Source organism: Nitrobacter sp. MLSD-S21 (assembly GCF_058809865.1).
In genome coordinates, this window is sequence record NZ_JBXASZ010000003.1 from 168571 (window position 1) to 225447 (window position 56877).

Sequence of the window (56877 nt, forward strand, 5' to 3'; positions counted from 1 at the left end):
GATTGTCGCCGATGCGCTCGAACACATAATCCCACGGTACTTCGCCACCCAACGGCAGCGCACGACGCCGCGCCGCGACGGCCTCGATCTGCGCGCGCAGCTTGATCTCCTCCTCCAACAACCGGTTGCGCGCGATTCGATAGCCCTCGCTCTCGTTCGGATATTGCAGATGTTCCATCGGGGGCCTCGTCGAATGCTGGGGGGCGCTAAAGTCTTTCACCGCTTCACGGGAATGGTGAAGGCTCTAGCTTTTTGATCTGACGCGTTTTCTTCGCTATAGCGGGATCGAACCGAGAAAACGCGGGGCCTAAGGCCGGGTTCCGGGGCCGCGAACATGCGCCGTGTCGTCGGACATGCCGGCGCAACAAAAAAAGCCCCGTCATCGCTGACGAGGCTCCCTGAACGCCCGTTTCAAGACATTGCCCGTTTCAGGACATGGGTGAAACGAGGCGCGAAGAAAGCGGGTCCCGGTTCATCCGCGGGTGACGACGCTTTCCGATTCCCTGCATGATGCACGGCCATCATCACAAAGGGATGACAGCCAGCGCGACCATGATCTGTTTAAGCGAGCGAGAGATTTTCCGCGCTGACCTTGCCGCGCATCTTGTCGGTCTTCAGCTCGAAGTTGACCTTCTGGCCTTCGTTGAGGCCGGAGAGGCCCGCACGCTCCACCGCGCTGATATGCACGAACACGTCGTTGCCGCCGTCGCTCGGCTGGATGAAGCCAAAACCCTTCTGGCCGTTAAACCACTTCACTGTACCTGTCGTCATCGGAGTCGTCCCTTATTCCAAAGCGCGCACATGCGCGTTTTCCGCGCACGATTACGCGAACCCATCCAATCTCAGCGATGTCTTTGGAAAGGAGCCTTGTCTTTTTACAGAAGACTTGCGGCGCTCTAACAAAACCAATGCCGGCAATCGAATACCCCTAGTTATGGCATTTTTCGGCGGAGAAGGCAAATCCCGGCCCACCCTGGCATTCCGGCAAACCATGCCTATATAAGTTCCATGACAAAGTCCCCGCCGAGTCCAGCACAACTGGCCCGTAACGAACGGATGCGTACAGCCGCCATCGAAGGCGCCAAGGCCCGCGCCGATATTGAAGCCCGCGATGTCGCGGTCCGCAAGAACATGGAGCGCCTGCGCGCCCTGCGGATGGCGAAGGAAGCCGAAGAGGCGGCGCAGCCGAAGCCCGTGAAAGCGCCCGCTCGGGGCAAGAAGGCAGCGCCCAAACAAGCGGCCAAGCTGTCGGATTTCCTCGCTTCGCAAAGGAGCAACGGCCGGACCACTTGAATAGGCTGCGTTCGACCACCGCTCACAATTGACAGAATCTAAAAAGCCCCGGATCGCTCCGGGGCTTTTTGCGTTTCGTAGCACGTGAGCCCTCAAGCGAGCATGATCTCATCCGAAAACCGGTGCCCACTTTTCGGGATCAGGCTCAATACCGGTAATGATCGCTCTTGAACGGACCTTCGACCTTGACGCCGATGTAGTCGGCCTGGTCCTTGCGCAATTCGGTGAGCCTGACGCCGATCTTGTTCAGATGCAGCCGCGCCACCTTCTCGTCCAGCGACTTCGGCAGCACGTAGACTTCTTTTTTGTACTTGCCGTTCTTGTTGCCCGCGAACAGTTCGATCTGCGCCAACGTCTGATTGGTGAAGGAGGCGGACATCACGAACGACGGATGCCCCATGGCATTGCCGAGATTCACCAGACGGCCTTCCGACAACAGGATCATGCGCTTGCCGTCCGCGAAGGTGATTTCGTCCACCTGCGGCTTGATGTTGTCCCACTTCAGGTTCTTCAACGCGCCGACCTGGATCTCGTTGTCGAAGTGACCGATGTTGCAGACGATGGCGCGATCCTTCATCGCGCGCATGTGCTCGATGGTGATGATGTCCTTGTTGCCGGTGGCGGTGACGAAGATGTCGGCGCGCGGCGCGGCGTCCTCCATGGTCACAACCTCATAGCCTTCCATCGCCGCTTGCAGTGCGCAGATCGGATCGATCTCGGAGACCATGACGCGGCAGCCCGCCTGGCGCAGCGAGGCGGCCGAGCCCTTTCCGACGTCGCCGAAGCCCGCGACCATGGCGACCTTGCCGCTCATCATCACATCGGTGCCCCGGCGGATGCCGTCGACCAGCGACTCGCGGCAGCCGTAGAGGTTGTCGAACTTGGACTTGGTGACGCTGTCGTTGACGTTGATCGCGGGCCACAGCAGCGTGCCGTTCTTCTGCATCTCGTAAAGGCGATGGACACCGGTGGTGGTCTCCTCCGAGACGCCCTGGATGGATTTGGCCACCGCGCCGAACCAGCCTTTCGGCTTGTCTTTCAGCAGGCGCTTGATCAGCGCGAACAACACTTCCTCTTCCTCGGCGCCCGGCTTGTCGAGAAACGCGGTGTCGCCCTTCTCCGCGCGCACGCCGAGATGGATCAGCAGCGTCGCGTCGCCGCCGTCATCGAGGATCATGTTGGGGTGACCACCGCCGTGCCAGTCGAACAGCTTCGCGGTGTAGTCCCAGTAGTCCTTCAGCGTCTCGCCCTTCACCGCGAAAACCGGAATGCCGGCGGCGGCGATCGCGGCGGCGGCGTGATCCTGCGTCGAATAGATGTTGCAGGAGACCCAGCGGATATCGGCGCCGAGCGCTTTCAGGGTTTCGATCAGCACCGCGGTCTGGATCGTCATGTGCAGCGAGCCGGCGATACGGGCGCCCTTCAAAGGCTGTTTGGGGCCGTATTCCTCGCGCGTCGCCATCAGGCCCGGCATCTCGGTCTCGGCCAGCGAGATTTCCTTGCGGCCGAAATCGGCAAGGCCGATGTCGGCGACGATGTAGTCTGTGAAACCGGCGGGCTGCTTGGCGGTGGCGGTAGCGGTAGCGGTAGTCATGATGATTTTCCTGCTCTCTCCCTCTCCGCGTCTAGAGGGAGAAGGTTCGGGGTGAGGGGCGATACGGCGCCAAGACAAGTGTATTCATAATGTGTGAGTGGGAGGCTTCCCCTCCCCGCTGGCGGGGAGAGATAACAGGCATCACACAGCGCGCTTGATCACCTCGGCGAGATCGGTCTTCTCCCAGGAGAACCCGCCCTCGTTATCCGGCGTGCGGCCGAAATGACCGTAAGACGAAGTACGCGCATAGATCGGCCGGTTCAGGTCGAGATGCTTGCGGATACCGCGCGGCGTCAGATCCATCGCCTCGGAGACGATCCGCTCAAGCGTGTCTTCCGGAGCCTTTCCGGTGCCGTGCGTATCAATATAGATCGAGAGCGGCCGCGCCACGCCGATGGCATAGGCGAGCTGCAATGTGCAGCGATCGGCGAGACCGGCTGCGACGATGTTCTTGGCAAGGTAGCGCGCGGCGTAGGCCGCCGAGCGGTCGACCTTGGTCGGATCCTTGCCGGAGAACGCGCCGCCGCCATGCGGCGCCGCGCCGCCGTAGGTATCGACAATGATCTTCCGGCCGGTCAGGCCGGCGTCGCCGTCTGGGCCGCCGATGAAGAACTTGCCGGTAGGATTGATGTGCCAGATGGTCTTGTCGGTGATCCATCCCTTCGGCAACGCCTCGCGCACATAGGGCTCGACACGCTCGCGGACCTGATCGGAGCTCATGTCCTCGACGAGATGCTGATGCGACACCACGATCTCACGCACGCCGACCGGCTTGCCGTTTTCATATTGCACGGTGACCTGGCTCTTGGAGTCCGGTCCCAGCACCTTTTCCTTGCCGGAGTGGCGAGCCTCAGAAATCAATCGCAGGATCTTGTGAGCGTAGAATATCGGCGCCGGCATCAAGTCCGGCGTTTCGTTGCAGGCATAGCCGAACATGATGCCCTGGTCGCCGGCGCCTTCTTCCTTGTTGGTGCCCGGCTGCAGCGCGTCGACGCCTTGTGCGATATCGGCTGACTGCGGATGCAGCAGAATCTCGATATCGGCGGTCTTCCAGTGAAAGCCGTCCTGCTCGTAGCCGATGTCCTTGATCGCGGCGCGCACGACGCTTTCAATCTTGTCCTTGGTGACGGATTCCGGCCCGCGGGTTTCGCCGGCGATCACCACCTTATTGGTGGTGGCAAGGGTCTCGCAGGCGGCGCGGATCGCCCATGGGTCGATGCCGGCTTTTGGGCCTTCGCTGAAAAAGAGATCGACGATCTCATCGGAGATCCGATCGCACACCTTGTCGGGATGTCCTTCCGAAACCGACTCGCTCGTGAATAAATAGGATCCGCGCATCAATCGACCTTTCGTCCGCCAGAGGTGGCGGTCCTTTCGTGCTGTTGTCTGAAATGTCAGTCCCGGCGACGCGAGATGACGTAGGATTCATCGTAGAACCAGAGACCGTTGTGTTTGCGCAAAACCTCTCTGGTAGCGTCGAGATAGCGGCCGCTTTGGGTCATTTCCGTCAACCGGTCATCTTCAACTTGGGCGACGTAAACCGCCGCATTCCACGCCGCGAACAAAGTAGAAGTTCCGATGGACCCGGTGACCTCATTGGGCAGCGCTTCCATATCATAGCGAAAAATCGAACGATGGTCGGCGTATGCGTTGAAATTGAGGTCACGCCCCACCGAACCGAGCTCGTACTTCACGGCGCGCAATAGCTCATGACGGCTCACGGCGAAAGGGTTTTCTCCTGGCCAGACGGTCTGGACGATCTCCAGTCCGGGATCTTGTCCGTGAGAATGTATTCCTATCAAACGCCCTCCAGATCGCAAGCTCCGCGCCAGCGGTGCGATTATTCTTCTAGCTTTAAAATTGAGGGAAGACCGAGCCCGGTACGGCTGCGAGGCGATCACCAGATCAAAGTTGGCTTCGACCCGCCCGGCCCGTGGAATCGCAGAATCCAGCAGGAACTGGTGGTCCTCGCGATAGATGACCAGCACCACCGGGCGCTCATAAACCGGCATCCCCGTGACCGGGCTGACGCTCGCCCTCCAGTTCTCCTCCAGAAACGGCCATAGGTCGCGGATTTGAACCTCGAACTCGCCGGAGGATGCCCCCCGCAGCGGCACCTCGCGCCATACCATGCTGGCCGCAGCCTGGGACGACCGGGGCGCCAGCCACGGCGCCTCCGCGTAATTCATGTTGGTCAGCACCATAACCGTCGCGGGATGCTCAAACAGGCGATCCGGCAGCTTGTCCAGCGTCAGCTTGATGTCTTCAAGGCTGAGCTCCTTGCCTGCGATGTAGAACGGCATGTGGGGAAACCGGCCATGCATCGACCGCATCACCCGCGCCAGGACGGTGCCGTCGCCGACCCCCGCATCAAAAACCCGCAGCGCCGGCGGCCGCGGATGAATGCTGCCGAACTCCAGCGCGACCCGATCGGCGATCACCCGCTTTTCGCTGCAGGTATGGACGAAAAGCAGATACTTTTGCCGGTTCTCAAAAAAGCGGAAGTTGGCGCGTGGATCGCGCCGCTCGATCGGCTCCGGCTTGCGGACCCGCACCGTCCCATCCGGGGAACCGGAGACGATATAGGCCTCGATCCGGTTCAGGGTGTCGATAGTGATGCGCTTGCCCTCGCGCAGCCGGTGCACGAGCTTGCCGTCATTGACGGCACGCCGACCGAAAGTCGATTCGGCCATGCCGGCCCGGCGGCAATAGCCGGAAATCTGGCTCAGCAATTCCTCGTTCGTCATTGTAGCGTGAATGGGGCCAGATTAATGGGCAGAAGGATATGAAGCCATTTTCCTATCATCCTCTGCCCACAATTGAAACCCAGAAAAGCGGCCAGGAGCCTAACCCGCTTCAACCCTTATGAAGGTCAGATGCCTCTTGACGCGTTTTCTTCATGCGAACCGGTTATCGACTTCGCTCGAAAACGCTATATGAGGCGTTGATTACCATCCCCCGATCCTCCTGCGGCAGGTTTGAACGATGCGCATCGCCATGATCGGCACGGGCTATGTTGGCCTGGTGTCTGGAGCCTGCTTTGCCGATTTCGGACATCAGGTGACCTGTGTCGACAAGGATGCGGTCAAGATCGCCGCTCTTTGCCGCGGCGAAATCCCGATCTTCGAACCGGGCCTCGAGGCGCTGGTCGCGACCAACGTCAAAGCTTCGCGGCTCGATTTCACTACCGATCTCGCCGGCCCGGTGGCGGAGGCCGATGCGGTGTTCATCGCCGTCGGCACCCCCTCGCGACGGGGCGACGGTCATGCCGACCTCAGCTACGTCTATGCCGCGACGCGCGAGATCGCGGCGGCGATCCGCGATTTCACAGTGGTGGTTACCAAATCGACCGTGCCGGTCGGTACCGGCGACGAAGTGGAACGGCTGATCTTTGAGGCCAACCCGTCGGCAGATGTCGTGGTGGCATCCAATCCCGAGTTCCTGCGCGAGGGCGCAGCGATCCGCGATTTCAAATTTCCTGATCGCATTGTGATCGGAACAACCGACGAGCGCGGGCGTAAGGTGCTTAGCGATATCTACCGGCCGCTGTCGCTCAATCAGGCGCCGCTGATGTTTACCGCGCGTCGCACCGCCGAACTGATCAAATACGCGGCCAATGCCTTTCTCGCGACCAAGATCACGTTCATCAACGAAATCGCGGATCTGGCCGAAAAGGTCGGCGCCGATGTCCAGGAGATCGCCCGCGGAATCGGTCTCGACAATCGCATCGGAACAAAGTTTCTGCATGCCGGCCCGGGCTATGGCGGTTCGTGTTTTCCCAAGGACACGCGCGCGCTGGTCAAGATCGCGGAAGACCACGACACCCAGCTTCGCATTGTGGAATCGGTTGTCACCGTCAACGATAATCGCAAGCGCGCAATGGCACGCAAGGTGGCACAAGCGCTCGGCGACAATCTCCGGAACAAAACCATCGCGGTGCTGGGACTGGCGTTCAAGCCGGATACCGACGACATGCGCGACGCGCCGTCAATTCCGCTGATCACAGGCCTGTGCGATATGGGGGCGAAAGTCCGCGCCTTCGACCCCGCCAGCATGACGGAGGCGCGACGCGAACTTCCCGATATCGATTATTGCGACGACCCCTATTCTTGCGCGGAAGGCGCCGACGCGCTGGTGATCGTGACAGAATGGGTCCAGTTCCGCGCTCTCGACCTGCCGCGTCTGAAACTCATCATGAAGCAGCCCATTGTGGTCGATCTGCGCAACGTTTACCGCCCAGCCGAGTTGCAGGAGCTTGGTTTTGCCTACACCGGCATCGGCCGGGGCGAAGCATAAGAACTTGTTCGAGGTGCATGACGCCTGACAGGCGGCGAGACGATCGTTGTTTGGGACAGCCAGCCGCCTTAAGCTCCGTACGTCAACGGATGCGGCAACCGGGGTGCCCTGCAATTTCCACATCGGAATAATAATCAGCCTCCATGAGTTCCCTCACGCGCCAAATCCCGATCCTGCTTTGCGTTCTGGCGACCGTATGCAGCCTGGGTGGATGTAGCACTATCAATTCGCATCTATCGGCCGGAATGGGCGACGCGATCCCCCACTGGGCGGGCGGACTTCCCGCGGACGCACCGCCGCGGCCGGGTACCGCGAAATACGACGAGATGATGAAGCAGCGCGAACGCGAGCGCCTAGAACCGAAGGCGAAAGATTCCGGCGCCCAATCGACCGACAATCATGTGACGGCCCCGGCCAACTAAACCTCGGCAACCGGTAGCGACTCAATCCATGAACACGACGGTCTTGCGGCCGTTTAGGATCACGCGGTCATCCAGGTGATGCCGGATCGCCCGCGCCAGCACTCGTCGCTCGATATCGCGCCCCTTGCGGACCAGCGTATCGGGCGTATCGCGATGGCTGATGCGCTCGACGTCCTGATCGATGATCGGACCCTCGTCGAGATCGCTGGTGACATAATGCGCGGTTGCGCCGATCAGCTTGACGCCGCGCTCATGGGCCTGGTGATAGGCTTTTGCGCCCTTGAACCCAGGCAGAAATGAATGATGGATATTGATGCATCGACCGGAGAGCTTGGCGCTCATGTCGTTCGACAGAATTTGCATGTAGCGCGCTAGCACCACCAGATCGGTGCCGGTTTCCGCCACCAGCTTCAGGACCTCGGCTTCTTGCGACGCCTTGTTTGTCACCGGAAAATAGTGAAACGGTATTTCGCCGAAATCGAGATGCGCATAGGTCTCGCGTCGATGATTAGAGACGATGGCAGTCGGAATCATCTTCAATTCGCCGGTGCGCCAGCGATAGAGAATATCGACCAGACAATGATCAGACTTCGACACCAGCAGCATAACCTTGCGGAGTTCGGCGCGATCGCGCAACTGCCAGGTCATGTGGAAGCGCTCGGCGATCGCATCGAACCCGGTCTGGAGCGCCGGAAGCCGCACGGCGAGATCGGCGGCATTGAACACCACTCGCATGAAGAAGCGGCCGGTCTCGGCATCGTCGAACTGCTGAGCATCGATGATGTTCTGGCCGTTGTGAGCCAGGAACGTGGACACTGCGGATACGATCCCGGGCCGGTCGGGACAGGAGAGCGTCAGCACGAATTGATGGTGGGGCATGGGACCGAACGATAGCGGTGAAACTCGAATAGGCCCCCTGCTCTATCACCCACATTGGCCTTGCGCCACTCATCCTGCCAGAGAGACAATCAATACGGTAAAGCGATCAACAGCTGACCTCGTGGGTGACCATGACTGACAGGCTATCCGGTTTCCGTATCTTGATCCTCGAAGCGCGCGAAGAAGCGCAATTTGCCCGCTTACTGGCAGAGCAAGGCGCCGAAGTGTTGCAATGCCCGATGTTTACCATCCGCGACGTGCCCGACTCCTCGCAGGTCGAGGACTGGATCAGACGCTGCATTCGGACCCCGCATGACGATCTGGTGCTGACGACCGGCGAAGGGTTGAGGCGCCTCGCCAAGGCTGCGCGGCAGATCGGCCTCGATCAGGAGTTTATCACGGCCGTTGGTCAGGCCCGCAGGTTCGCGCGTGGCCCGAAGCCGGGCAAGGCGTTGCGCGAGATTGGGCTGGAGGCCACGATCACCACCGAAAAGCCGACCTCCGAAGGCATCGCCGAGATGCTGGCGCGGTTCGATCTCGACGGCCATCGCGTCGGCTTGCAGCTTTATCCAGATCGCGACCACAGCGCACTGCTTGGAAAAATCAAAGCGCAGAATGCAAGTATCGATCCGGTGGTACCATACATCTACGATGCGAGCGCGGCTGAGGCCAACATCGTCGAAGCGATCGGAGAAATGGCCGACGGCCGGGTTGATGCCGTTGCACTGACGAGTTCGGGACAGGTTCGCCGGCTGGTGGAGGTCGCGCGAATCCATGGGTGCGAGGACCGTTTGCGCGCCGGGCTCGACCACACCAAGATCGCGTCGGTCGGGCCCGTGGTCTCGGAGGAACTGAAAGCCTATGGCCTGCGCACCGATATCACGCCCGCAAACGATGCGTTCTTCATGAAACCGCTGATCTCGGCGATGGCGGTAGAGTTCGACAGGACAAGTACTCAGGCCTTCAAGCGCGAATAGTTCGATTCGTGTCGCACGCTGACGAGGTGTGAGGACCTTGAACCGCGCCGGCGGCACTAAGCGGCGGAAACGCTCGTAGCGGCTTGTCTCGCAAACAGATCAATGTCAGCAACGGTTCCCTTGTTGTCGAATTCACCTTCCCAGCATCCGGCTAAGCGAACCTCACCATAGGCTTCAGTATGAGCATTGGATTGGTCCGTGGTTGGCTGTGCTGACGATTCGATCTGTGCTTTAAGCCAGATCATGCGAGTAGATATTCAAGCTCTCCGGGGCATAGCCGTCTCGATTGTGGTACTATTCCATGCCGAAATAGGCATCTCAGGCGGATACCTGGGAGTCGATGTGTTTTTTGTGATCTCTGGATATTTGATCACGGATCTAATTTGCAGGCAGCTTGACGCAAAGCAATTTTCTTTTGCCGAATTCTATTGGAGACGAGCTAAGCGCCTCCTCCCAGCGGCTTACGCGACTTTTGCCCTTACCACTCTGGCAATGGTCTATCTCGCAACCAGCACCGAACTCTTCTCATATCTTCAACAGCTGATCGGCGCCGTAACGTTCACGGCAAATTTCGTGCTGGCTGGGCAGATCAATTACTTCGACACGAATGCTGCCCTAAAACCACTTCTGCACATATGGTCTCTAGCTGTTGAAGAGCAGTATTATTTTCTCGCGCCGCTCATACTCTGGGGCACCCCAAAAAATCTGCGCGTCCGCGTTATTGCCGCGCTGTTGGTCATTAGCCTTATTCTTTGCTTCGCTTTCGCAAGAAGCAAACCAAGCTTCGCTTTCTTTATGCTCCCAACGAGATCATGGGAAATATCTATAGGGGCACTGGCAGCTTTAGTCTCGATCGTCCCCTCTAACATTCTTGTGCGCCGCGTTCTGAGCCATTCGTCGGTTCTCATTCTCACTCTTATCGCAGTTTGGAGCGTAGATAAAATTCACCCAAGGACAGACGCGCTGATTGTCTGCATCGCGACTGCGATTATGATCCAGACAAGGCCAGCTATCCTGAATAGTGGCCCGATCGCCTACGCCTTCTCTAAGCTAGGAAACATCTCGTATTCTCTCTATTTAGTGCACTGGCCGATCTTCTCGCTAGCTCATCAAGTGTATTTTGGACCACTTCCTTTCTCACTTCGCATTTCTTGCATCATCGCATCAATCTTGTTGGCTACGCTTCTCTACTTGTGCATCGAGCGCCCAATACACCGGTCCAACCTTCAGCCAAATTGGCCGATCATAAGTACGGCCGCTGCCGGGGTCGCGATTACGATTGCAATTTCGGCGTCGTACCTTGATCGAGGACAAACCAGTTGGGCCGTGCTTCGCAAGCCAAATGAAGGCTTCGGAAGACCATGCGACCAGAACGGAAAACCTTTTGCAATCCGACGCGAGTGTCAGGACTCAGAGGAGCCAAAAATCGCCGTTTGGGGGGATAGCTTCGCGATGCACCTAGTAGATGGCCTCGCCGCGCATGACCAAGGGTATGGCATTATTCAATTGACACGCAGCACTTGTGAGCCAACATTTGATTCATTGCCAGACGCTGATTGCTCTTCGTTTAACCAATCTGTGTTCGAATATCTCCGCAGAATAAGCAGCATCAAGTATGTCGTTTTATCGACTGCCTACGACCCGATAAAACTTGTGCAGACAGTTCAAAAACTTCGGACCACAGGTAAAAAGGTTATTTTTGTCGCTGCTCCGCCGTCAATAGGCGTAGATTTTTCGCGATGTGTTGAACGACTTAACACTGGTCTTCATACATTCAATCTCTCGGCTCAATGCAATTTCCGTTTAGATGCAGCAAACAACCACGGTTCGATGTTAGCGAGCGGAGCATTAAAACTCTCGTCATTGGTGGACGTCTCTGTGATCTGGCCAAGTGACGTTCTGTGCGAGGGGGGCATCTGCCGAACCAGTGACGGGCATTTCCCTTTGTACGCCGATTCCGATCATCTCTCTAAGTATGGATCAATCTATTTTGCAGAGAAAGCCAGGCTACTTGCAAACGCGATTGCGATGGCGAGATGATTTAGACCTCCAGACAATGAAATACGATCTAACTTTCTGTAGAGTTGCTGGCGGGCTAAACTAACCGCGCGGATCCAATACGGCGCTGCGCGGCGTCATGCAGATCAGCATGATGAAAAATGTACAGACCACCGCTGCCGGCTTCACAAAGAGAATGCTCTCCGTCAAATTGGCGATCAATAGATAGATTATCATCGCAAGCCCGATCGAAAAATACGCCGCCGACAGGCGCCTGGAGCCGGTATAGACGACGCTGGGGCGAGTGGCCCGGACCAAGATGACCGCGATCAGCGTGAGGTTCAACAACCCGCCGAGAATGCCGAAGCTGACAATATCCTGAATATAACCGTTGTGGAATTGAGTTAGCGGTTTGATCGACGGATTGACCGCGAAAATACTGATGAGCTGCGATACGTCCGGGCCCCAGCCGAACCAGGGCCTCTGAGCAATCAGATTGATTCCTAGCAGGTCGAGCTCGAGCCTTTCACTAACCGAGTTGCCGCCAAGAAGAAGCCCGACAATAGCGCTGCCGGACTTGTCCGATGCCGCGATCGTCATCATCCGACCTGCAACGGACGGCAGGTAATACATCGTGACCGCAGCCATGACGACGACCAGACCAACGGCAGCCAACGCCAGCTTTCCGGTCTTGTAGCCCCTTGAAATTCTTGTTCGTGCGAATGAAGCAAGGAATACCAGAAGCGCTGCGGTAGTCGCTATAAACGCAGTGCGGCTGGGCAGGACGATAAGCGCTACCTCCAGTGCAACGAAAATCATCGCTAGAAGAACTAGACCGATAACGAGCCTGCATGAGCGTGGACGTTCCGCAGAGATAATATGACAAAACAACGCGACCGTTCCAAGAAGGGAAAGGCCGCAGGTCAGCGCCGCATAATTGCGATTAAGCCTTCCAACGCTGCCCTGGCGGTTGAAGGCATCGAGAAACTCTTCGACCTGATACATTTTTGGCGCAGCGATATCGAATGGCCCATTGCGCACCAGAATGAGAAGGCCGCCGATGACGAGGCCGCCTAAAAACAGGGTCACGAGCGTGTCCCTATGCAGTCGCAGACGATCGCAGGCGGCGCTGAGCGGGATGGCTAGCAACGGCCCCAATGCGATGGGGAGGTGTTTCCCCAGACTCCCCAGGTGATGTCCTGGCAGTCCCGCTGAGGTCGCATAAATGGCGGACGCCGCGACGTAGACCATCCAGATAAATGCAAAGATTAGCGGCGCGCGCGCGTAGCTTGCCCGCCTGCGTGTCAGCAAAAACAGCGCCGCAGCGGCAAGTGCGCCGAGAAGGATTTCACAGACCGACGTCGCGTTGAACGAAGTGATCGCGATTGCCGGAATGCAGGCGATGGTGAGGTAGGCCTCATGAATAGAGCCTGTATCAGCCGAGTTGTGAGACAAGCTGGGCGCGCTATCAGACACGGAACTCTTTCATGGAAGCTCGCCAAATTCCAAGGATCGGCCGGATCGCGCTACACTCACAACATTCCAACTATCCGATATATGATGGCTTATGCGCTGGGAAGTGGGTACCCTGATGGCATTTGCGATGGGCAGCCGGCCGATTTGGAAGGAAGATGAAATCTTGAAACTGACGCTGGCCCTGTTTCAGCTCGATCGTCGCGGCGGCAAAGAACGCGACTGTTTGGCGATTGCGAGATCGCTGGCGGAACGAGGTCATGATGTGACGATCGTAACCACATCGCGACCTGCATCCGAAACCAGACCATACAGGATCGTCACTGTGCCGCGACGGGGACTGACAAATCATGCGTTAGCCCGCAACTTTGCCCGCAAAGCAATGAACTACTGTTCCGAGACGGGATCGGACGCGTGCCTGGCATTCGAACGGATCCCGGGCGCCGAGTTTTATTATGCGGCCGACAATCCAGCCGCCTTTAAGGTTCGCGGTGTTCGATCGCTGCTGCCGCGTGGTCGAATCAGGCTGGCGCTCGAGCGCGGCGTTTTCGAGCAATCGCCATGCCCGTTCTTTTTTTTTCTCACCGAACAGCAGCGCTCCCAGTTTGGCGCCCTTTATCGCTTCGACACATCACGCAGTGTGGTTTTGCCGCTCATTCTTCACGACGATCGCTACGACATGGCCGCAGCCGGCAGCGACCCGACTCGCATACGCCAGCAACTCAAATTGCCAGCCACGAGCCCGGTAGCGATTTCGATTGCGGTCAGCTCCGCCCTCGACAATAAAGGCGTGGATCGCTCCCTTGCAGCCCTTGCGCATCTGCCGGATTTATACCTGGTCGCCGTCGGATCGGATGACCGCCGCTTAAAACGCCGGGTCAAGGCATTGGGACTCGAGCGACGCGTGCGTATCGTTCCCCACGCGTCGAATATCATCGAGCTGATTGCAGCGGCTGACGTTCTTGTCCATCCCGCACGTTCTGAGGCGGCAGGTCAGGTAATCGGTGAAGCGCTGTTGGCGGCAACGCCCGCGATAATCTCAAGCGTATGCGGCTACGCGCCTTGCGTCGAGCGTTCCGGTGCCGGCGTCGTTCTGGAAGAGCCGTTTCGCCAGGACGCGTTTGAGCAAGCCATCTCTGGCACCCTCGCGCGGCTGCCTGTCGCTCGTGCGGCGGCGGCGCGCGAATCGCAGCGTCTGCAGCATGAGCGTGGAAAGTGGCTCGCCGTTATTGGCGATGAAATCGAGCGACGAATCGGCAGCGGTAGCGCGGCAAGCTCGGCAGAACAATGCCGAAGGGCTTGAAGACCCCATTATTTCGATTTGTCTCGCACTCCTACGAGGCGTGGAGACTTTGAACAACATCAGCCATACCCGGCGGCGGAAATGCGGGAAGCGGCTTGTCCCGGCGCGCGACGTCAATCAGCTTCGGATCCGCGCTGCTTTTCACGAGAATTCGATGGACGCGGTCAAGCGCAGCGGGCTTGTTCACAAGCGCAATGATCGTCATAAAAACCAAGCGAATGTTAAGTAATATGCTGCGGTTCTCCACATAGAAAAGTCCCAAACGGCTTTTCCATGGGCGAATGATCTGCTCGTAAAGCAAGTCGGGGTCTGAAGACCCACGCAGGATTTCGCCTTCATCGGAGAACACGATCGAGGCGAGATCGGTGATCCCAGGCCGCACGGTCAGTAGCTTTTTCTCTTCCGAACTGTAATTAGCAACGGCTTGGAGAACGTTCGGACGTGGGCCGACGAGACTCATGTCTCCTTTCAGCACGTTCCAAAGCTGGGTGATTTCGTCGAGCTTGTAGCGGCGGATGAGATGCCCGACGCGCGTAATCCGCATGTCGGTATTCGATGTCGAAGCGACGCCGGTGCGATCAGCGTTCTTGACCATGGAACGCAGCTTGACCATCTCGAACGGCTGCTCACCACGTCCCGCACGCTTCGCGACGTAGAACGGCGAAAACCCGTCCTGCCACCAGACCGCCACCATCGCCGCAACGATGAGCGGCGAAAATACGATGAGCCCGATCAGCGCCAACATGACATCGAGCGCGCGAATAAAGAAGGAACGCATGATCCCCGGCGGCTGCAGCCGTCCCTAACCGATTAATTCACGGACGGCCGCACTGATTGCCGTTGCGCCGACCCCATAATAGTCACGCAGAAATTGCTGATTGCCGACGATCGCGGAATACACACCGGCCAAGCCGAGCCGCCTGAATTTCACGCCGATGCCGGTTTCCACGCAAACCTCGGCGACCGCCCCTCCGAGACCACCACTGACCTGGTTTTCCTCGACGGTGAGGATCGCCCTGGTGGTTGTCACGGCGTCGCGAATTTCGTCGACATCGACGGGCGTCAGAGTATGCATACTGACCACCCTCGCGGAAATGTTCTGCTTCGATAGCTCTTCTGCTGCCGTCAAGGCATCAGTGACAACGCCACCCGCGCCAATGATCGTTACGTCCCGGCCGTCGCGCAGCCGCCGCGCCTTCCCGATTTGGTAAGGAATGCCTAAGCCGGAAGTATCGATCGGAACCTGCTTCTCGATCCGAAGGTAGCCGACGCCCGGCGTGGTGACGAGGGCACGCACCGCGTGGCGGGTTTCGAACCGATCGCAAGGCACAACCATGGTCAGGCCGGGAAGCGCACGCATGATCGAGATATCCTCGGTCGCGTGATGCGACATGCCAAGATTGCCATAGGTGAAACCACCGCCGCTGCATACAACGTTGACATTAGCGCCATGATAACAGGCGTCATTCCGGATCTGCTCAAGACAACGCAGTGTCGAGAAATTGCCGATGGAATAAGCGAAAATCTTCCAACCATCCAGCGCAAGACCGGTGCTGATCCCGATCATGTTCTGCTCGGCAACCCCGACATTAAGAAATCGCTCTGGAAACCGCTCGACGTACTTGTTGAAAATACCAAAGCCGAGGTCGGCGGTCACGAGCATGACGCGCTCGTCCTCGTCGGCAAGCTCGATCAAGGTATCAACGAAACCGTCCCTCATGACTGTGGTCGCGCCTTCTCCAACTCCGCCACTGCGGCCGCATACTCGTCCCCCTGTGGGGTGCGATAGTGCCAAAGCACGGAATTTTCCATGAAACTCACGCCGCGTCCCTTGGTGGTGTGGGCGATGAGAAGACTTGGTTTTCCGGCCTCGAACGGCACGAGGGACAGGCGCCGCGCCAACGCCGCGTGATCGTGCCCGTCGATCTCCTCCACCGCCCAGTTGCAGGCCATGAGCTTGTCCCGCAGGGGCTCCAGCCGTAGGGTATCGTTGACTGAGCGCAAGCTCTGGAGCTTGTTGTAGTCGACGATCGCGATGAGATTATCGAGCCGGTGATGCGCGGCGAACAGGAACGCCTCCCAGTTCGAGCCCTCGTCGCATTCGCCGTCGCTCATCAGCACAAAGGCGCGATGCGACGACTTACGCTTCTTCGCGCTGAGCGCCATTCCAGTCGCAACCGACAGACCATGCCCCAGCGAACCTGTCGACAGTTCGATTCCCGGAATCCCCTTGTGAGAGATATGCCCCGACAATAGCGAACCATTGATGCAGTACTTCTTCAGCTCTTCGGTCGAGAAGAACTGCATTTCCGCCAGCGCGGCGTAGAGCGCGCAACCGGCATGCCCCTTGCTCAGAACAAAGCGGTCGCGTACCGGATCGGAGGGATTGAGCGGATCGACCGACAGAATGGAATCGTAGAGCACGGCAACGATATCCGCGATCGAGAAGATCGAGCCGATATGAGAAGTCTTGGCACGATTGACCATATCAACGGCGTGGCGGCGAATGCGCCATGCCAGCTGTGTCGCATTCTCCCAGCGATTGGCTGTTTCGGAAGTGATGGTATCCGTCATGATCCGATAGATGCCTTGTCTCTGGATCCCCCACTCCGCCAACGCGCGTCGTCTAGTCTATTATCGCGTAGGCGATGTACGGGTCGAAAGAAAATCGCTGCAACCGCAGCCTCTGGCGTTGGCAGAATTCGACCATGGCCAGCGTTTCGCCGGGCCACAGCGGATTGTCGAGCTCGTCGAATGCAATGATGGCGCCTTTTGGCATTCGGGGAACGAAATTCTCCAACGCAACCTTGGTGCCTTCATAGAGATCAAAATCGAGGAAAAGCAGCGACACCACGAGGTGCGGATGCTCGCTGACAAATTGCGGAATGGTCTTGGCGGCGTCGCCCTTGACCAGCTTGACCTTAGGAATGTGCCCGATAAAGCGCGTGGAGTCATGGACCGCGCTAAGCTGCATGATTTCGTCGTAGCTGTCGGCGGCCAGGTCGCCAGCTTTCACATGCTTGCTGGCATCCGCGACATCCTTCACATCGAGATCGGGAAAACCGCCGAATGTGTCGAAGCCGTAGATTCTGCGCGTCAGGTTAACAGGCTCCATGATGGCCGAGAGCTTGGCCCAGGTCATGATTCCGAAACCCTGATGCACGCCACATTCGACGATCGAACCCTTAACCTCGACGACCTGCTTGAAAATCTCGTAAAGCGCGAGGAAGCGAGTTAGATTCTGCCGCCGGACATATTTCGGAAAGTTTTCGATCTTTTTTTCCCAAGGCAGCATGTTGGCGTCGAACAGTGCCTTGTTGCGCGCAGCCTCCTGTTGCTCGGCCTCAGTGCGAAAGCCGCCGGCCACCGCGGGTCCCTTCTCACTCATGTCAAGCTCCCGAACAGGCAGGAATTGGCTCAGGCGTTTTCGCGCCGATAGAACCTGGCGATGGTATCGCCGATGTAGGCGACCGCCTCGTCATCCACTGACACATTCATCGGTAAAAGCAAATACCGCTGCGTCATACGTTCTGTGTAAGGCACGTCGCCGCCGAGTCCTAGCTTCTCGAACTGGTGAATGGTGTAGCCGCCCCATTGGATGATCGTGCCGATACCCCGGTCCTGAAGATGAGCCTTGAGCCCGTCGCGATCCTCCGCCTCGATCTCATAGTTCTGGAAAATATCAAAGTGATCCGGCTCTGAGTCGGGCGACGGCGGCAGCCTGAGTTCCGCAATGTCCTTGAGCCGCTCGTGATATTGCCGAGCGATCGACCGGCGCCGCGCAATCTCCTGATCGTAATAACGAAATTTGACGTTAAGAAGCGCGGCCTGGATGTTGTCGAGTCGCGAATTGTAGCCCCATGTTTCAACCTTGCCGGATTTGCCGCGACCGTGATCGCGCAGTGTCCGGGCGCTTTCGGCAATGAAGTCGTCATCCGTAATGATGGCTCCACCGTCACCGAAGCAACCGAGCGTCTTGGACGGATAAAATGAGAAGGCTCCTGCCACACCAAACCGACCGGCCTGTTTGCCGCGGAATTTCGCACCCAGTGCCTGACAACTGTCCTCGATGATCTTGAGGCCACGTTCCGCCGCAAGCGCGCAAATCGCATCCATGTTTGCGACGCGTCCGTTGAGCTGGACCGGCATGATAGCGCGAGTCCGGCTCGTGATCGACTTGGCGGCCGAAGCTACATCCATCAGATGATCCTCACCGCAATCGATAAGGACCGGCGTTGCACCCGCATGATGCACAGCGGCCGCGCTTGCCACAAAGGTATGCGACGGCACCATAACTTCATCGCCCGGTCCGATCCCAGCAGACCGTAGCCCGATCAACAGGGCCATCGTTCCATCCGCGACGCCGATCGCATGTCGCGCGCCAGTATAGCCCGCAAGCGTCGTCTCGAAGTCCTCGAGATCCTTCTGCATGATAAACGCGCCGCGCCCACTCGCACTCTGGAAAGCCTCAACGAATTCCGTCTGATAAAGACGAAACAGCGCTGGATAGTCGAAAAACGGTATCTTCTTCATTCATGATCCGTGCCGTAGCACGCTCCTGGACGATTCAAAGACGCTGGGCAGCGCAGTAGACGACCCTGTGCCGCCGGTCGGGAACACCGGCCGTGATCGGGTCCGGCGGTGCATAATCAATCATCCCCTCGCCGATCTCGATCGGCATGCGCACAAGAGAGCCGAACACGATCCGCTTCAGGAACTTCTTCCCGTTCATCGTCTTAGGCATCAGATTCATTGCAACGGCCGCTTTCTTCAGCGGCACCAGCGCGCGCTGCCAGAGTGGAGCTGCCTCATAGGTCCAGTAGCCGAAAAAGGTCGTGGTGAACCCGGCCGGATCGAACAACCGGCCTAGTTCCACAACGCCATGATAGGTTCGTGAATAAGGGCTCGGGTTGAAGTCAGGCATATCTTTGTTGGAATTCGTCACCAGAACGTGCCCGCCCGGACGAAGCACGCGGCGGCATTCCGCAACGAACGCGGTCGGCTCCGGCAGATAGTACAGCGCCTCGAAAATAATGACCACGTCGAGCGAACCGTCGGCGAAAGGCAGTGCCTGCGCATCGATGGTTTGCGTCGGCACGCGGTCGCCATAGTGAGCGCTGACACGTTCCACCAGTGCGGGATTGATGTCCCCCGCCTGGACAGAACGAGCGCGCTGCGCAAGATAACCCAACCCGAACCCGCTGCCGCAGGCGACCTCCAGCACGTCCTTTCCCTTGCAATAAGGCGCAGCCCAATAATAGCGATGACAAGCGCTTGCCACCTGCTGTCGCGTCACCTCGTCGCCAGCAAGTTCGGTGATCGTGGTGAAATCCGTAGCCGTTTGCATACAACTATCAAATCAACTGTATTTTCAGTGTATTACAGGCACGCGGAGCCCGCTCGTCGGCGTTTGCGCGTCTTAAAGCAAGCCCCCCCGATTTGCAACAAGCCCAATTTTGGCGATTTCAAATGCCTGCGGGCGTGATAGGCACGGCCTGTCGAGACCCCACATCGCGTCCACGAATCGGTATTTCGGCAACGCGAGGACCCGCGATGGAATCAGAACAGGCTCCATGACACCTCGCTCACTTGTTGGCTACCTGCATGGCGCCTTCTGGAAAGTCCTCGCGCTTCTGGCAAAGGCCGCCTTTGTCTTTCTGATCATTCCACGGCTCGCAGACGGCGTTTTCGGCGGATACAGCCTTGTCGCGACGGTGACCATGTTGGTCGCGATCATGCTGTCGCTCGGCGCCCTCGATGCGCTTCCGATCGTTGCGCGCGGCCGCAAGGCCGTCGAACAGAGTCTTGCCCCGCTCTTTCATCTTGTCCTGATCGTCGCGGGCCTTTGTCTTGCGGCCTATGCGATCGTAGGCGGCGTCGCCCCGATTGCCGCAGCCGTGGCGGCCGCCAACCTCAGCTATCTGATCCTGTCGGGCATCCTGCGTTCAAGTCGACCGCATTACTATGAACTGCTGACAAACCTGCCGACTCCCCTCTTCGTTGGACTTTGCGCGGTTCTCAGATCTCCCGATCTCGAGCGCCTGCTCTTGCTGTTCGCCATGGCGAACCTGGTAGTCGTGGTCGGCATCGGCGCATGGAGTGGCCTTCTGTCCTCAAGCAGCCGCAGGCAACGCACCTACTCGGCGGCGATCGCACGCCGCCTCTTGAAAACCGGCAATATCAAAAGCCTTTCCACGATCCTGCTCCTCGTCGACTTTCGGGCCCTGATCCTTGTGCCGGGCGTCCTGTTTGCGACCGTGCCTGCGGATACGCTCGCCATGGCCCTCACGCTGGCAGAGGCCGTTTGGCAACTCGGCATGGTCGTCGCGAACCGAAGCTATTCGCGCTATTGCGCCGGGATCGGAACTCTCGCGGATTCCGTCAGGACCGCGAGCGTGCTCCTTGCAGGCTTTGCCCTGTTAGGATGCGCTTTCATCTGGCTCCCGATACCCTTCACCATCCGCGGTTTTGACTGGCCACTGATCGGCTGGGCGCTGCTATTCTTCGCCGCCATGATCGCACTGCTGGAACTGCGTTATTTTTTCTGGTCGCGTGGCCAGTACGACTATCAGATCATTCTGGCGCAGGTCGGTATCGTCGCCGTTCAGGTCTTCGTCGTCGCGTTACTGCCCGAGCACGTTTGGCTACCGGCGTCAGCAATCATGTTGCTGACAGCAACCATTTCGTTGTTAGCAATCCTCTCCAGAAGACGGAAATGATCCAGCTGCCAGCGCACTCGCTCCAGGCACGGGCTAGTGTCGACGAACCCATTTCGCATAGCTTCTGCAGCGCTGCCCTCAAATGTTCCGCAGGATCTGCGCGGTCATATCGCTGCATCTGGACGCTTTTAGCGATCACGGAATGGAATGAATAACACCACATATGAAGCTCTCATTTCTTGACCGAGCTATCCGTTATGTGCAAGTGACCATGCCACCGATCCGACCAGTGAAACAGGACCTTGATGCCTTTCACAGCACGGCTTTCCCAATTGCAAATACTTGTCGTTCGACGAGACCTCCTGGGAACAGCCTTTTTTGTGACCGCTGCGATATCAGGAAAACTAGCGGCAACAAAACTTCTCGGCGACGTATTTCCGTCATGGCTTCTCGAGATAAGACTATGGGCAACGATTGCGGCAGCCGGCCTTCTCCTGCCGCTGGCTAGCTCGATACGCTGGAACCGTTGGAACGCGTACACCTTCGGCAGCATTTTCATCCTGGTTGCCTACCTCATTCTGCGCGCGCCGTTCGGTGCAACAGATCTCACCGCTCTGAAGGTCGTTGACCTGATCTATCTCGTTATTCTCTGCTTCCTCATGCTGATCGTTGCGTCCGATGCAGCCAGACTAGCAATCTGTGGCGCGACGATTCTAATCGCAAGCGGGGTTCTTTTTGTCCTTGCGCTTACGGGTGTTGCAACAAACCCTGGACTGAATGGCGTGGGATGGGCCGCGATCGGCGGTCCGTTGACGTTTTACCGGCTTGAGTTCCTGGGTTTCAGTTGCGCCTTGTGGGTGATCTTGCGCAATAAATACTATCCGGCCGTCGGAATTATTCTTCTTGGCATTTTCCTGTTTGCGACTCTGGCCTCTCTGTCAAAGTCTGCCTATGGGGCGACTATAATTGTCCTTCTGGTACTCGCCGCAGGACTGATCGCTCAGCGCAATTGGCGTCCCCTCGCAACGCTGATCATAATCTCCTTTCTTGTGTTCGCCGGTTGGCATACGTTCCTAGCGAGCAATTTTTACACACGAACCAATGCAGCCTTCTCTTCCCAGCAAACCGCTCCCACCGAAGAAGATTTCGCGAAAATAGAAAAGCGTTATCAGTTCTCCTCATCCTCGGACGAGGCTGGCGCAGATCAGATATCAGGCAGCACGGAAACTTGGGGAAAAGCCACATCCGATAATCGACGACTGAGCAAAAACAACTTTCTCGCGCCGGGATTCAGCTTCCTGACTGAATTTCGCTGGTGCGTCCTGGACAATCCAAAGGGAACAGAGCAGGCAACCGTAACTTGTCACAAAAAAACGATAATGGATAGAACCCAGCGCCTATTCTTTCTGTTCAAGGCGCTGGAGGCTCCCACTCTGTTCGGTCATGGAATCGCGAATTTTCGCGTACTTGCCCTTAATCCCGGCGAGGGCTACCGGCTCGAACAATACAACTATCCGCACAATGTCGTCGTCGAGCTGCTCTACAATGCCGGAATTATCGGTCTTGGTCTTCTTATCGTAGCGTTGGTATTTTCGGTCGCAGGTTTCTTTCGGTTTATCGGCCGCGAACCCGCGCTGCTTGCCCTGGGCGGGTTCGGAATTTTCATTTTTCTTTCCAGCCTGGCCGCCGGCGATTTTTATGACTTCCGATTATTCTGGTTCGTTGCATTGACATGGAGTACCTGCCCGAGCCTGCTCCAAGCAGTCGGCACGGCGCGCGCGCCGGCACCCAGCTAAACTACCCGTGATCTTCGGGACCAAAACTGGCTGCCATATATGCCGACTCTTGAAATCCCCGGCTGCGAATACTGCCTTGATGCGAGGGCGCAGCCGCCATTAAAGCGAAGAACGGCCGATCAACTGGGCCGCACGGGCTCCTGCTTCCTACTAGCTAGACTAGCGCATCGACAGTGTGGCGCGTTGAATCGCGATATCGCGGGGCGACATTCCTCTAAAATCCGAATGTAACGGAACTCGCGCGAGGCGAGTTTCCCAACCATCCGGAAGCTCTATGTATATCTCGTCTATTGTCAGACCAGCGGATGAAAAGGCCTCGCGATACGTTGGGTGTCTTGAACGACTCTGGTACTGGCGGGACGAATTGTAAGGACGCCAGCCAGCATCAGAATAGCGCAGAAAATTATATGGAGTAATGGAGCTATCAGCGTGAGAATAGTGGTCGGTATAGTCGATACTCATCACGCAAACACCGCGATCCCTCAAAAGATTCTTGCAGCATCTGGCGATTTCCGGCACCTCAGAAGCCGGGATATGCTCCATCGTATCTATCGTTGATATGACGTCGAACTTTCGGTGCAGATCCTGCAGTCTCATCGGGGCTTTATATTCGATCCCCATCTTGGCCAAGTCGTGTACCGGAGATCTGACAGCGCCGGCAGGCGGGTGCTTCTGATACCAGCGCACCATTCGCTCAACCTGATCCCGCTGCATAATCGGAACGATGTCGACGAGCGTCTGACGTTCAATGCCCATGCAATAATAGAAAATATTCGCGGCCAGATCATACCCGGCACCGAATTCTAGATAGCTGATATCCTCCAAAGGCTTTCCGCATTTTCTAAACTCATTCAGGTGCCGAAAGAAAACTGTTTGATATCGATTGTTGTCGCCAGACATATCCCGCTCGGCCGAGCCAGTCAGCCGACGTTGTATCAACCGATGCGCTCTATCTCCTCCGGGGAGGACATCGAACGCCAGGAACGCCATCGCCTTCAATTTCCAATACATGAGGCAATCATCTCAGAAAAAGAGTCCATTGTTGAGAACAATTCAGAATCAGGCTGCCGCGATGTGCTCCAGGTGCTCGCAAAAGCTATCGTATATCTGGTCCGGATCGAACAGTTCATGATAGACTTGAATCGCATCTCTGCGCCTGCAATCAAGGTTCGGACGATCAGCGGTGATGCGTCGTAGACAATCGGCGGCGGAGCGCACGTCGCCCTCTTCATAGAAATATCCCAAACCACGCGGTTCCAGGAGCGAGCGAACCAACCCCGTTAGACCGGTCATGATCGGCAGTCCGGCGCCGAGGCACTCTCCGATTTTGTTGGGGTAATGATTGACAAAGTCAGGCGTCGAACGGTACGGGAACGTTCCGTAATGGCACCGGCGTAAAAGAACATGAATCTCGGCGGCGTTTCGCCATCCGGCAAGGAAGACATGCTTCTGTCCTTGGGCAAGCTGCTTTAGCTCCTCCTGCTGGTCTCCCTTGCCGCAAATGATCAGTTTCGACTTGCTCTTTTCTTCTTCCGAAAGATGCATCGCGCCACCTACAAGGGTTTTGAGATCAAGGCGGCGGCTTAAAGCGCCCGCATAACATCCAATCGTATCCTGGCTGTCCGCCGAAACTCCTTGCGCATCCCAAAAACGTTCGGCGTTTAGAATGTCCGATCGTTCCGGACGGCTGGGGTTTATCGCGAGATGAAAGGCCTTGTCGAGCGGACCGCGCGGACGCCCGCCACGCTGGAGCGCCCAATCGACGTAGCCCTCTGTTACCCCCAGAATCGCGGTTGCGTTTTGCACGCTATAGCGAAGCGACCTGTTCCAATAGGCGACCGCGGGAATCGCGGCGATGCGGCTCAGACCCGAAGCATACTCTGCGATGATGTCAGGCCACATGTCCCTGAAATCGACGGCGACTGGAACGCTGTTCGAGCGGGCAAAACGAACGGCGGCTTCAGCCAGTTCAATCGGCGGATATCCGCACAAGATCAAATCCGGACGAGGCATCGTCGGTGCCAGTTGTTCAAAGGCACGTGCGTTCTGCACATGACTAACGATACGCCTTATCGATACATTCTTCGAATAGAGCCGGCCGTAGAGCAGCACCAGCTTGTAACCTTCAGGCTTGTCCGCGATCGTCGTCGTCGACGCGCGCTGTTCCTTTCTCTGATGGTTAACCGTGGAATTCCACCAAGTTACCTCATGGCCGCGGCGGGCCAGCCGCTCCGCCATGATACCCGTTCTCAGGAGACGCGGCTTGCCGGTGTCCGACGGAATTTCCTCGCCTGTATTGACCAGCCAGATTCTCATGCGAATTCACCTGCGGAGCATTGTAGACTAACAAAGAAACACACCAGAACGGGCATTCTCTTACCCAAACGACCGTTCCTCCACCTCGCCGTCGTTGGCGTTACGTACACGCAACGAATAAAATTTACCAAAATAACTATTTTGACTTAGGCTTCCAAAGAACATGGGTTTCGTTTTCGTATTCCGTCCGGCTTCGAACAATCTCTTCGTAATCGAGAGGAAAGTTCAAACCCACAGCCTTCATCACAGTGTCTGGAATCGGTCGGTGGCCCTCCGGTGCCGTTAGTACCCAGGCACGGCCAAGCTGATCGCGCGGGACCATATCAAGCGCCCTTCGTGTGAACTCTTCGCTGTTTGGATAGCCGCCCAACAGCCAAGCCGAACCGATCGGCAAGCCTTCCAAAAAGAAAATGGTCGAGGGTGCGGTTCCCGTCAAATCGATAATCGGCGTTGATCTGGCAAAACCCGACATGAGAGCCGCCTTTTCGATTTGGCGAAAATAACGGACCGAGGCCGGATCGAGACATATGGGAAGGCTTGAACGTCCGATCCAGGTGCACTCGTTCTGCGCCCACAAGGGATGCGTCAAGCGGTAGGGCTTCGATGCCGCTCCGACCAGCGCCACAAACGTTGCGCAGACAAATCCGACGCCGATCCATTCGACGATCCGACCGTGCGCAGTCGTAAGCAAAGCCATTGCCAGTAAAAAGACAACTGCCATCCAGAATACCGAAGCAAGTCCGCTCAACAGATCGATGGTGTTTCCGCTGCCAAACCCGAAGGCGATCGGAACCCAGCAAAGCAGCAGCGCCGTCCAACATGCCTTGGCTCTATCGTCGCTATCGAGAGATCGGCTGATCAAGGCCAGCAGCAAACTGGCCAGAATGACTATCGTCAGTACCGAGGAGAGACTCCACCAGACAAGCACCGATGCCGCAATGAGGACGAGAATGAACGCGAGATTGAGCTTCGATGCCCGAAAGATGGAGATAACAAGAAGCGCGATGACCGTGCTTAAGGGAACCAATCGTGCGACCGACCGACCACCGTCGTCGGCAACGATTTTCATTCCGATGCAGATGCTGACTGCCACAACAGCCAGCGCCGCAAGCCCATGGAGCCATGGACCGGTTCTATCCAGACGCCCCAGTTGAATAATCAGAAAAGCAATCGCCGCAGCGCCGAGAAAGAAAATCCAGTCGAAGTGCGAAAACGTATACCAGAACTGATCCCTGATCGAAGGCAAGAAAGGCGGCCTCAACAGGCTAATCAAGTCAAAACCCAGACGGTAGTGATCGACCAAACCTTGAAATGTCCCGCCAATCGCAAGCGCGATCACCGCACTGAAAATCAAAGTCAGAAACGTTGCCCAGATCAGCGAAACAAGGACCTCGCGCCGCTTATGGACAACCAGAAAAATCATGGCGAACAGCGCCATCGGGAAAGCGGTCGAAGGCCTCGCCATCCAGATTGCAATCGCACCCAAGCTGGTCAGCCCAGCACTCGATACCATCCGAAAGCCATACACGCGGTCATCGCCGCCAGCGCTAAACAGCAAGCCGGCGGTGAATAACAAACATCCCGCGAGATTCAGCAGATTGTATCCGGGAGAAGGCAGCCACCAGCTATAAAAGAAAAGGACCGTCGTGGACAGAGTCAGAACAGCCGACAACGGCAATTCCGGCTTCTCGGGAAGCCACCGATAGACATACGATCGAATGCTGCAGCCGAGTGCAAAGGCTGAACCGAGGAGAAGAGCACCGCCAGCCCACCGCCAGGCAACGATGTTGTCCGGAAAAATCAGCGCGAGAGGATGAAAGAAAAATCCGGTCGCGGTGAGGAAAAAGGAGTATTCCCAGGGATCCTTGATCCAGTTCAAGTAAAAGCCTTCGTCGGTCAGATCGAGACCGCGCGTACAAAATAAAACAAAGAGACCCACATTCAGGACGACCAGAAGGTAGCCTGCAGCACGCCAGAATTTCCAGACCAGCAACCCGTCTGTATCCTCTGGTTTCGCACTCACGCTATGCATCCCTGTCGCGACTGGCTCCGCCACGGCCGCCGACAGCAACCCGAGCTCTGATCAAAGTCCTAGGCCGGAATGGGTTGAATTGCAAAATGTTCCACTCCCGCACCATTCTATGGTATCCGGATCGAATTATCCCCAATCGCGTCAGCTAGGAAACGCGTCACAGCCGACGAAACAGTGGAATGGAACGTGTTGCGATTGACAGGCACGACAGATCGCCAACAGGAAACGCGTTTGGCGAAAGTGCGCGAGGCGCTCTGCTGTCCGGTATGCCGGGCTGATCTCACCGACACCCCATCCTCCCTTCGCTGCTCCACATGTTCGGCGGAATATCCTGTCAGGGGCGGAAAAATCTATTTCATCGAAGTTCCCGACGCGACGGACGAACTCGATATCGTCAAATATCGGCTAAAGAAGATCTTGGGAAAAGCCTACTACGCTTTGGGGATTACGGTCTTCGCACCGACGTTTCCGTTCAACTATCGCGCCGCCGTTTTGCGCTTCTCGGACCCGGAGAAACAACTTGTCATCGATATCGGAGCGGGCAACCACCGAATCGATCCGCAGATCGTTACGATAGACCTGTTCGATTATGCCGCAACCGACATCGTATGCGATTTGAGCAATCTGCCGTTCCGGGATGAATCCGTCGATGCTTTCATATCGCGGTCCGTTCTTGAGCACGTTCCCGGGTTGACGCAGATTTGCAAAAATCTCGCACGAGCGACGCGCGAAAACGGTTTGGCGGCGCACCTGATCCCGTTCATGTTTCCGTTTCACGCCTCCCCTCATGACTATCAGAGGCTGACACACGTCGGCGCGGCCACTCTCTTTCCGGGCTTTGAATTGCTGGAGCAACGTAACGCAACAGGTCCATTCACGTTACTGACTCTGCTGCTGACCGAAGTCCTGGCCGTGATTTTTTCATTGGGAAATGAGCGCCTCAAGGCATTTCTGTACCTGATTTTTTGTCTGGTCTTTTTTCCGATCAAGTTTCTTGATTTTCCGTTTATCGGGCGCCGCTCCATGCTCGGGATTGCACCAAGCATCTTTACGGTGACACGCAAGACAAGAAATCTAGAAGCTGTATGACCGCCATCTCCGGAGAGATCGGACACTCGCATCAAGGGTACGGAAAAGTGAACGATGCGGTCTCTCGCGTCGCGGCATAGCTGCTTCCCCGAATGAGGCGCTTAGCCCGCACAGGAAGTGAATTTTACCGTCCTGACGGTGGACTTGGTGCGAGTTGAAAGTTATGCAGAGGCTTATTCCAGAAGCTATCAGGCACATTTCGTACGGCTCAAGATGACCAGCGAGAGAGCACGCCCCGCGCGGCTAACCCTGATTACTCCGGTATTCAATGAGTCACCGAATATTGACGCATGTGCGGATGCCGTCACCCGGGTTATTTTCGCCGATCCCGAGATCGACGGCCGCGTTATTTTTGTCGACGATGGGTCATCCGATGACAGTTGGGCCAAGATCGAAACACTGGCACAGAGGTCGTCTCGTTTTTCCGGAGTTCGGCTGTCGCGGAATTTCGGTGCCCATTACGCCCTTACGGCCGGCTTCGATCATGTCGAACCCAATCAGGACGTCGTCGCCACGCTGGCTTGCGATCTTCAGGATTCTCCCGAAACCGTTCTCGATTTTATCCGGGAATGGCGTAACGGCGCCGATATCGTCTGGGGCGCACGTCGTGAACGTGCCGACAGTTGGCCACGCAAAACCGCGTCGCACATCCTGAATTACGTCCTAAGACGCTATGCGATGCCGAAGAATTCAAGATTCAGGACGGGCAGCTTCCTGCTCATGGATCGCACCGCATTCGACTGCTTTCTGCAATACCGTGAGCATAACCGTGTCACGTTCGCTCTCGTCGCATGGACGGGTTTCAACCAGGCCACCGTCCCCTATGACCGAAAAGCACGCATCCACGGCGCCACACGATGGTCATTTGGCCAGATGCTAAACACCGCCTACGACGTCTTTATTGGCTTTTCGCCGGTCCCTGCGAAGTTCGTCGCGATGCTTGGTTTCACCGTCTTCACCGGCAGTATCCTGTTCCTGCTCTATCTACTGATAACCTGGTCAGTCACAGACGTAGAACCGGGCTGGACCGGAATCATGACCATGATGACAGTGTTGTTCGGATTGCTGTTCATGATGGTTGGAATGCTCGCCGAATATCTTTATCGCATTTTCATCGAGACAAAGAGACGACCATTATATTTCGTTTCGAAGCGAACCAAGCCAGCACCGCTGAGACCAGAAGGCAATGTCTGAGACCTCGCTGATCAAAGTGCGGCTAGGCGGCCAGGACTTACCCGCGGCTGCATCTTGGGCGGACGGGCTTGATATCATGCTGCCGACACAGATGGCCGCGATGATCGGCAATGGCGCCGCCGACTGGCATGACAGCGCAGTACGGTCGCAAGCGCAAGCAAGCGCGGTGTTTCTCCGGGAGCGCAACGCTTATCTGTCCAGGCCACCGACATCGGCACGATTGCCGGTGAATTATCGAAATATTCCGGGGCCACTCCGCCGAGCCATCGGGCGCGGCATCGGGCGGATGCAGCGCTACCGGCAATCCCAGTGGGCCAGTTTCCCGGGCTGGCCAGTGGACCTTTCGGCAGATGCCGTGGCAGACCTCGGCGGCGTGCCGTTTCAAAAGCCTGCACGAACGCCGGTCCTCCTCACGCACGATATCGACAGTGCGGAAGGACTTACCAACCTGGTCAAATGGTTTCTCCCCATCGAGGAAGACCACGGTGCCCGCTCGGCAAACTATATCGTACCCTGCGCCTGGCCGATCGACAGGGGCTTGACCTCGGAGATTTGCAAGCGCGGCCATGAAATTGGCATTCATGGCTACGATCACTCGAACCGGACGCCCTTTGCGCCAGCGACAGAACGGCAAGTCCGCCTCGCAGCCGGCGCAAAGGTGGGAGCGGAATTTAAGACGGCCGGCTATCGCGCGCCCTCGCTCGTGCGCACGAAGGTTATGATCGAGGAGCTTGCTTCCCACTATCGCTACGACAGCAGCATTCCGACATCCGGCGGACTGTTCCCGGTTCCCAATAACGGATGCGCCAGCGCCCGCCCCTGGAAGATCGGCACGATGTGGGAACTTCCGCTCTCGATGCCGCGCGACGGCAGCCTGCAATTCCTTGGCTACAGCCCGACCCGGATTCTCTCGACATGGATCAGGGCCGCTCACCTGATCGCCAGCAGCGGCGGGATCGTATGCCTGCTAACGCACTGCGAGCGCGGCTTTTCCGGAAATCCGCCAATGCTCAAAGCCTATCGCGAATTCATCGAGACGATCGCTTCCGACGGTCGCTTCGAATTCCTTCGACCGGTCGACCTCGTCGCACAGCTGGACCGGCAGTCGGCGTGAAGAGCGGAGCAGGCCGATCGTTTGAAAAAACGGCCTTCACCGGGCGCAAGGATAGTATTTGTCTGTTCCTCAATGCCGCGCTTGAACGCATGCCCGGCAGCGACACGCTTCGTGTCCTGGATGTTGGGTGTGGCGCCGGCGATCTCTTGCTCGAACTTCGCCGGAAGCGACCTCGTGTGTCCCTGACCGGGGTCGACATCTCGCCCTTCAACATCCAGACCGCTGCGGCGCGGGCGAAAGCTGACCCTGGTGGCAGCGATGGTTTGACATTCGAGACCACAGACTACTTGCAAGCCCGATGTGGCTCGTTTGACGTGATTCTTGCAGAAAGCGTGCTGCACCTGATAGCCGGAGATCACAACCGACTCGCCGCGAAGCTTGCGGCCGACATAGCTCCAGGCGGGCTTCTGATCGCCACCATGCCGCAGGACAATTTTACGAATCGGCTTCTTATCGGCCAGCGCCGCCTCTGGCGAGCGATGCCATCCGCGGCGGACTCCATCGCTGTCCGGGTCGCTCAGGCAATCTATCCGACCGAACCCGCGCATATCATCGCCGAGCGTGTTGGCTATCTCCGGATCATTCCCGAACGCTTGCATGGACCGCAATGGATCGAGCAAATGCAAAACGCCGGCCTCGATCTGGTGGAAGATTCAAATTGGCCGCGAGCATCAATACTCAAGCCCATCCATCGCCTGCTCGTTTTCAAACGAACAGCCATAGCAAGTCGGAACTAAGCATTCGATCAGAGCAGAGGTCGCAATGTAATTGTACTGCTCAATTCTCAAAATTCGATAAGACCTCGAGGACTCGCTCGGCGTCTGAATGGGCCATTTCGGGGAAGATCGGCAATTGCAGTGACGATGCAGCCACGGCTTCTGTATGCGGCAAGCGCGCACCCATGTGACGATAGGGCTCTTCAAGGTGCGATGCCATGACGCCGCGGCGTGTCGCCACACCATGCCGATAAAAATGCTCCATGAGCGCGTTTCGGGTCGAGGGCTGGCCGTCGCGCACCCGCACCTGAAACGATTGCCAGTTCGGCGTGACATGCTGTGGCAAGCCCGGCGCTACGACAGTTGTGTGATTCTTCAAACCGTCTAAATAGATTTGCGCGATCGCACGACGGCGCGCAAGAAACGCGTCGAGTTTCTGTATCTGCGCCACGCCGATTGCAGCCTGGATATCGGTGATACGAAAATTATAACCGATTTCCGGATAGGATTCGAACGTGGTCGGCGAGCTTGCGTGCCGCTGATAGTCGCTCAGCGACATTCCTTGATGGCGCAGGCGGCGAAGTTTTGCCGATAGCTCCCCATCGTTGGTCACGATCATACCGCCCTCACCCGTTGTAATCACTTTCCGGGCGTGAAGGCTGAAAACGGAATATGGAGCATGCGAACCGGCCGGGGCTCCGCGAAACTTGCTTCCGAACGAACAGGCAGCGTCCTGGATAAGAATGAGATTCTTCGCAGCCGCCAACACCTGAAAACGATCGATTTCACACGGCAAGCCAATCTGGTCGACAGGCAGTATGGCCCGCGTTCTTGGCGTGATCTTGCGCTCGGTGTCATCCGGATCGATATTGAATGTCCCCGGATCGATGTCTGCAAACACCGGTGTGGCGCCTGCATGAACAATGACGTTGACGGAGGCTATAAACGTCAGTGACGGCACGATAACTTCATCGCCCGGACCAATTCCCAATGCCTTCAGCAGCAGAAACGCTCCCGTCGTCCAGGACGACACCCCGACAGCATTCTCGGCGCCGCAGACTTCGGCAAACCGCTTCTCAAATTCGGCAAGGCTGGGTCCGCCAACCACCCAGCGGCTGCGGATCGCCCGCGCTGCCGCTTCCTCTTCTTCGATTCCAAAGCACGGCCGGCTAAAAGCAACTTCAGAAGCGGATGGCATCGACATCGCCTTCCATCATCCAGTTCTCGACCTTCTGCTCCAGCAAATCCTTCGGGTCGATAGTCGCGCGAACCCAATCGATGTAGTCACGCACCCCGGTGTGAAGCTCGACTTTGGCCTTGTAGCCAAGCAAGGTTTCTGCCTTCCCGGTGTCGGCATGCAGATAGGCCACGTCGCCCGGACGATCGCCCCGATATTCAATCGTGAGATCGTTTCGCGACAAAGCCGTCAGAACTTCCCGCGCCAGATCGTTCACCGTGACTGGCACGCCGCGCGCGACATTGACGCGCTGGCCGATAACGGCATCGGTTTCGCCGGCCAGCCTGATCCCACGTGCGATCTCGGTGACATAAGTAAAATCGCGAGCGTTCTTGCCATCGCCGAACACAACCGGACTAAGCCCGTTCAGAACTCGTCCGACAAACCGCGGCAGCACCTCGGCGCGGACGCCGGTCTGGTACGCACGCGGCCCATAGGCATTGAAGGGGCGAACGACGGTCGTGGGCAGACCGTAGGTTCGCAGATAGGCCTCAGTATATAGCTCTCCTGCCAGCTTCGAAGCGCCGTAAGCCGTCATCGGACAGCAAACGGTGACGTCTTCACGCAACTCCCCCCGCGACGCGTTTCCGTAAACCTCCGAACTGGAGCAATACACAAAGCGGCGGACCCGCCGCCGCCGCGCCTCTTCCAGAACGGTGATGGTTCCCGTCGCGTTCACGTCATGGGATTCCATCGGCCTCGTGAGTGATCGGCGTACACATTGTGTCGCAAGATGATAGACGACCTCGCAGTGATCGAACGCATCCGCCACCGCCTCCGGATCCGTCACCGACCCTCGCACGACGCGAACATCACCCTTCCCGTTTGCGTCGACGAGATTGCTTTCGAAGCCGACGGAAAAATCGTCCAGGACAGTAACCGGCCGCGCTTCATCGATGAGCTGATCGACGAGGTGGCTCCCGATGAATCCGGCTCCGCCGGTAACGAGTATCCGCGCGGTCATTGCGGCATGGCTCGCCGTGACCGGACGCGTCTCAAATTGTCATCAATTCGCGATTGCGCCATTTCCAGGGTTTGCACGATCTTCAGACCCTGGACCCCATCCATGATCGACAGCGTCTCGCCTTGAATGACGTCGGCAAAGTGTTGCGCGACGCCGACAAGCGCTTCCGTCTTCTGCAAACGCGGCGAATGGATATCGCCGATTCTGTACTGCGGAATGATCATCGAGCGTTGCTCTTCGGGCTGAAAGTGAATGCCAGAGCTGTAGATCTTGATCTTCTGATCCTCGTCCAGATCGTCCCACACGAGCATCTTGTCAGCTCCCCCGATCGTGAAACGCCGGATTTTGACCGGCGACATCCAGCTCAGGTTCAAATGCGCAATGCAGTTCTTCCGGAAATGCAGCGTGAGATACACCATGTCGGGCGCGTCATGATTCACGTGACAGTAGCCGGAGGCCTCGATATCGATCAGCTCGTCATCGATCAAATGATTGATGATCGACAGATCGTGAGGCGCCAGATCCCAGAGGCAATTCACATCGGGCTGGAAAAGACCGAGGTTCACACGCAGCGAATCGAAATAGCAGACCTGACCGAGCGCCGACCGCGCGACCAGTTTTTTGATCATCTGGACCGCACCGGTGAACAGAAAGGTATGATCGACCATGAGAACCAGGGACTTCCGCTCCGCCCGCTCAACAAGGTCCTGCGCTTCGTCCACTGTAGCGCACATCGGCTTTTCAACCAGCACATGTTTCCCAGCATCGAGCGCCCGGCGCGCCAGGTCGTAGTGGCTCGCGACCGGAGTCGCGATGACCACAGCATCGACATCACGAAGCGCGATGAGCGTTTCAGCGTCCTCGAAAGTCTGGATATCAGGAAATGCGGCCGAGAGGCGCTCGCGAGTCTCGCCTTTCTTGTCGGCAACTCCAATCACGCGGCAAGCCAAATTGCTGCGAAAATTTCGAAGCAAGTTTGGTCCCCAATAGCCATAGCCCACCAACCCAATTCCGATTGTCATTATGGTGCCATCCACCCCAGCGCGCGGTGCGCAGATATTACACTAGTCGACAATTCGCTGCGAGCAGCGACGGCCGGCATTGCCGTCGGGTTCATCGATTAAATCCCCCAGGCCGCGACATCAACGCCTGTAACGGCATGGAATTCTCTGACTTCAGACGCGAAGCATGCTCGGAGTCGTTTTGCCGTTTCGGGATCGATAGGCCTATCGGCTTCCGTCGCATTGACGCGACCTGTCTGCAGGACGGACCAGGAAAGCTGCGTTAACCCTGCAAACGCCTGGATTGCGGCAACGAAATATTCCGGTCGACTCAAAATATCTTCGAAGATGAAGAACCCGATGCGATCGCGACCCAGCGCCTCAATCCAAGATCTCGCCAAACTCCCGTATCGACCGCGTGTTGTGTAGTCGAACGGCCGTGCTGCTTCCCGCCCTGGCGGCAAGGGACTCGGTCTTTTCCCTTCCAGACTCAGGGCTTCCTCGAAGCTCAGTGTTTCAAGACCATTCTTGCGTGACCAGAGCCAATTGGAATAAGCGCGGTCAACAGGATTGCGCAGCAGTATGATCAGCTTGGTCTTGGGCAGCAATCGCGCGAATCGCAATCGCGCATCTTCGTTTTCAAAATAGTTTGTGGTCTTCTCGATCCGCACTAAATTCGGCGGGGCGTCCGCGAAATAGTGATCGTATCTTTTTAGAATTCCCTCATCGCCGTCAGGATGCTCACTCAACAGCACTTTTGGCTCTGGCGCGATCGGCTTTGCCAAATACACGCCGGGATGCTTGTCAAGGACCTCGCAAAGAAAGGTCGTACCCGAGCGCGGAGCACCTCCAATGACGATGTCGGGCAAAATCGACATATGAGATCATCTTCCCCACGGCATCGCGGCGGATCTGGCACGCTCTGCTCGGCCTACTGATAGAAGGCAGTGACCGCCTTGACCACGTAATCAAACTGCTCGTCCGTCATTCCGTCAAATAGTGGAAGCGAAAGCCCTTCGTCTGCCCACCTGTCAGCCACCGGATACGTTGCACCAGGCTTCACATAGGCAGATAGGCAAGGTTGCCGGTGCAATGGCACAGGATAGTGCAACCCGGTCTCAATCCCGGATTTTGACAATGCATCGCGGAGCGCGTTGCGCGAGTCCGTGCGGATGACAAAAAGATGCCAGCAATGCGTTTGATGCCGGATGGATGGGATTTCGAGCGGCAGCCCCCGAAGGCTTGCAATATACCTGATCGCCAGCTCGTTCCGCCGTTTCGTCCACGTGGAGAGAAGCGGCAGCTTGTGTTTCAGAACAACAGCCTGCAGCCCGTCCATTCGATAGTTGAAGCCGAGCTCCGCATGAACATATCGCTCGGTCTGGGCGTGATTGCGCAATGAGCGCAAGCGGCCGGCATAGTTGTCGTCGGAGGTTACGATCAACCCCGCCTCGCCAGCAGCTCCGAGATTTTTTCCGGGATAGAAGCTGATGCAGCCCAGATCTCCCATCGTGCCGGTGGAACGTCCATTCCAGGTCGCGCCGATCGATTGAGCAGCGTCTTCGATCACCTTTAGATTGTGATCCCGAGCGAAGCTGACGACCGCGTCCATGTTTGCCGGCTGGCCATATAGATGGACGGGAATGATGGCGCGTGTCCGCGGAGTTACAAGTTGACGCGCGGCCGCGATATCGATCGTTCCGGTCCGCTCATCGACATCGCAGAACACCGGGACTGCGCCGACATACAGAATGCCCCAGGCACTGCCGATAAACGTATGCGCAGGCAGCAGAACTTCGTCGCCACTCCCGATGTTGCCAGCGAGGAGCGCGAGATGAAGCGCCGAGGTTCCCGAATTGACGCCGATCGCGTGCGGGACATTCAACCATTCCGCAATCTGACGCTCGAAGGCGTCGACGAATGAGCCCGATGAGAACTGGCTGCTTGCAAAAACACGGTCGAAATCAGACCTGACGCCGTCCTCGATATGGCGCCACTGCCATGTCAAATCATTGAAGGGTACTTTCACGAGGTATCCCGTATCAGCTAGCGCGGAGCGCGCTTATCGCGCACATCGCCGATCACCCGCCCCGGATTTCCGGCCACGATGGCATATGGTGGGACATCCTTCGTTACGACGGACCCGGCACCTATCAATGAGGATGCGCCAATCCTGACGGGCAAAATGACGGCCCGACTGCCGATCGACGCACGAAACTCCACCGCCGTACGCGACATCACCCAATCGTCCGTAATCCGCCGCCCGGATTCATCGGTCGCGCGGGGCAAAAGATCATTGGTGAACATGACACCATGCCCGACGAAAACCTCATGTCCGATGTCGACGCCTTCGCAAATAAAGGAATGCGACTGAATTTTACAGAGGCGCCCGATCGTTGCCCCCGTTTGAATTTCAACAAAGGGGCCAATGAAGGTGTCATCCCCAATGGAGCACCCATAAAGGTTCACCAGATCCGGGAGAGGAATCCGCGTCCGCTCTCCCAGTTGAACATTGGCTGCGATGGGCAAACGATGCTCCCTCTTCGGCCTTGAGATGCCAAGTTAGCCTAGCGCGGTCAACCAAATACGATGCGCCGCATCCAATATACCCATCGCTGAACCGACCACAATGTTCCACTTTTGTTCCAATGACATCTCGCAGTCGTCGTTGAGGGGCGACGCGAAGGTCGTAAAGCTCTGATATGGGAGAGCAACTAGAGGCAAATCGATGAAGCGGCACGTCCTATTTTTATGCACCGGAAACTACTATAGGAGCCGCTTTGCGGAAGAATTGTTCAACCATCGGGTCAGCTTGATTGGTTTGGATTGGATCGCATCATCGCGGGGCCTGGCACTCGAACGAGGCTCCTCGAATGTCGGCCCGATGTCACCCTATACCCGCGACGCCCTCGGGCAGCGCGGCATTTTCCCTCTGGGGGCCGACCGCCCACCCGAAACCTGCACGGTCGACGACCTCGCTCGTGCAGACGTGGTTGTCGCGCTGGATGAGGCCGAGCATCGCGAATTGCTTCAAGCAAGATTTTCAGGATGGGAGGATCGCGTCACCTACTGGAACATCCATGATATAGGTGTCAGCGATCCAATGGATGCCTTTGTATCGATCGATTTCGAGATCGGACACCTGATATATCGTCTGCAGTAGACGAGCAGGGGTCGACACTGGCGTCCACCTTGCAGCTTAGTATCGTTGGCGAAGAATGAATTCCTTCAAGATCCTCGCAGTTGTCCTTAAACTTGCTGCCTCCGTCGCGCTATTGTGGATTGCATTAAGCGGCCTCGACATGACCGCGCTTATGGCGCGAGCCGGCGGTATTTTGCCGTTCTGGCTGGCAATAGCATTCGCGATATGCCTCCTGCAATCCGCGCTTATGTCCGAGCGGTGGCGCGTGATTTCTCGTTTCTGCGGGATCGCGTTGACTTGGCGCCAAGCCTTTCAACTGGTGATGATCGGAACTTTCTTCAATCAAGTTCTTCCCTCTTCGCTCGGGGGTGATGCTGTCCGGCTATGGCTGGTTGGGCGCCACTCGGGGTGGCGTGAGACCACTTACTCAATCCTGATTGATCGCGGGTTTGGTTTGCTGGCAATCTGCACGATAATTGTCGCGACGTGGCCGCTGAGCCTTGGCTATCTCAACGATGGTCTGTTACGGGTTTCCTTGCTTGCAACCGGATGTGGCGGCCTTTTCGCCGGGCTTTGCTTTGTTGCTAGCGGATTCGCCACGTGGCCCCTTCTCGACCGGGTACCGTTGCTGCGCCAACTGCACGACTGCGCAAAGATCGCCGCTAGCGTCGTCTGTTCGTTAAGTAGTGGATCCCTGGTTATTTTGGTGTCCCTACTAATTCATATCATCGCTATCGCGATGGCTTACGCACTGGCGCAAGCGGTGGGCGCGCGCGTCAGTTTGATGGATCTGTTTGTGCTGCTCCCGTCAGTGATGTTGATTGCCGCAATTCCTATCTCGATCGCGGGGTGGGGTATCCGTGAACTCTCTATGGTTACAGCCTTCGGGTTTGCCGGATTAGCGCAGAGCGATGCTTTAGTGATCTCCCTACTGATGGCCGGTGTGATTTGGGTGGCGTTCAAAATGGGTCCTAATCGCACCCTTGAAGCCAGGACGGACCCGTTGGCAAGTCCCAGCGAAACGGCATCCTCGTCGAAAAGTGCCCAACAACAGAGCCCGGCGCATTAATCGCTGAGGAGCCTGGGCGCCGTGATGCCGCCCTATTCCGGGCTGGAGATGACTTGCGAGACACCGCGTCGCTGCTCAAGCGTTTTCGGCTGCGGGAGGGAACGCAAGGCGGAGGCGGCGAGTCGAGCGCTACGCGCGGTCACAGGCGACATACCATGGGAGGTGGGCGTGGCTAGAAAACGCATTGGCATTCTCACCGGCGGCGGCGACGTCCCCGGTCTCAATGCAATCATCAAGACCGTGACTTATCGCGGCAGTGAGAACGACGTCGAGGTCGTGGGTCTGCGCCGTGGCTGGGAGGCCTTGACGCATCTGAACCTCGAGGACCCGACAAGCAGATCTCATTATCTCATTCCGCTGAGCCGCGAAAACACACGCACCATCGACCGGCGCGGCGGCACCGTGCTGCACTCGAGTCGCACCAATCCGTCCAAAATGAAAAAATTGCCCGACCATCTGGTTGGCACTGACCTACCGTTTTCCGTCAACAACGGCGACAGCGAAACCAAGACCTGGGACCTAACCGGCCAAGTGCTCGCAAACTTGTCAGGACTTGGCATAGAACACCTGATTGCCATTGGCGGAGACGACACGCTCAGTTATGCGGCCAGGCTCGACAAGCTCGGCGTCAAGATCATCGCCATCCCAAAGACGATGGATAACGACGTCCGCAACACCGAGTATTGCATTGGCTTCTCGACCGCGATCACCCGAGCGAGCGATGCCATTCAGCGGCAGCGCACCACGGTCGGTTCGCATGAGCGCATTGGCATTTTTCGGGTGTTCGGCCGAGATGCCGGGTTTTCGGCGCTCTTTACCGCGTACGCGACCTCAAGCCGGTGCGTCATACCGGAGTACAAGGTCAATCTCGACAAGCTGATCCAATTGCTCCTCGAGGAGAAGCGAGCCAACCCAAGCAACTACGCACTGATCGTGCTCAGCGAGGGCGCGGAATGGGAGGGATACAAAGTGCAGGAGTACGGCGAGCCTGACCCCTACGGTCATCGCAAGAAGGCGAGCGTCGCGGAAGCGCTTGCCGACGAGATCAAGCGGCGCGCCGGCGAAGAGACGATTGTATCTGACCTGACCTATGATCTGCGATCGGGCGATCCGGACTTCGTGGACAAACTCGTCGCTTTGACTTTCGGCAATATGGCCTTTGATGCAGTCCTGGAAGGCAGGACGGGCCTGATGTCAGCGCTGGTAGAAGGCCGCTACGACTTGGTGCCTATCCCTGAGGCTCAGCTCGGGCCGCGCAAGTTGGAGGTGGCTAGCACATACGATACCGAACGCTACCGTCCTCTCTACGCCGGCAAGCGAGGGTTGCCGATCTTTCTCAACCGCGCATCTTAGGGTGACAGAGGCCCCCCAAGATCGCTCCTACAAGAACCCGTGATCGGATAACCTCAGCCAACTCGGCGACCAATTGGGGAGGCATTCTTTGTGGAGAAAATAGGAAATGGCGACTTCGAGTATGCTGCTTCTTTCAAAGATCGTCGGAGCGCCGCATTGTCGCGAGCCCCGACGATCGAAGTGGTTCTAATCAAGCCACGACCGCTTTCAACATCGGCGAAGCCTCGCGCCCTTTGAGCACCTCCATCGCCGCAGCGACGCCGCCCGCGCGATGCGGCACCTTGGCGATGTCTAGGCTCATCTCGATGCCTGCCAGGGCTCCCATCAACATCAGGTCGTTCTGATGGCCGAGATGACCAATGCGGAAAGCCTTGCCCTTGATCTTGTTGAGGCCAGCACCGAGCGACATGTCGAAATTGTCGAGCACCACCTTGCGGAACGCGTCGGCGTCGTGTCCGTCAGGCATCATGACGGCTGTCAGCGCCGGCGAATAGGCATGCGGATCCTGACAGACGAGGTCCAGCCCCCACGCCTTCACGGCAGCACGCGTCGCAGCGCCGTGACGCTTGTGGCGAGCCCATACATTCTCCAGACCCTCCTCCTCCATCATGGCGATCGCGACCTTCAGACCGTAAAGCAGATTGGTGGCCGGCGTGTAGGGAAACGAGCCCTCCACATTGTTGGCTATCACCGGATGCCAGTCCCAATAAGCGCGCGGCAACGTGTTGGACTTTGAGGCCGCCAGAGCCTTTTCAGACACCGCGTTGAAACCGAGACCGGGCGGCAACATCATGCCCTTTTGGGAACCTGCGATCGACACGTCGATACCCCAGGCATCGTGCTCATATTCCAGCGCGCCGAGGCCGGAGATGGTGTCGACCAGCAGCAGCGCCGGATGTTTGGCGCGGTCGAGGGTTTTGCGAACCTCGAGGGGATGGGTGACGCAGCTCGTGGACGTCTCGTTGTGCACGATCATCACGGCCTTGATCTTGTGCTCCCGATCGGCCTTGAGCCGCTCCTCGATCAAGTCCAGGGGGGCGCCGCGCCTCCAGTCGGTCGGCAACACATCGACATCGAGCTTGAACTTGTTGGCCATGGTAAGCCATAGCGTCGCGAACTGGCCGGTCTCCGCCATCAGCACTTTATCGCCCGGCGACAACGTGTTGACGATCGCGGCTTCCCAGGCGCCGGTGCCCGACGACGGATAGATGATGACCGGCTGCTTGGTGCGGAAAATCCGCTTGGCGTCGGCCAGCACCTCATGGCCCAACACTGCGAACTCCGGACCGCGATGATCCAGGACGGGCATATCGATGGCGCGCAGCACCCGGTCAGGCACATTGGTGGGGCCTGGGATCTGAAGGGTATGTCGTCCTGTGTGCAGCGTCATCGGGGAGCGTCCTTTCCGGGAATTTGTCGTATTGCAGGTCGAATACCACTATCCAGCGGCGTTGTCCCGCGCTCGCACGCCCCCTGCCGGACCGCCCTCGGGAGATCCAGTTCGAGCCGCCCCGTCCGTCGCGCGCGATGAGTCATCCCAGTCCGCCCAGAGTTCCTCTGCCCTCAACCCCTGGGGCATTGACAGCGGCTGAGGCCGGCCCGAACATGGAACCAGCCCACAACAATTTCTCTTTTCTGCTTTTACAGATATCTCCAATAAGCTGTACGCAGGATTCGACGCTCTATCCGCAGCACAGGAGATAGGTCCGATGATTCTCTTCAATATTCTGCCGGCGAGGATTTTGGCTGCCGTCGTGGTTTCGATGGCCATCTCAACGTCCGCAGGGGCGGGGCATCGTCACCACAAGCACCACCATCACACCCATCCTTCGGCCGAGACCGATATCTACCTCCACAACTACGGGCCTGCCGTCACGCCGGATCAACCCTTCGCCTATTACGACGGACCGATCAGCGTGCATTGCAACCAGGGCGCCGCCACATACCGAGGGCAGGATGGCCGCCCGCATCCCTGCAATTGACTGCTTGGTGCAAGGGAACGCTCACCGCGTGCAAGCGCGTCGATCGCAAGATTCCGCGTAGGTATGGGCTCACGGGCAAGAGGAGACGACAAGGCCTCCCATGGATGAATCGGACGATGGATACGACTACAAGCGCTATCGAGACCTTCTCGCCGAGGCGACGGATGAATCAAAGCGGCTGGAGTTGATCGACTTGCTGATCAAGGAAGGCGCACGAGATCAACTTACGCGCGAGCGGATCAGGCGGCTTGGCCTGACAAAGCTGATGGATCGGCCGCGCAATCGGGACTAGGGCCAGTGCGGCAAAATCCGAGGGTAGCGGTTGCGCCGGCATTTACCGAGCAGAATGCGGCTAAACGCAGCTTGAACAAGCCGGGATAGACTTAATGAGACTAGTGCCAGCCTACGACGACCAGAATATTTTCGCGAAGATTCTTCGCGGCGAGCTGCCGTGCTTCAAGGTTTACGAGAATGCGCATACATTCGCGTTCCTTGACATCATGCCGCGCACGCCGGGCCACACGCTGGTGATCCCGAAGGCCCCTGCCCGCGGAATCTTCGACATTTCAGCGGATGATCTGGCGGAAGTCGCGCGAAGCAGCAAGACGATCGCGGTAGCGGCCATGAAGGCCTTCGACGCCGAAGGCACCATCATCCAGCAGTTCAGCGAAGCCGTCAGCGGACAGGTGGTGTTTCACCTGCATATGCACGTCATACCGATGAAATCGGGAGTGCCGCTTCTGCCGCCCCAGAGCCAGCAGGAGGACGTCAAGGTGCTCCAGGATCACGCAGCCCGGCTGATCGCCGCGATCGGCGCGTAGCGAGCCAGGCTCAAGCCTGCGACCGTGGCGGTTGACCGGAAACGGCCGTCGCCTCGATCTCCTTTCCGTTCTCGTCCTCCGCGATGCGCATCAGTTACGGGCAAACGAGCGCAGAGTAGCAGATGCAAGAACGTCATTCAGCGCTGTCGTCGGCAAGCCTCGAAAGAGTTCGAAGTTTGAAAGGGGCCTGGCGAGACAGCGGCGGAATTTTATTCATTCGCGAACAGTAATGCGCCCCTGCGCAGAATGACAGTAAATTGCGTTTGCGCAATTCCTGCCGAACTGCCTTATCTTACAGTTTGAACCCGGCGGCTCGAAGCTGCCAGACTACGGGTACTTCATGGATGATATCATCGTTGCGCGTGCGCTACATGTCCTTGCCGTGGTCGTCTGGATCGGCGGCGTTTCGATGGCGACAACGGTGGCTTTGCCAGCGCTCCGGCGCGGCGATCTCGGGCCGGACCGGCTGAAAGCGTTCGAAGCGATCGAGCGGCGTTTCATCTGGCAGGCGCGCGCGTCCGTCATCATCGTCGGCTTGAGCGGCCTCTACATGACGTGGCAGCTCGACCTTTGGGATCGGTTCCGGATGCCGGCCTTCTGGTGGATGGACGCCATGGTGGGGCTTTGGCTGCTGTTCACTTTCGTGCTGTTCGTTGGCGAGCCTTTGATCCTGCATCGCACCTTTCATCGGCTGGCGACCGAACAGCCGGACATGGCCTTTGCATGGCTGCACCGGGCACACTGGATTCTGCTCGGGCTCAGTCTGACGACCGTCTTCGCAGCGGTCGCAGGAAGCCACGGCTGGTCGATCTTCTGATGGTGACCGCCGTCAGCCGCCGCAACGATGTCGCCTGGAGCATTTTCGTTTCTGATTGAATCAGAAGCGAAGCTCTGGATTTTTGTTTTAACGCGTTTTCTTCACGCGAGCAGGTCACCATCCCCGGGGGAAGCCCGAGGATATGCCTCGCTCGAAAACGCTATAGTCAACCGATCCCGTCGGCAATCTCGTCGATCGCGTCAAAAACGCTGTCGAGTTCGTGCGGCGTGCTGCAGTAAGGCGGCATGAGATAGATCGTGTTGCCCAGCGGCCGGACCAGCAACCCGCGGCTCAAGAAGCCGTCGTAAAGCCGCGGCCCGATGCCGGCCAGATAGCCGGCGTCATCCGCGACGACATCCAACGCGGCGATGGTTCCGATCTGACGAACGTTGATAAAACGCCGATCCTCGCGAAAGCGGTCAAGACCACTGGTTTGCGCGCGCGTGACGGCGGCGATGCGCTCCATCACCGGTTCGCTTTGCCAAATCTCCAGATTCGCGCAGGCGGCCGCGCAGGCGATCGGATTCGCGGTGTAGGAACTGGAGTGAAAAAAGGTCTTGCTGCGATCCGTTGAATAGTGGGCATCGAAGATATCCGCGCGGCACAGCGTTACCGCCAGCGGCAGCGAGCCGCCGGTCAGGCCCTTGGAGTAACAGGCGATGTCGGGCGTCACGTCGGCCTGCTCGCAGGCGAAGAGCGTTCCGGTGCGACCCCACCCCGTCATGACTTCGTCGGCAATGAACAGAACGCCGTGAGCCTCACAGATCCGCTTCATCTCCGCCAGAATCCAGGCCGGATAGATCAGCATGCCACCGGCACCAAGGATCAGGGGCTCCACGATCAGCGCCGCGACGCCGGTGTTCCGGCACGCCATCGTGATCGTATCCAGCGTGGCCTGCTCACGACCTTCGGAGGGAAAGGGAATCCGCTCCACATCGAACAACAGCGGATCGTACGGCGCGTTGAAAACGCCTCGTTCACCCACCGACATCCCGCCGATGGTGTCGCCGTGATAAGCTCCTTCCAGCGCGAGGATCCGGCTGCGCCGCTCACCCCGGTTCCGCCAGAAGCCGAGCGCCATTTTCAGCGCGACTTCGACCGAGGTCGAGCCGCTGTCGGAAAAGAAGACGTAGTCGAGTCCTCGCGGCGTTATCGCAACAAGCTGTCGCGCGAGCCTTTCGGCCGGTTCGTGGGTGAATCCGGCAAAGATCACCTGATCGAGACGGTCGGTCTGATCCTTGATCGCCCGCACGATATGCGGATGACGATGACCGTGCGTCACCACCCACCACGAGGAAATCGCATCGAAGATGCGGCGGCCGTCGACGGTTTCAAGCCAGGCGCCCTCGCCCCTGGCGATTGATATCGCCTCCGGCTGCAGCGCGTGTTGGGTAAACGGATGCCATACTGGGGATGCCGGCTTCATCGGGCCGGTGCCTTCAGAAAATCGCCGATATCAAAACCGTCGGCAAAAGCCTTACGCAAGGTAGCGGGGGCCAATGGCATGACATAACCCAACCGGCCCAGACGTTTCACCTTTCCCATATCGACGATGATCCGTTCGGTTTCGACGTTCTCTTCTCCGATGAAGCTGACGCCGAGTATCGTAACGTCGCGCGCCCGCAGCGCCTCGATGGACAACAGGCTGTGGTTGATGGTGCCGAGAGCCGTTCGGGCGCAGAGCACCACCGGCAGGCGCCACCTCGCCATGAGATCAAGATAGGTAACGCTGCGCGTCAGCGGCACCAACAAACCACCTGCGCCTTCAATCACCAGGGGGCGATCCGCGCTCGGCACCTCCAGCGTCCGATGCTCGATAGTTACGCCGTCTAGCTCGGCGGCGAAATGCGGAGACGCCGGCGTCCGCAACCGATAGGCCTCCGGCAATACGCGCTCGGGCGCGAGTCCCGACAGACGCAACACGGTTTGCGAGTCGGTTTCCTCGTCCAGTCCCGATTGGATCGGCTTCCAGTAATACCCGTCGAGAGCCCCGGCAAGCGCAGCCGAGAAAACCGTCTTGCCGACGTCGGTATCGGTCCCGCTGACGACGATCCGCGCGCTCACGCAGCCAACCGCATGTCTTCTGCCAAAGCCGCGAACAAGTCCGCGACGATTGTCTCGTTGACATGGAGCGTCAACGCGATGCGCAATCGCGCCGTGCCTTCAGGAACCGTCGGCGGGCGGATCGCCCGTATATCGAAGCCTCTGCGCTGCAACGAGGCCGCCAGCTCCACCGCCACCTGATCGGCACCGACAATCACCGGAATAATCTGCGAGCCGGATGGCTCGATATTGCAGCACCGACGCAGTTCGTTGCCGGCAAATTGCACCAGATGCGCCAAGCGCTCACGCCGCACGGAATTGGTGTGAGAAAGTTCGAGCGCTGAACGCGTTACCGCGGCGGTGAGAGGCGAAGGCGCGGTGGCATAGATGAACGGCCGCGCGCGATTGATCAGGAAGTCGCGGATGATCTTCGGCGCAAGAATGAAGCCGCCCGACGTTCCGAGCGCCTTGCCGCACGTGTGCAGCGTGATGACGTTGTCGCGTCCTTCGAACGGCGCGGCAAGCCCCCGCCCCTGCGGCCCGAGCACGCCGGTCGCGTGGGCTTCGTCGATCACGACCATTGCCTCGTGCCGGTCCGCGACAGCCAACAGGTCAGCGAGGTTCGGATTGTCACCGTCCATGCTGTAAAGGCTTTCGACCGACAACCAGGGCCGCCCCTTGCCGCCGGCCTTGCGCCATTTCACGATCGCCGCATCAAACGCATCGGCATCGTTATGCCGGGCGCCGACGGATTCAGCGCGGCCAAGACGAACGCCGTCATGGACGCTGGCGTGGATCAGCTCGTCATGCACGACGAGATCACCGCGTTGCGGCAGGGTCGAGAAGATGGCGAAGTTGGCGACGTAGCCACCGCCAAAATAGAGCGCCGATTCAGCGCCGAAGAAGGCTGCGGCTTCGCGTTCCAGCGCTTCATGTTCAGGATGATTGCCGCGCAACAGACGCGATCCACCCGACCCGACCGGCACTCCTCGGGCCAGCGCATCCGCAGCAGCTTGTCGCAATTCCGCGGATTCAGCCAATCCGAGATAGTCGTTCGATGCGAGATCGATGCCCGCGCGCCCACGCAACGTCCGGAGACGCCCCCTGTCCGCGAGCGACTGTAAATCTTTCGTATAAATTCCGTGCATCGTCATGTGTTGCGCTTAACCTCGCCAGCGGCGGCAGTCCCGCTACAAGCTAATCGGCCGGCACATCGTAATCGGCTGCAAATCGCATGTCCCGAAGCGGCTGCACCCGCTTCGTCGATGCCTGGTAGAGATCATGCGCCTTGTAAGCTGCAAGTTCCGCCTCGCTGTCGAACTCGCCATAAACCACGACGTCGATGTCGTTGCCGAGCTGATCGGTCTTTCGGTTGCGCGCCACCTCGAGCCGGCGCGCGTGCGGGATTGTGGCAAGCGGCGACAGGCCGTCGATTATTTTGTCGATATCGCCTTTGTCTTTCGCAGTGAATAAAACGATGTGACGAATCATGGCTGGCCGTAGGGCAGAGAGAGGGTGATCCAGGCCGCATGACTATCTTGCGATCAGGTCTAACGCAACGCTCACGACGCGGGGCACGATATCCGATGCAGGGAGCAGCATTTCATGAGCCGGGACATCCTGTTGAATGTTCCGCGAAATACTGCCCATATGAGCATTCTTTAATGTCCGCACCGGACGCACCCGATCTCAGTGCATGAGCACGTTCGATGATGACCGCTTGCGATGAGTGATCCGCTTGTCAAATCCAAGGTGCCCGTGCACTCGGCGTCTCCTGCCTCCCCACAGGCAATTGCGGCGGACCTCATTGCGCTCCTAGTGGCGGTGACTGCCGGAGACCCCCGTGTTCTGACAATCCAGGATCAGAATGCGTTGCCATCGGGTCCGTTCGAACTGGCTCATCGCTCTCTGCAATCGGGATTGCGGGCTTGGGTCGAACGCCAGACAGGGCTGCCGCTAGGCTATGTCGAGCAGCTTTACACCTTCGCGGATCGGGATCGCACCAGCGCCGCCGACCAGCGCGTCATCTCGATCAGTTATCTCGGCCTCACCCGCGAGCAGGCCGGGTCCAACCAATATGAAACGAGTTGGCGCAGTTGGTATGATTATTTCCCTTGGGAGGACCATCGCCTCGGTACGCCAATGATGGAGAAAACGCTGCGGTCCGGCCTCGCGGCGTGGATCGCAGAAGCACCGGACCGGACAGCGCGAAGCAATCGCCGGCAGCGAGCGGCGAGGCTGTTTGGGTTGGACGACCACATCTGGAACGAGGAACTCGTCCTGCAAAGGTACGAGCTTATGTACGAGGCACGACTGATCCCGGAAGCCCTCCGTGGCGATGGCCCGCCCGCTTCGACGGCCGCGTCCGTGCCGGGTGATCCCATGATCCTCGACCATCGACGGATTCTGGCGACCGGCATCGCCAGACTTCGCGCCAAGATCAAATACCGCCCCGTCGTATTCGAACTAATGCCCGAGACGTTCACATTGCTGCAATTGCAACGGTGCGTTGAAGCTCTGGCGGGAAAACTTGTGCATAAACCGAACTTTCGTCGTTTGATCGAGCAGCAGGAGTTGGTGGAGGATACCGGCGAGACCAGCCAGGAGACCGGGGGACGGCCAGCAAAACTCTTCCGTTTCCGCCGCGCCGTGTTGGCTGAGCGTGCGATTGCCGGGACCAAATTACCCGTCTTGGGGACTTGACAACACTTATACTCAACATCAGTATAATAGGCGTCCGAGTGGAGTATAGTCATGTCGTCCGTTTTGGAACTGCGGCCATCGGCCCGAATCTATCCCAAAGTGCGGCACGCGATCCCCCGGATCGAATGGCCCGCTTTCGCCGAGGACGTTGATGCGATCATCGAGCTGAAGAAGCGCCGCAACGCAGTCGTGCTTGCGCATAACTATCAGACGCCGGAGATCTTCCACGGCGTGGCCGATATCGTTGGCGACAGCCTCGCGCTGGCCCGCAAGGCAACGGAGGTGGAAGCCGACGTGATTGTGCTCGCCGGGGTGCACTTCATGGCCGAAACAGCCAAACTGCTGAATCCGTCAAAAACGGTCCTGATTCCTGACACTGGCGCCGGCTGCTCACTCGCCGACTCGATTACGCCCGAAGATGTGCGACTTCTACGAAAAACCTATCCCGGTACTCCGATCGTCACTTACGTGAACACCTCGGCCGCGGTGAAGGCCGAGTCGGACATCTGCTGCACGTCGGGCAATGCAAAGGCCGTTGTCGAGTCCCTCGGCGTCGAACGTGTCATCATGCTGCCCGACGAATTTCTGGCGAAGAACATCGCTGCCGAAACCCACGTCAAGATTATCGCCTGGACCGGGCATTGCGAAGTGCACGAGCGCTTCAGCGCCGACGAGGTGCGGCAGTTGCGCGACGATTACCCCGGCGTGGTCGTGCTGGCACATCCGGAATGCCCGCCGGAGGTTGTCGCGGAAGCCGATTTCGCCGGATCGACCGCCGCCATGGCTTCCTATGTCGCTACCCGACGGCCGCCTCGGGTCGTTCTCCTGACGGAATGCTCGATGAGCGACAATGTCGCCGCTGATCATCCTGGCCTGGAATTCATTCGTCCCTGCAATCTGTGCCCGCACATGAAGAGGATCACGCTCGGTAATATTCGCCACGCGCTGGAGACGATGCAGCACGAGGTCACGATCGACCCGGGCATCGCTGCGCGCGCACGCCTCTCTGTCGAGCGAATGCTAGCTGTCGGATGACCGCGCTGCATGACACCAACGGCGCCGCGGTCGTTATCGGCGGCGGCCTTGCTGGCCTGATGACAGCGCTCGCACTGGCGCCGCGACCGGTGCTGCTTTTGAGCAGCGCGCCGTTGGGTCTCGAGACATCGAGTATCCTCGCACAAGGCGGCATTGCCGCAAGCATCGGACCGGACGACAACGCAGCGCTGCATCTGGCCGACACCCTCGCCGCCGGTGACGGGCTTTGCGACCAGCGCGTTGCTGCGGCAATCCTCGCCGGTGCGCCGGCTGCGATCGAGCGGCTTATGCAGCTCGGCGTAGTTTTTGATCGCGATACCGACGGCAACCTCGCGCTTGGCCTTGAGGCAGCCCACTCGCGCCGCCGGATTGTCCATGCCGGAGGTGATGCGAGCGGCCACGACATCATTCGTACCCTGGTCCGCAAGGTCTATGAGACGCCTTCGATCACTGTATGCGAGGCCACCAGCGCACAGCGTTTGATCGTCGAGGACAATACGGTGAGAGGGGTCGTCTGCCAGACCGAGCGTGATCTGGTTGCTTACGCCACCGGTCACATCGTCATCGCGACCGGAGGCATCGGCGGATTATTTCTGCACGGAACCAATCCGGCGGGATCGTGCGGGCAAGGACTAGCGCTCGCGGCGCGCGCCGGCGCCACCATGGCCGATCTTGAATTTATCCAGTTTCATCCGACGGCGCTCGATACCGGCTCCTTCCCGCTGAAACTGATCAGCGAAGCGGTGCGCGGCGAAGGTGCGACTCTCATCGACGAAAACGGCGATCGTTTCATGGCGGATACGCCCGGCGCGGAGCTTGCGCCGCGCGATGTCGTCGCGCGCGCCGTCTGGCGACATATGGCCGCAGAACATCGGGTATTTCTCGATGCGCGGAACCTCCGAGGGATCGACTTCACCCGACGCTTCCCGGCGATCACCTCGTTTTGTCGCAATGCAGGGATCGATCCCCTGACACAGCCGATCCCGGTTCGTCCCGCCGCGCATTATCACATGGGTGGAATCTCCGTCGATAAACACGGAAGAACATCCGTTGAAGGTCTCTGGGCCTGCGGTGAGGCCGCTTGCACCGGCCTTCATGGGGCAAACCGGCTCGCGAGCAACTCGCTTCTGGAGGCAGTCGTGTGCGCCGGTCTGGTCGCTCAGGATATTGCCGCCACGGCGCCTGCGAAACGACGCCCCCCCAGAATGACGGATGCAGGCGCCGGCTGCGATCCGACCTTGATCCGGCCGATTCTGTCCCACGCCGCCGGAGTTTTGCGAGATGGCGACAAGCTGCGTGCAGCCGCGCGCGCGCTCTTACCGCTCGCCGCCTCCCAACAGGCAGCAGGCGACCCAGCTATTGTCGCCCTGATGATCGTGATCTCGGCGCTTCGCCGTGAAGAAACCCGCGGCGCCCATGCGCGCACCGACTGTCCCGAGCGAGCAATCCGAGCGATGCGAACAACATTGCGTCTTTGCGATGCGTTCGACGCCGCACAAGACTGCGTTCCCGATTTGGTTAGTTAGTTAGCTCGTACGCAAGGACACAATGTCGCTCCCTGCCCTCCCGCGCATCATGATCGAACCACTGGTTCGTATGGCCTTGCTTGAAGACATCGGCCGCGCGGGCGATCTCACGACCGACGCGATCGTACCAGTTGGCCACCGGGCCACGACCCATATTGTCGCTCGCCAGCGAGGCACCGTTGCCGGGCTCGATCTTGCTCGGCTCGCCTTCGAACTCATCGACCCGGCAATCCAGATGCGTATCGAGCACGACGACGGTGCGGTCGTCGAGCCCGGTGCGGTGATCGCGACCTTGTCGGGTCCGGCGCGGGGGATTTTGACAGCGGAACGGGTCGCACTGAATTACCTGTGCCGTTTGAGCGGAATCGCCACGGCGACAGCGTCCGTTGTCACCGCGATTCAAGACCACAAGACGAAAGTGGTCTGCACGCGCAAGACGACGCCGGGATTACGCGCGATCGAAAAATACGCGGTCCGCGTCGGCGGAGGCAGCAACCACCGGTTCGGTCTCGACGATGCGGTTCTCATCAAAGACAATCACGTTGCCATCGCCGGCAGCGTCACCGAAGCGCTGAAGCGCGCAAAGAACAGCGTCGGCCATCTCGTCAAAATCGAGCTAGAAGTGGATACGCTCGATCAATTGCGTGAAGCACTCGATCAGGGCGTCGATGCCGTGCTGCTCGATAACATGACCGCCGAGATGCTCCGGGAAGCCGTTGTGATGGTCGGAGGTTGCGCCGTGACCGAAGCTTCCGGCCGCATTACGCCGGCAACGGCGTCAGCGATCGCTTCAACGGGCGTCGATCTCATTTCGATCGGCTGGCTCACGCACAGCGTCGGCATTCTCGACCTCGGCCTTGATTTTCAGGACCAAGCGAGCGCTTGATCCAACGTCGAGTTGCGAACGGGGATGTCGGCGGCTGATAAAGCCCCCGCAGGTGATCAATACTGGTTAGCCAAACCAGACAGTATCACTCAGGTCGCCAAGACACGAACTCGTCCATGCGCTCGGTTTAATTCGAAGGCGGTCGTTTCCGAAAAGGATCCGCTGCTTCATCGTGCCCGTTGCGGCTACTAATGAACATCAGGGCCATCAATCCACATCCGATGACGATCGAAAAGAACGTGCCAAGACCAAGCGCGATCCAGCCATGTTTTCCTATCTCGACTTCGGAGGTCTGATTCAAGATCAAGATCATCCACACGCCTGTAGCTATCAGTATGCCTGTCAGCGCAACTAAAATAACGAGTCTTCCTTTGCCCATACTTTCCATCGTCGTGCCTTTCCTTTTGTGTCTGACCGCTCAAGCCAACTCCGCCGAAGTCTGTTAAATCCCACGCTACCGGCCATCATAATGGACGCCGTCGCTTATCTCATTTTCGCTCGTTGTCGCGTTTTCTGCGCAAGTCCAATGCTAGCCCCAGAGAAGGTTTTCTGCATGTCGTTCTAGCAGATTTAAAAGTGGAACGCTTCCTCAAATGATACATAAAAAATATATCTTTACATGCGCCCTCAAAAAAGGGAACCCCGCCGAAACCAAATCTTGCAAAAACCTCTTTTTGCCGGTTGCGAACCTGTTTCGGTCGACGCTTACCATGGGCAGCTTACAGGGTGTGAGTGCGGCTGACGCATCACTCACAGCAGGTGTGCGGCTTTGCCCTGACAGCGAACCCGCGCGATTCCGCCTCGCAGCTTTATTTCGCCCTCGAGGGCTCCTCGGGTGACCAACATAGTGGCAATATATTTCGTCTGAGATCAAAACAACTCCAAAACCGGCAGGGCTGTTCTTGGCCCCTTCGCTGGCCCGTTTTTGTTGGCTGTAACGTGTGCGCTTGTCACTGGACGGCTTGAACCAGGAACCCTGCTACATTGCATGAGTTAACTGGCTGGACGGGCTAATTGCCTCTATCCCTCGTCCGCTCCTGGCCCGTCGGTGTACCCCCTTCACCGGCGGGCTTTTTGAATCGGGAACGCCTTCCCCGGGTCGGAACTCCGGACAAATTCAGGCTGATTTACCCCCGACGCAAGTCGGTTGGGTGTCCGGTGATTTCGCGAAAGGCAAACTTAATAAGGAGGGAAGTTTAAGTAGATGCCCAGCGTCCGTCCCATGATCGGACTCTACCAGACTTGGAGGAAATTCAGAGGAGCAAGTTACTCAGCGTGCGAGCGAATTGCGTGAAAATCGAACCGGGGACAGGCCACCCGGCGTTCATTATTTCAAAACCATGGATAGGAGTCTTCTCGTCACGGTGAGCTTCCATTAATCGCTACAGTTGCACGATGTCGAAAAGACGGAAAGTCGCAAAGAATACCGGGGAAGGCGGAGCGGCGCGGGCTCCGGAATTGCTATGCTGAGCGTGCCGACACTGTGGGTGGTGTTTATCGTGAACTTCCTGGCGTTGGGCCTGGTCTGGACCTACGTCATGCGGAGCTATCCGACGTTAGCGGCTGCGCCATATTGGGCAGCGGCGTCCTTCGTCGCCGCTTTTTTTACCGCAATACCCATACTGCGCGATCACGTCGATTCAATGCTGCCCCTGGTTATCGGTGGCGGCGGGGTGATCTTCGCGGTCTGCCTCTGCACGATGGGAATCCGACGCTTCTACGAACGACCTGTCTCCTGGCAAATGACTTTTGTCACGGTCGGTGTGAGCGTCGCCGGACTCTCCTTTTTCGTATATGTGCGCGACGACATGCCGATGCGTATCTTCATCTACTCAGCGGCTCAGGCGATACCGATCGCCCTGACGTTGAAAATGGTGCTGTCGCGCAGGGAGGGCCGCATCAATTCGGGAGCCCAGCTCGCGGGAATTGTTGGCGCACTTATCATCTGCATCACCGTGATTAGGTCAGTCTGCGCATTTTTCCAGATTGGCGGCGGAAAGTCCTTCGTCGACTTCAACGGTTTTCAGGCTGCCTTGACGTTAGGCCTCATGTTCCTGTCGATGGTCTGGAACTTCGGGTTCCTTTTGATGGCGATTGAGCGACTACGCAACGAGGTTGTCGACCTTGCGCTTGTGGATGATCTCACCGGTGTCGCGAACCGGCGGCAATTGCTCGGGCGGCTGGAGGAAACATGTGCACTGTCGCAGCGCAGCGGCGAACCTTTCGTGATCCTCGTGGTCGACCTCGACGGCTTCAAGCAGATCAACGATACCCACGGTCATGCAGCCGGCGACGCCTGCCTGCGGCACTTCACGCTGATGACGCAGATGCAGCTGCGGCCCGGAGATCTGCTGGCGCGTACCGGCGGTGACGAATTCTGTATCTTGTTACCCGCCACAACGCTGGGAGAAGGTGCGGAGATTGCGCGGCGCGTGCTGAATGCCTGTCGCGAAGACGCCGCCGGATGCGCCGGCGCCGATGTTCCCATCGCGGCTTCCATCGGGCTTGCTCAATGGACACAGGAGATTGGAGCCTGTTCGGAGCGTCTGCTCGCCGCAGCCGATCAGGCGCTCTATGCAGCCAAGAACGAGGGGAAAAACCGGTATGCGTCATGCGGAGACATTGCACCGCCGATTGCCCCGGATTTGCTGTCGCAACAGATTCTGTGGAATCAAAAAGCATAAGCAGCGTTGAAGACTGGAGCGCTGGCTTCCGGGCTACGAACAAACAGGCCGCGAACAAACAAAAAAGGGCCGGCGTCGCCACCGGCCCCTCATCTCAAAACGGAAGCTTCCAGCTTTAGCGGGCGGCTTCCATGGCAGCTTGTTCCTGCCGCGCGATCGAGGTCTTCACCGCTGACTGGACCTTCTCGAAGGCGCGAACCTCGATCTGCCTCACGCGCTCACGCGACACATTGAACTCGGCAGCGAGATCTTCCAGCGTCATCGGCTCATCTGCGAGGCGTCGGGCCTCGAAGATGCGGCGCTCTCGCGGATTAAGCACGCCCATTGCGCCGGTCAATGCGCGACGACGATGATCGAACTCCTCATGTTCAGCCAGGATGGCTTCCTGAGTAGGCGAATGGTCGACTAGCCAGTCCTGCCATTCGCCGGCCTCGCCATCATCACGAATCGGAGCGTTGAGCGATGCATCGCCACCAAGGCGGCGGTTCATGTCGACGACGTCCTGTTCCGTGACACCAAGACGCTTGGCGATGAGCTTGACCTGATCCGGACGCATATCGCCTTCATCAAGTGCGGAGATCTTGCTCTTCGCCTTCCGCAAGTTGAAGAACAGTTTCTTCTGGTTCGCGGTTGTGCCCATCTTCACGAGCGACCACGAACGCAGGATATACTCTTGTATTGACGCTTTGATCCACCACATCGCATATGTGGCGAGGCGAAAGCCCTTTTCGGGCTCGAATCGCTTCACCGCCTGCATCAGGCCGACGTTGCCTTCCGAAACGACTTCCGATATCGGCAGGCCGTAGCCTCGATAGCCCATGGCAATCTTAGCCACGAGCCGCAGGTGGCTGGTCACGAGATGATGCGCCGCGTCGCGGTCGTCATGTTCGCGCAAACGCTTCGCGAACATATACTCCTCGTGCGGTTCCAGCATCGGAAACTTGCGGATTTCCGCAAGGTAACGAGAAAGTCCCGATTCTCCGTTGAGAACCGGCAGGGTAGCAGTACGGGCCATGGTTGCGCCCTCCACTTGGTTCAGGCCCCCGATAGCGGCGAGCCTGGCAGGCAGTCTCTTGTGTTAAAGCTGACTACGCTGCGATGTTCCACGTTGGATGTTCAACGCAGGTGCAGCATATACTAGGCGGGTCAAAAAAAGAAGAACAAAAAGTGATTACGTTTTCGTGATAATGAATCAACTGTTTGGTATGATTGTGTTTTTTTGAAATATGCGTCATTCCGCCGCCGTCAAAGCCGATCGAAGTAAAAACAGGTCCTCCGGCAACCCTGCTTCCCAGCGCAGAATTTCTCCGGTCCGTGGATGTTCGATGACCAGAAGGTACGCGTGAAGTGCCTGCCGCCCGAGAGTGGTTAGGGCAGCCGAGGCCCGTGGCCCCAGATGATTGGCCTTGGTCTTGAAATGCGATCCATAGACGCCATCACACATCAGAGGGTGGCCGGCGTCGGCGAGATGTACCCGAATCTGATGTGTGCGGCCGGTGGCGAGTTGGCAGGCGAGAAGAGCGGCCACCGGTTTTCCGTCCCGGCCGTTGAAAGCCTGCAGTACCTCCCAGTGGGTAATCGCTTCCCGCCCGCCTGCACGTACGGCCATCTTTTCGCGTGCGTAAGGGTGCCGGTCTATCGGAGCGTCAACCGTGCCGTGGGGACGGTTCGGCAGTCCCCAGACAAAAGCCAGGTAACCGCGTCGCATCGCTCCCGTACGCCCGTGATCCGCAAATTGCGCGCTCAGCGACTTATGTGCGGCGTCATTCTTGGCGGCTACCATGAGGCCGGTGGTGTCCTTGTCGAGTCGATGTACGATGCCGGGTCGGCAGACGCCGCCGATGCCGGACAGACTCTCCCCGCAATGCGCGATGAGGGCGTTGACGAGCGTCCCGGCCTGGTGGCCTGCTCCGGGATGAACCACCAGACCTTTCTGCTTGTTAATGACGATGAGATCGTTGTCCTCGTAGATGATATCCAGCGCGATGGCCTCGCCTTTCGGTTTGGCCGATATTGCCGGGGGCACGAGGATTGTGATCGTATCTCCCGAAGCGACATGATAAGCCGGGTCGCAAACACGAGCCGGGCCGATCGCACTCTCGGCAGCAGAAACTTTTTTCACAACACTGACGCAGCCGGCGAGAATCAGGGATTTCAGGCGTGATCGCGACAAATCGGGACTGTGGACGGCAAGGACGCGGTCAAGGCGCACCGACCCCTCGTCGCCGGTGACAATGATGTCCAGCCTTTGATTGTGATCCGATGATGAGCCTTCAAGAGCTGAGCCTTGCATGACTGAGACTTTAAACTCTGAACCGACGCCGGAACAGGCCGCGCTGTTCGCGAGGGTTCGGCGGATGATGTTGATCGCTGGGCTGACCACGGCCCTCGCCGTTGGAGCCGTCCTGGTCGCCATCGGCTATCGTTTTTTTCGCGTTGAGGGAAGCAGGCCGGCGGTCGACG

General features: G+C 58.2%; 54 protein-coding genes and 1 pseudogene (2 of these 55 cut by a window edge). 25 read left to right on the forward strand and 30 right to left on the reverse strand.

Annotation, left to right across the window (positions count from 1 at the left end; all coding sequences use genetic code 11):
• Positions 1 to 178 carry the beginning of a DUF899 family protein gene (locus tag AC1RT6_RS10735; protein WP_079447397.1) on the reverse strand. Its footprint begins 542 nt before the window's first position, so 178 of the gene's 720 nt are visible here — the first part of the coding sequence; it begins with the start codon at positions 176 to 178; its stop codon lies beyond the left edge, outside the window.
• Between the two features lie 383 nt (positions 179 to 561).
• The gene (locus AC1RT6_RS10740) at positions 562 to 771 is read right to left on the reverse strand and encodes a cold-shock protein (RefSeq protein ID WP_079447398.1); all 210 of its coding nucleotides are present in this window, start codon (positions 769 to 771) and stop codon (positions 562 to 564) included.
• 237 nt (positions 772 to 1008) lie between these two features.
• On the opposite strand from AC1RT6_RS10740, the gene AC1RT6_RS10745 reads away from it, so the two are divergent.
• Positions 1009 to 1293, forward strand: a complete 285-nt coding sequence (locus tag AC1RT6_RS10745; protein ID WP_472790425.1) for a hypothetical protein — start codon at positions 1009 to 1011, stop codon at positions 1291 to 1293.
• Positions 1294 to 1438: 145 nt separating this feature from the next.
• On the opposite strand, the gene ahcY is transcribed toward AC1RT6_RS10745, so the two are convergent.
• The 3 genes from ahcY to AC1RT6_RS10760 all read right to left on the reverse strand — a co-directional run bounded on the left by ahcY (position 1439) and on the right by AC1RT6_RS10760 (position 5634).
• Positions 1439 to 2887 carry an adenosylhomocysteinase gene (gene ahcY, locus AC1RT6_RS10750; protein ID WP_472790427.1) on the reverse strand — a complete coding sequence of 483 codons (1449 nt, stop codon included), beginning with the start codon at positions 2885 to 2887 and terminating at the stop codon, positions 1439 to 1441.
• A 141-nt stretch (positions 2888 to 3028) separates the two neighbouring features.
• Positions 3029 to 4225, reverse strand: coding sequence for a methionine adenosyltransferase (gene metK, locus AC1RT6_RS10755; RefSeq protein WP_309774482.1), 1197 nt, complete (start codon positions 4223 to 4225; stop codon positions 3029 to 3031).
• A 56-nt stretch (positions 4226 to 4281) separates the two neighbouring features.
• Positions 4282 to 5634 (reverse strand): hypothetical protein, encoded by a 1353-nt coding sequence (locus AC1RT6_RS10760; protein WP_309774483.1) that lies wholly within the window; start codon positions 5632 to 5634, stop codon positions 4282 to 4284.
• A gap of 238 nt (positions 5635 to 5872) precedes the next feature.
• On the opposite strand from AC1RT6_RS10760, the gene AC1RT6_RS10765 reads away from it, so the two are divergent.
• Both AC1RT6_RS10765 and AC1RT6_RS10770 read left to right on the forward strand, forming a co-directional pair.
• A complete protein-coding gene (locus tag AC1RT6_RS10765) occupies positions 5873 to 7183 on the forward strand; it encodes a UDP-glucose dehydrogenase family protein (RefSeq protein ID WP_472790429.1) in 1311 nt (436 codons plus the stop codon).
• Positions 7184 to 7326: 143 nt separating this feature from the next.
• Positions 7327 to 7605 carry a hypothetical protein gene (locus AC1RT6_RS10770; protein WP_472790431.1) on the forward strand — a complete coding sequence of 93 codons (279 nt, stop codon included), beginning with the start codon at positions 7327 to 7329 and terminating at the stop codon, positions 7603 to 7605.
• Between the two features lie 21 nt (positions 7606 to 7626).
• On the opposite strand, the gene purU is transcribed toward AC1RT6_RS10770, so the two are convergent.
• The gene (gene purU, locus AC1RT6_RS10775; protein WP_425909759.1) at positions 7627 to 8484 is read right to left on the reverse strand and encodes a formyltetrahydrofolate deformylase; all 858 of its coding nucleotides are present in this window, start codon (positions 8482 to 8484) and stop codon (positions 7627 to 7629) included.
• A gap of 131 nt (positions 8485 to 8615) precedes the next feature.
• On the opposite strand from purU, the gene AC1RT6_RS10780 reads away from it, so the two are divergent.
• On the forward strand, positions 8616 to 9461 hold the full coding sequence (locus AC1RT6_RS10780; protein WP_472790433.1) for a uroporphyrinogen-III synthase: 846 nt from the start codon (positions 8616 to 8618) through the stop codon (positions 9459 to 9461).
• Between the two features lie 198 nt (positions 9462 to 9659).
• Entirely contained in the window at positions 9660 to 11501 is a 1842-nt protein-coding gene (locus AC1RT6_RS10785) for an acyltransferase family protein (protein ID WP_472790435.1), read from the forward strand.
• Between the two features lie 60 nt (positions 11502 to 11561).
• On the opposite strand, the gene AC1RT6_RS10790 is transcribed toward AC1RT6_RS10785, so the two are convergent.
• Positions 11562 to 12935 (reverse strand): O-antigen ligase family protein, encoded by a 1374-nt coding sequence (locus tag AC1RT6_RS10790; RefSeq protein WP_493029489.1) that lies wholly within the window; start codon positions 12933 to 12935, stop codon positions 11562 to 11564.
• A gap of 676 nt (positions 12936 to 13611) precedes the next feature.
• On the opposite strand from AC1RT6_RS10790, the pseudogene AC1RT6_RS10795 reads away from it, so the two are divergent.
• Positions 13612 to 14019, forward strand: a pseudogene (locus AC1RT6_RS10795) (glycosyltransferase); the annotation flags it as partial.
• Between the two features lie 247 nt (positions 14020 to 14266).
• Here the strand turns inward: AC1RT6_RS10795 and AC1RT6_RS10800 are convergent.
• The 6 genes from AC1RT6_RS10800 to AC1RT6_RS10825 are packed head-to-tail and all read right to left on the reverse strand — an operon-like array spanning position 14267 to position 19582.
• Positions 14267 to 15013 (reverse strand): sugar transferase, encoded by a 747-nt coding sequence (locus tag AC1RT6_RS10800; RefSeq protein WP_472790439.1) that lies wholly within the window; start codon positions 15011 to 15013, stop codon positions 14267 to 14269.
• Positions 15014 to 15037: 24 nt separating this feature from the next.
• Positions 15038 to 15955 (reverse strand): transketolase family protein, encoded by a 918-nt coding sequence (locus AC1RT6_RS10805; protein WP_472790441.1) that lies wholly within the window; start codon positions 15953 to 15955, stop codon positions 15038 to 15040.
• Positions 15952 to 16809 (reverse strand): transketolase, encoded by an 858-nt coding sequence (locus tag AC1RT6_RS10810; RefSeq protein ID WP_472790442.1) that lies wholly within the window; start codon positions 16807 to 16809, stop codon positions 15952 to 15954. Before AC1RT6_RS10810 ends, AC1RT6_RS10805 begins: the two co-directional genes overlap by 4 nt.
• A 52-nt stretch (positions 16810 to 16861) precedes the next feature.
• Complete coding sequence (locus AC1RT6_RS10815) at positions 16862 to 17623, reverse strand: TylF/MycF/NovP-related O-methyltransferase (RefSeq protein WP_472790444.1); 762 nt, start codon at positions 17621 to 17623, stop codon at positions 16862 to 16864.
• A 29-nt stretch (positions 17624 to 17652) separates the two neighbouring features.
• Positions 17653 to 18768 (reverse strand): DegT/DnrJ/EryC1/StrS family aminotransferase, encoded by a 1116-nt coding sequence (locus AC1RT6_RS10820; RefSeq protein WP_472790445.1) that lies wholly within the window; start codon positions 18766 to 18768, stop codon positions 17653 to 17655.
• Between the two features lie 34 nt (positions 18769 to 18802).
• A complete protein-coding gene (locus AC1RT6_RS10825) occupies positions 18803 to 19582 on the reverse strand; it encodes a class I SAM-dependent methyltransferase (protein WP_472790447.1) in 780 nt (259 codons plus the stop codon).
• 226 nt (positions 19583 to 19808) lie between these two features.
• Between AC1RT6_RS10825 and AC1RT6_RS10830 the strand changes: the two genes are divergently transcribed.
• Positions 19809 to 20954: a hypothetical protein gene (locus tag AC1RT6_RS10830; protein ID WP_472790449.1), complete on the forward strand. Its 1146-nt coding sequence runs from the start codon at positions 19809 to 19811 to the stop codon at positions 20952 to 20954.
• 320 nt (positions 20955 to 21274) lie between these two features.
• Positions 21275 to 22690 carry an O-antigen ligase family protein gene (locus AC1RT6_RS10835; RefSeq protein WP_472790451.1) on the forward strand — a complete coding sequence of 472 codons (1416 nt, stop codon included), beginning with the start codon at positions 21275 to 21277 and terminating at the stop codon, positions 22688 to 22690.
• Positions 22691 to 22849: 159 nt separating this feature from the next.
• Here AC1RT6_RS10835 and AC1RT6_RS10840 read toward each other — a convergent pair whose 3' ends face one another.
• The 3 genes from AC1RT6_RS10840 to AC1RT6_RS10850 form a co-directional block, all read right to left on the reverse strand.
• Complete coding sequence (locus AC1RT6_RS10840; RefSeq protein ID WP_493029490.1) at positions 22850 to 23701, reverse strand: methyltransferase domain-containing protein; 852 nt, start codon at positions 23699 to 23701, stop codon at positions 22850 to 22852.
• A 48-nt stretch (positions 23702 to 23749) separates the two neighbouring features.
• The gene (locus tag AC1RT6_RS10845; RefSeq protein WP_472790455.1) at positions 23750 to 25006 is read right to left on the reverse strand and encodes a glycosyltransferase; all 1257 of its coding nucleotides are present in this window, start codon (positions 25004 to 25006) and stop codon (positions 23750 to 23752) included.
• A 136-nt stretch (positions 25007 to 25142) separates the two neighbouring features.
• Positions 25143 to 27029, reverse strand: coding sequence for a hypothetical protein (locus tag AC1RT6_RS10850; RefSeq protein WP_472790457.1), 1887 nt, complete (start codon positions 27027 to 27029; stop codon positions 25143 to 25145).
• A gap of 426 nt (positions 27030 to 27455) precedes the next feature.
• Here AC1RT6_RS10850 and AC1RT6_RS10855 point away from each other — a divergent pair, with 426 nt between their 5' ends.
• The 4 genes from AC1RT6_RS10855 (at position 27456) to AC1RT6_RS10870 (ending at position 31172) form a co-directional block, all read left to right on the forward strand.
• Positions 27456 to 28127 (forward strand): methyltransferase domain-containing protein, encoded by a 672-nt coding sequence (locus AC1RT6_RS10855; RefSeq protein ID WP_472790459.1) that lies wholly within the window; start codon positions 27456 to 27458, stop codon positions 28125 to 28127.
• A gap of 117 nt (positions 28128 to 28244) precedes the next feature.
• On the forward strand, positions 28245 to 29321 hold the full coding sequence (locus AC1RT6_RS10860; RefSeq protein ID WP_493029491.1) for a glycosyltransferase family 2 protein: 1077 nt from the start codon (positions 28245 to 28247) through the stop codon (positions 29319 to 29321).
• Positions 29314 to 30435, forward strand: a complete 1122-nt coding sequence (locus AC1RT6_RS10865) for a polysaccharide deacetylase family protein (RefSeq protein WP_472790463.1) — start codon at positions 29314 to 29316, stop codon at positions 30433 to 30435. Before AC1RT6_RS10860 ends, AC1RT6_RS10865 begins: the two co-directional genes overlap by 8 nt.
• Positions 30432 to 31172: a class I SAM-dependent methyltransferase gene (locus AC1RT6_RS10870; protein ID WP_472790465.1), complete on the forward strand. Its 741-nt coding sequence runs from the start codon at positions 30432 to 30434 to the stop codon at positions 31170 to 31172. Before AC1RT6_RS10865 ends, AC1RT6_RS10870 begins: the two co-directional genes overlap by 4 nt.
• Before the next feature lie 40 nt (positions 31173 to 31212).
• Here the strand turns inward: AC1RT6_RS10870 and AC1RT6_RS10875 are convergent, their stop codons facing one another.
• From AC1RT6_RS10875 to AC1RT6_RS10900, 6 genes are all read right to left on the reverse strand, one after another.
• Positions 31213 to 32349 (reverse strand): DegT/DnrJ/EryC1/StrS family aminotransferase, encoded by a 1137-nt coding sequence (locus tag AC1RT6_RS10875; RefSeq protein ID WP_472790466.1) that lies wholly within the window; start codon positions 32347 to 32349, stop codon positions 31213 to 31215.
• Positions 32333 to 33352, reverse strand: coding sequence for an NAD-dependent epimerase/dehydratase family protein (locus AC1RT6_RS10880; RefSeq protein WP_472790468.1), 1020 nt, complete (start codon positions 33350 to 33352; stop codon positions 32333 to 32335). Before AC1RT6_RS10880 ends, AC1RT6_RS10875 begins: the two co-directional genes overlap by 17 nt.
• Positions 33349 to 34374 (reverse strand): Gfo/Idh/MocA family protein, encoded by a 1026-nt coding sequence (locus tag AC1RT6_RS10885; RefSeq protein ID WP_425905847.1) that lies wholly within the window; start codon positions 34372 to 34374, stop codon positions 33349 to 33351. The genes AC1RT6_RS10880 and AC1RT6_RS10885 overlap by 4 nt, the downstream gene beginning before the upstream one ends.
• Before the next feature lie 98 nt (positions 34375 to 34472).
• Positions 34473 to 35231 carry a sulfotransferase family protein gene (locus AC1RT6_RS10890; protein ID WP_493029492.1) on the reverse strand — a complete coding sequence of 253 codons (759 nt, stop codon included), beginning with the start codon at positions 35229 to 35231 and terminating at the stop codon, positions 34473 to 34475.
• A 53-nt stretch (positions 35232 to 35284) separates the two neighbouring features.
• Positions 35285 to 36382, reverse strand: a complete 1098-nt coding sequence (locus tag AC1RT6_RS10895; RefSeq protein ID WP_472790472.1) for a DegT/DnrJ/EryC1/StrS family aminotransferase — start codon at positions 36380 to 36382, stop codon at positions 35285 to 35287.
• 17 nt (positions 36383 to 36399) lie between these two features.
• Positions 36400 to 36882, reverse strand: coding sequence for an acyltransferase (locus AC1RT6_RS10900; protein WP_472790474.1), 483 nt, complete (start codon positions 36880 to 36882; stop codon positions 36400 to 36402).
• Between the two features lie 199 nt (positions 36883 to 37081).
• On the opposite strand from AC1RT6_RS10900, the gene AC1RT6_RS10905 reads away from it, so the two are divergent.
• The 3 genes from AC1RT6_RS10905 to AC1RT6_RS10915 all read left to right on the forward strand — a co-directional run bounded on the left by AC1RT6_RS10905 (position 37082) and on the right by AC1RT6_RS10915 (position 39917).
• Positions 37082 to 37516 carry an arsenate-mycothiol transferase ArsC gene (locus AC1RT6_RS10905; protein WP_472790476.1) on the forward strand — a complete coding sequence of 145 codons (435 nt, stop codon included), beginning with the start codon at positions 37082 to 37084 and terminating at the stop codon, positions 37514 to 37516.
• A 55-nt stretch (positions 37517 to 37571) separates the two neighbouring features.
• A complete protein-coding gene (locus AC1RT6_RS10910) occupies positions 37572 to 38564 on the forward strand; it encodes a lysylphosphatidylglycerol synthase transmembrane domain-containing protein (RefSeq protein WP_472790478.1) in 993 nt (330 codons plus the stop codon).
• Positions 38565 to 38732: 168 nt separating this feature from the next.
• The gene (locus AC1RT6_RS10915; protein ID WP_472790480.1) at positions 38733 to 39917 is read left to right on the forward strand and encodes a 6-phosphofructokinase; all 1185 of its coding nucleotides are present in this window, start codon (positions 38733 to 38735) and stop codon (positions 39915 to 39917) included.
• Positions 39918 to 40107: 190 nt separating this feature from the next.
• On the opposite strand, the gene AC1RT6_RS10920 is transcribed toward AC1RT6_RS10915, so the two are convergent.
• Positions 40108 to 41307: a pyridoxal-phosphate-dependent aminotransferase family protein gene (locus AC1RT6_RS10920; protein ID WP_079447466.1), complete on the reverse strand. Its 1200-nt coding sequence runs from the start codon at positions 41305 to 41307 to the stop codon at positions 40108 to 40110.
• A 319-nt stretch (positions 41308 to 41626) separates the two neighbouring features.
• On the opposite strand from AC1RT6_RS10920, the gene AC1RT6_RS10925 reads away from it, so the two are divergent.
• The 4 genes from AC1RT6_RS10925 (at position 41627) to AC1RT6_RS10940 (ending at position 43537) form a co-directional block, all read left to right on the forward strand.
• Complete coding sequence (locus AC1RT6_RS10925) at positions 41627 to 41899, forward strand: hypothetical protein (protein ID WP_079447467.1); 273 nt, start codon at positions 41627 to 41629, stop codon at positions 41897 to 41899.
• Positions 41900 to 41999: 100 nt separating this feature from the next.
• Positions 42000 to 42191, forward strand: coding sequence for a hypothetical protein (locus AC1RT6_RS10930; protein WP_079447468.1), 192 nt, complete (start codon positions 42000 to 42002; stop codon positions 42189 to 42191).
• Between the two features lie 94 nt (positions 42192 to 42285).
• Positions 42286 to 42720, forward strand: a complete 435-nt coding sequence (locus AC1RT6_RS10935; RefSeq protein ID WP_079447469.1) for an HIT family protein — start codon at positions 42286 to 42288, stop codon at positions 42718 to 42720.
• Between the two features lie 340 nt (positions 42721 to 43060).
• On the forward strand, positions 43061 to 43537 hold the full coding sequence (locus AC1RT6_RS10940; RefSeq protein ID WP_079447470.1) for a hypothetical protein: 477 nt from the start codon (positions 43061 to 43063) through the stop codon (positions 43535 to 43537).
• Between the two features lie 166 nt (positions 43538 to 43703).
• Here AC1RT6_RS10940 and AC1RT6_RS10945 read toward each other — a convergent pair whose 3' ends face one another.
• Genes AC1RT6_RS10945 through AC1RT6_RS10960 form a run of 4 tightly spaced genes read right to left on the reverse strand, consistent with a single transcriptional unit; the run spans position 43704 to position 47071 of the window.
• Positions 43704 to 44963, reverse strand: a complete 1260-nt coding sequence (locus tag AC1RT6_RS10945) for an adenosylmethionine--8-amino-7-oxononanoate transaminase (protein WP_079447471.1) — start codon at positions 44961 to 44963, stop codon at positions 43704 to 43706.
• Entirely contained in the window at positions 44960 to 45601 is a 642-nt protein-coding gene (gene bioD, locus AC1RT6_RS10950; RefSeq protein WP_079447472.1) for a dethiobiotin synthase, read from the reverse strand. Before bioD ends, AC1RT6_RS10945 begins: the two co-directional genes overlap by 4 nt.
• The gene (locus AC1RT6_RS10955; RefSeq protein ID WP_173815998.1) at positions 45598 to 46734 is read right to left on the reverse strand and encodes an 8-amino-7-oxononanoate synthase; all 1137 of its coding nucleotides are present in this window, start codon (positions 46732 to 46734) and stop codon (positions 45598 to 45600) included. The genes bioD and AC1RT6_RS10955 overlap by 4 nt, the downstream gene beginning before the upstream one ends.
• A gap of 43 nt (positions 46735 to 46777) precedes the next feature.
• Positions 46778 to 47071, reverse strand: a complete 294-nt coding sequence (locus tag AC1RT6_RS10960) for a Dabb family protein (protein WP_079447473.1) — start codon at positions 47069 to 47071, stop codon at positions 46778 to 46780.
• 234 nt (positions 47072 to 47305) lie between these two features.
• Here AC1RT6_RS10960 and AC1RT6_RS10965 point away from each other — a divergent pair, with 234 nt between their 5' ends.
• From AC1RT6_RS10965 to nadC, 4 genes are read left to right on the forward strand one after another with little or no spacing between them, the layout of a single operon-like run.
• Positions 47306 to 48283: an NUDIX hydrolase gene (locus tag AC1RT6_RS10965; protein WP_079447474.1), complete on the forward strand. Its 978-nt coding sequence runs from the start codon at positions 47306 to 47308 to the stop codon at positions 48281 to 48283.
• A gap of 51 nt (positions 48284 to 48334) precedes the next feature.
• Positions 48335 to 49318, forward strand: a complete 984-nt coding sequence (gene nadA, locus AC1RT6_RS10970) for a quinolinate synthase NadA (RefSeq protein ID WP_079447475.1) — start codon at positions 48335 to 48337, stop codon at positions 49316 to 49318.
• Positions 49315 to 50844: an L-aspartate oxidase gene (locus tag AC1RT6_RS10975; protein ID WP_079447476.1), complete on the forward strand. Its 1530-nt coding sequence runs from the start codon at positions 49315 to 49317 to the stop codon at positions 50842 to 50844. Before nadA ends, AC1RT6_RS10975 begins: the two co-directional genes overlap by 4 nt.
• Before the next feature lie 22 nt (positions 50845 to 50866).
• Complete coding sequence (gene nadC, locus AC1RT6_RS10980) at positions 50867 to 51730, forward strand: carboxylating nicotinate-nucleotide diphosphorylase (protein ID WP_079447477.1); 864 nt, start codon at positions 50867 to 50869, stop codon at positions 51728 to 51730.
• Positions 51731 to 51857: 127 nt separating this feature from the next.
• On the opposite strand, the gene AC1RT6_RS10985 is transcribed toward nadC, so the two are convergent.
• The gene (locus tag AC1RT6_RS10985; RefSeq protein ID WP_079447478.1) at positions 51858 to 52118 is read right to left on the reverse strand and encodes a hypothetical protein; all 261 of its coding nucleotides are present in this window, start codon (positions 52116 to 52118) and stop codon (positions 51858 to 51860) included.
• Positions 52119 to 53193: 1075 nt separating this feature from the next.
• Here AC1RT6_RS10985 and AC1RT6_RS10990 point away from each other — a divergent pair.
• Positions 53194 to 54414, forward strand: a complete 1221-nt coding sequence (locus tag AC1RT6_RS10990; protein WP_079447479.1) for a GGDEF domain-containing protein — start codon at positions 53194 to 53196, stop codon at positions 54412 to 54414.
• Between the two features lie 115 nt (positions 54415 to 54529).
• Here the strand turns inward: AC1RT6_RS10990 and rpoH are convergent, their stop codons facing one another.
• Positions 54530 to 55429 carry an RNA polymerase sigma factor RpoH gene (gene rpoH, locus AC1RT6_RS10995; protein WP_079447673.1) on the reverse strand — a complete coding sequence of 300 codons (900 nt, stop codon included), beginning with the start codon at positions 55427 to 55429 and terminating at the stop codon, positions 54530 to 54532.
• A 216-nt stretch (positions 55430 to 55645) separates the two neighbouring features.
• The gene (locus AC1RT6_RS11000) at positions 55646 to 56707 is read right to left on the reverse strand and encodes an RluA family pseudouridine synthase (protein WP_087881182.1); all 1062 of its coding nucleotides are present in this window, start codon (positions 56705 to 56707) and stop codon (positions 55646 to 55648) included.
• On the opposite strand from AC1RT6_RS11000, the gene AC1RT6_RS11005 reads away from it, so the two are divergent.
• Positions 56706 to 56877, forward strand: the 5' portion of a protein-coding gene (locus AC1RT6_RS11005) for a hypothetical protein (protein WP_087881183.1). It continues 161 nt past the right edge of the window; only the first 172 of its 333 coding nucleotides appear in the window; it begins with the start codon at positions 56706 to 56708; its stop codon lies beyond the right edge, outside the window. The genes AC1RT6_RS11000 and AC1RT6_RS11005 overlap by 2 nt on opposite strands.

Excerpts from the sequence above, each read along its gene's own strand:
- AC1RT6_RS10945 (WP_079447471.1), bottom strand. The coding sequence starts at position 44,963 with ATGAAGCCGGCATCCCCAGTATGGCATCCGTTTACCCAACACGCGCTG.
- AC1RT6_RS10810 (WP_472790442.1), bottom strand. The coding sequence starts at position 16,809 with ATGACGGATACCATCACTTCCGAAACAGCCAATCGCTGGGAGAATGCG.
- AC1RT6_RS10745 (WP_472790425.1), top strand. The coding sequence starts at position 1,009 with ATGACAAAGTCCCCGCCGAGTCCAGCACAACTGGCCCGTAACGAACGG.
- AC1RT6_RS10740 (WP_079447398.1), bottom strand. The coding sequence starts at position 771 with ATGACGACAGGTACAGTGAAGTGGTTTAACGGCCAGAAGGGTTTTGGC.
- AC1RT6_RS10925 (WP_079447467.1), top strand. The coding sequence starts at position 41,627 with ATGATTCTCTTCAATATTCTGCCGGCGAGGATTTTGGCTGCCGTCGTG.
- AC1RT6_RS10820 (WP_472790445.1), bottom strand. The coding sequence starts at position 18,768 with ATGAAGAAGATACCGTTTTTCGACTATCCAGCGCTGTTTCGTCTTTAT.
- AC1RT6_RS10940 (WP_079447470.1), top strand. The coding sequence starts at position 43,061 with ATGGATGATATCATCGTTGCGCGTGCGCTACATGTCCTTGCCGTGGTC.
- AC1RT6_RS10930 (WP_079447468.1), top strand. The coding sequence starts at position 42,000 with ATGGATGAATCGGACGATGGATACGACTACAAGCGCTATCGAGACCTT.
- AC1RT6_RS10815 (WP_472790444.1), bottom strand. The coding sequence starts at position 17,623 with ATGAGTGAGAAGGGACCCGCGGTGGCCGGCGGCTTTCGCACTGAGGCC.
- AC1RT6_RS10960 (WP_079447473.1), bottom strand. The coding sequence starts at position 47,071 with ATGATTCGTCACATCGTTTTATTCACTGCGAAAGACAAAGGCGATATC.
- AC1RT6_RS10910 (WP_472790478.1), top strand. The coding sequence starts at position 37,572 with ATGAATTCCTTCAAGATCCTCGCAGTTGTCCTTAAACTTGCTGCCTCC.
- AC1RT6_RS10865 (WP_472790463.1), top strand. The coding sequence starts at position 29,314 with ATGTCTGAGACCTCGCTGATCAAAGTGCGGCTAGGCGGCCAGGACTTA.
- AC1RT6_RS10765 (WP_472790429.1), top strand. The coding sequence starts at position 5,873 with ATGCGCATCGCCATGATCGGCACGGGCTATGTTGGCCTGGTGTCTGGA.
- AC1RT6_RS10955 (WP_173815998.1), bottom strand. The coding sequence starts at position 46,734 with ATGACGATGCACGGAATTTATACGAAAGATTTACAGTCGCTCGCGGAC.
- AC1RT6_RS10780 (WP_472790433.1), top strand. The coding sequence starts at position 8,616 with ATGACTGACAGGCTATCCGGTTTCCGTATCTTGATCCTCGAAGCGCGC.
- AC1RT6_RS10890 (WP_493029492.1), bottom strand. The coding sequence starts at position 35,231 with ATGTCGATTTTGCCCGACATCGTCATTGGAGGTGCTCCGCGCTCGGGT.
- AC1RT6_RS10840 (WP_493029490.1), bottom strand. The coding sequence starts at position 23,701 with ATGTATTGGAAATTGAAGGCGATGGCGTTCCTGGCGTTCGATGTCCTC.
- AC1RT6_RS10905 (WP_472790476.1), top strand. The coding sequence starts at position 37,082 with ATGAAGCGGCACGTCCTATTTTTATGCACCGGAAACTACTATAGGAGC.
- AC1RT6_RS10975 (WP_079447476.1), top strand. The coding sequence starts at position 49,315 with ATGACCGCGCTGCATGACACCAACGGCGCCGCGGTCGTTATCGGCGGC.
- rpoH (WP_079447673.1), bottom strand. The coding sequence starts at position 55,429 with ATGGCCCGTACTGCTACCCTGCCGGTTCTCAACGGAGAATCGGGACTT.
- AC1RT6_RS11000 (WP_087881182.1), bottom strand. The coding sequence starts at position 56,707 with ATGCAAGGCTCAGCTCTTGAAGGCTCATCATCGGATCACAATCAAAGG.
- nadA (WP_079447475.1), top strand. The coding sequence starts at position 48,335 with ATGTCGTCCGTTTTGGAACTGCGGCCATCGGCCCGAATCTATCCCAAA.
- AC1RT6_RS10805 (WP_472790441.1), bottom strand. The coding sequence starts at position 15,955 with ATGAGGGACGGTTTCGTTGATACCTTGATCGAGCTTGCCGACGAGGAC.
- ahcY (WP_472790427.1), bottom strand. The coding sequence starts at position 2,887 with ATGACTACCGCTACCGCTACCGCCACCGCCAAGCAGCCCGCCGGTTTC.
- AC1RT6_RS10920 (WP_079447466.1), bottom strand. The coding sequence starts at position 41,307 with ATGACGCTGCACACAGGACGACATACCCTTCAGATCCCAGGCCCCACC.
- AC1RT6_RS10935 (WP_079447469.1), top strand. The coding sequence starts at position 42,286 with ATGAGACTAGTGCCAGCCTACGACGACCAGAATATTTTCGCGAAGATT.
- nadC (WP_079447477.1), top strand. The coding sequence starts at position 50,867 with ATGTCGCTCCCTGCCCTCCCGCGCATCATGATCGAACCACTGGTTCGT.
- metK (WP_309774482.1), bottom strand. The coding sequence starts at position 4,225 with ATGCGCGGATCCTATTTATTCACGAGCGAGTCGGTTTCGGAAGGACAT.
- AC1RT6_RS10800 (WP_472790439.1), bottom strand. The coding sequence starts at position 15,013 with ATGCGTTCCTTCTTTATTCGCGCGCTCGATGTCATGTTGGCGCTGATC.
- AC1RT6_RS10880 (WP_472790468.1), bottom strand. The coding sequence starts at position 33,352 with ATGACCGCGCGGATACTCGTTACCGGCGGAGCCGGATTCATCGGGAGC.
- AC1RT6_RS10825 (WP_472790447.1), bottom strand. The coding sequence starts at position 19,582 with ATGCAAACGGCTACGGATTTCACCACGATCACCGAACTTGCTGGCGAC.
- AC1RT6_RS10845 (WP_472790455.1), bottom strand. The coding sequence starts at position 25,006 with ATGAGAATCTGGCTGGTCAATACAGGCGAGGAAATTCCGTCGGACACC.
- AC1RT6_RS10875 (WP_472790466.1), bottom strand. The coding sequence starts at position 32,349 with ATGCCATCCGCTTCTGAAGTTGCTTTTAGCCGGCCGTGCTTTGGAATC.
- AC1RT6_RS10885 (WP_425905847.1), bottom strand. The coding sequence starts at position 34,374 with ATGACAATCGGAATTGGGTTGGTGGGCTATGGCTATTGGGGACCAAAC.
- purU (WP_425909759.1), bottom strand. The coding sequence starts at position 8,484 with ATGCCCCACCATCAATTCGTGCTGACGCTCTCCTGTCCCGACCGGCCC.
- AC1RT6_RS10990 (WP_079447479.1), top strand. The coding sequence starts at position 53,194 with ATGCTGAGCGTGCCGACACTGTGGGTGGTGTTTATCGTGAACTTCCTG.
- AC1RT6_RS10760 (WP_309774483.1), bottom strand. The coding sequence starts at position 5,634 with ATGACGAACGAGGAATTGCTGAGCCAGATTTCCGGCTATTGCCGCCGG.
- AC1RT6_RS10830 (WP_472790449.1), top strand. The coding sequence starts at position 19,809 with ATGACACCTCGCTCACTTGTTGGCTACCTGCATGGCGCCTTCTGGAAA.
- AC1RT6_RS10770 (WP_472790431.1), top strand. The coding sequence starts at position 7,327 with ATGAGTTCCCTCACGCGCCAAATCCCGATCCTGCTTTGCGTTCTGGCG.
- AC1RT6_RS10985 (WP_079447478.1), bottom strand. The coding sequence starts at position 52,118 with ATGGAAAGTATGGGCAAAGGAAGACTCGTTATTTTAGTTGCGCTGACA.
- AC1RT6_RS10965 (WP_079447474.1), top strand. The coding sequence starts at position 47,306 with ATGAGTGATCCGCTTGTCAAATCCAAGGTGCCCGTGCACTCGGCGTCT.